We start from the raw sequence: 57,671 nt of genomic DNA, 5'->3' as shown, positions 1-57,671 counted from the left end.
GAATAAGCTGTCCTTCAAGTCCGGCGCGGGATGCAGTCCCTCGCCGGGCTGTTCCGCCGCCGCGCATCGTTATATTCTGGCATCAACCTACGAAGGGATTTCGCCGTGCGCTGGCTCAGGATTGCCATAAGCTTCACCGTCACGCTGCTGACCTTGCTCTGCATGCTTCCGGCCCAGGCCGCGCAAGGCAGTGGCTGGTCGGTATTGCTTGACGATCAGGGCAATCTGCAACTGAGCGACATCCGCTCGGCTCGCTACACCAATCAATTCAGCCCTATCGAACTTGATCGCCTCACGGCGGCCGAGCCCGATGGCGCACTGTGGCTGCGCTTCAAACTGGCGCCGGGCAAGCACGAGCAAGTGCTGCGAATCTTCGCCCCCGACCTGTCCAACCTCAGCCTTTACGTGCTGGACGGCGACAAGCTGATCGAGCAACGCACCTCCGGCACCCATCAGCCACAGGTCGAACGGCCACTGCCCAGCAGCGATTTCCTGCTGCCGCTGCCGCAAAGCGACAAGTCCCTCGACGTCTATCTGCGGATGGTTTCCGACCATCAGCTACGCCCGCACATCGCCCTGCAATCGGCGGTGCTGAGTGCTGCCAACCAGAACCAGACGCTGATCTTCGGTCTGCTGTTCGGCTGCCTCGGCATGTTGCTGCTGCACAACCTCGTGCGCTACGCCTACTCCCGTTCGCGCAGCAGCCTGTGGCTGGCGGTCTGCGAAGGCCTGCTGGGCCTGAGCCTGTTGCTGTTGCTCAACCTCGCCGGCCCGTGGCTGCCGAACTGGCACGCGATCCAGACCCCGGGCGCGTATCTGGCCCTGCTGCTGACCGCCCCGGCCGGGCTGATGTTCGCCCTGCGTTTCTTCGCCCCGCTCGGCCCGCACCCGCTGAACAAACTGTTGCTGGGCGACATTCTGTTCATCGTGATCTGCAGCCTGCTGCTGTTGTTCGTCAACACCCTGCCGCTGAACATCATCACTTACGCGCTGGTGGCCCTGGCCGGTCTGAGCATGTTGCTGGTCGGCTTCTATCACTGGCAGAAGGGCTACCGTCCGGCGCGGCTGTTCGTTGCCGGGATGGTGGTGTTCAACATCGGCACGCTGATCATTCTGCCGGCGTTGCTGGGGCTGACCCTGGTGTCGCCGCAAGGCCTGATCATGACCCTGATGGCGTTTATCTGCATCAGTGGCCTGCTGATGAGCATCGCCTTGGGTGAACGTCAGCGCAGCATCACCGAAAGCCGTTTCAGCATCAGCCGCGACCTCGCCGCGAGCAACGCCGAGATCAACGCCAAGGCCGAATTCCTCGCCAAGATCAGCCACGAAATTCGCACCCCGATGAATGGCGTACTGGGCATGACCGAGCTGTTGCTGGGCACGCCGCTGTCGGTCAAGCAACGCGACTACGTGCAAACCATCCACAGCGCCGGCAACGAACTGCTGACGCTGATCAACGAGATCCTCGACATCTCCAAGCTCGAATCCGGGCAGATCGAGCTGGACGACGTGCAGTTCGACCTCAACGCGCTGATCGACGATTGCCTGAGCATCTACCGGGCCAAGGCCGAACAGCAGAACGTCGAGCTGATCAGTTTCATCCAGCCGCAGGTGCCGCGGGTGATCAGCGGCGATCCGACCCGCTTGCGCCAGACGTTGCTGAGCCTGCTGGAAAACGCCCTGAAGAAAACCGACGAAGGCGAAGTGCTGATCGTCGTTGCCCTCGACGAGCGCAGTGTCAAACCGCGCCTGCGCATCGCCGTGCAGGACAGCGGCCAGCCGATGGAGCCGGAAGAGCGCGAGGCGCTGCTGCACGCCGAACTGCACAGCAAGCATTTCCTCTCCGCCAACCGTCTGGGCGGCAACCTCGGGCTGGTGATCGCGCGACAGCTGATTCGCCTGATGCACGGCGAGTTCGGCATCAAGAGCGGCGCCAATCAGGGCAGCACGCTGTGGCTGACTCTGCCGCTGGACCCGGATCGCCTCGAACACCCGACCTCCGACCTCGACGGCCCGCTGCAAGGTGCGCGGGTACTGGTGGTGGACGACAACGACACCTGCCGCAAGGTGCTGGTGCAGCAATGCAGTGCCTGGGGCCTGAACGTCAGCGCCGTGCCGTCGGGCAAGGAAGCGCTGGCGCTGCTGCGCACCAAGGCGCACCTGCGTGACTACTTCGATGTGGTGCTGCTGGACCAGAACATGCCCGGCATGACCGGCATGCAACTGGCGGCCAAGATCAAGGAAGACCCGAGCCTCAACCACGACATTCTGTTGATCATGCTCACCGGCATCAGCAATGCGCCGAGCAAGATCATCGCGCGCAACTCGGGGATCAAGCGCATCCTCGCCAAACCGGTGGCCGGCTATACGCTCAAGACCACGCTGGCTGACGAGTTGAACCAGCGCAACAAGGGTCAGGTGGTGTTCCAGCCGCAAGTGGTCACTCCCGCCACAGCAGCCAAGGTGCCGAGCGATTTCCGCATTCTGGTCGCCGAAGACAACACCATTTCCACCAAAGTGATTCGCGGCATGCTCGGCAAACTCAACCTGCAACCGGACACCGCCAGCAACGGCGAAGAAGCCCTGCAAGCGATGAAGGCCCAGCGTTACGACCTGGTGTTGATGGACTGCGAAATGCCGATCCTCGATGGCTTCTCGGCAACCCAGCAACTGCGTGCGTGGGAAGTCAGCAATCAGCGCATCCGCACGCCAATCGTTGCGCTGACCGCGCACATCCTCGCCGAACACAAGGAACGTGCGCGTCAGGCCGGGATGGACGGGCACATGGCCAAACCGGTGGAGCTGTCGCAACTGCGCGAGCTGATCGAACATTGGGTCGCCCAGCGCGATCAGCAGAACCGCACGGCCTCGACCTTCTGAGCAGGCCTGCCCGGTTGCGCCTCAATCGGCTGCGCAAAGCTGCCTGACTGCCCCTTCGTCGGGCAACGTCAACCGCACAACGTTGTCCTTCAACCTGTCCCTGATTTTCAGGGCAACGGCGGCGCGTGCCGGAGCATAGAGGGTCTCAGACAAGTAGGCACCGGCGTAACGCATGCACACGTCGCCGCGCACATCCTCGGCCTGAAACAGCTCGGCCAGGGGGTTGTCGCCAAGCACCCGATCAGTCGCAAGCTCAAGATAGACACTGGTCAAGGAGGTCGGCGTGTTCGCGACGACCACCAGCAGGCGCACAGCCGTGGCGGACGCAAGCCCATCTCCGGACTCGGACGCCAGGATGCTCTTCTGGATGTGCCTGCGCAGCAAACCCATGGCCGGCTCGGTGCCGGACAGGCCTGCCAGACGTCGCAGCGCTACAGATGCAGCGCCACTGTTATCCACAGCGTCGCTGAACATCGCGGTGAGGACCCAATCACCAAGCGACTCGACGTTATCCTTTCCGATGGACCATTGCCGTCGAGCTCTGGAGTGGCGCAGCCAATAGTTATCCAGCAACTGCACATACGCGCCATACCAGTCGATCTCCGCCGTCTTTTCGATTTTTTTATTGGCCGCCAATTGCGCCAGCAACAGGCACTCGATCAAATCGTCATAGGGCGCCAGCTCCTCCGTTACCGGAACCAGCACAACGGCGCCGCCAACAATCAATACTGAATATTCGTCATTCATATCATTGCTCCCGATAACAAAAAAGGCAGCCGAAACCGGCTGCCTTTTTTTGATCAATCAAATTTCAATATCGACAATCTTTTCACTGTGAACGATGAGTTTATTTTTAATAGTTTCACGAACCGAGTCCGCTTTTAATGTGTTTTTGACAAATACCGTTTCGCCTCGATACAGGTTCACATTACGCACATCGACGTCGACGAACAGCACTTTGGTAGAAGTATTCCTGCGCTGGAAACGCACGGTGCCGAGGGCCATGATCGATTCGCCATCGACTTCAACACATGCACCTGCGGAGATTCCGCCAACACCGTGTTGCAGCAGATTGCGCTCATAAGCCGTCAGTGCGGCAGTATCACGCTTCTGCAGGGCAGAGATCGCATCTCCCGCCACCTTGAGCATCAATGCACTGGCCGGGCCTGGCAGCGCAGCGCCGGCAACCACGGAACCGAGGATTTCCAGTACCAGTTTGTCCATACGCACGCTGGTGCCCTCGACATCCAGGTTGCTGTAATACTTTCTGACAGGTGTCCAGCCTGCCTGGGTCATCACCTCGCGAAAGCGCAGATACCACTCTTTACCCTGCTCTTCGGCCGGGTACTGTTTGTTTGCTGCGAGCGTCGCGAAGAGGAAAGCGTTTGCCGCATCACGTTGGTTTTGGAGACTCATCTTGCCCACAAAGCCCATCGTCCCTTCACCTACAACAGCCCCCTTGGACGGTGCTTCTACGTCGTCCCCTATACCCATCAGGGCGTGAGGACGAATAACCAACTGGTCGTCGATCTCACACTCTTCAATCGCTTTAACACAAGAAGCAATATAACTTTCGCGAACAGCTTGATTATGCACAATAAAATCCTTATTAATCATCAGACAAGTTCCTCTTGAACTTGCGACCAAACAATAACCAAACAAACATACAACCACAAACCCGATTCTGTAACATCATATCCAAACAACAAAAACAACTAACAAAAAAGAACAACACAACAATCAAAATAAAGTCCGAAAAAAATGAACTGCCGTGCGCAGCATCTTCTGCGCACACAAGCAACTAAGCGACTGATAGACTCGCTGCCACCTCTCTCCGGATGCGAGCCGCCCTCATGCTCCACGTGTTATTCAGTGTTTACCTGAAGATGCTGGTGCTCTACAGCCCGTTCTTCGTGTTGTCCTGCTTCATCAGCCTGACCCGTGGCTACTCGCGCAAGGAACAGCGGCGCCTGGCCTGGAAAGTGGCGATTGCCACGCTGGTCTCCAGCGTCCTGCTGTATCTGTTCGGACGGGTGATTTTCGACGTGTTCGGGATCACTGCGGACGCGTTCCGCATCGGTGCCGGCAGCGTGCTGTTCATCTCGGCGCTGGGCATGGCTCAGGGCAAACCGGTGGTGCAAAGTGACAACGTGCAGCAGGATGTGACCATCGTCCCGCTGACCATTCCGTTGACGGTCGGCCCGGGCACCATCGGCGCCCTGCTGGTGATGGGCGTCAGCCAGCCGCACTGGGACGACAAACTGACCGCGATCATGAGCATTACCCTGGCCAGCTTCACCGTCGGGGTAGTGCTGTACCTGTCCAATCACATCGAACGCATCCTCGGCGATCAAGGCTTGCAGATCGTCAGCCGCCTGATGGGACTGTTCGTCTGCGCGCTGGCGGCGCAGATCATCTTCACCGGGGTAAAGGGTTACCTGGTTTCCTGAAGATCGGTAAAAAGGCCTGCGCAGTGAGCTGCGCAGGCCTTTTCAGTTACAGCCGTGCGTCACGCCGGCACGGCGTCGAGCAATCGTTCAAGCGTGACACTGCCGTCGGCGTCTGCGCGGTCACGCAACCACTGCACCAGGCTCGACACCGGATAGGAGCGACCGCCCTCGAATCCGAGGAACACCTCGCCACGCATCGCCGGATCACTCGAACACACATCACGCAGGATCAGGCTGTGCTGGCGGTCCGGGTCGACGATGAGCAAATGCTCCCCGACCTGCGACAGTTGCAGTTGCTGCGGCGCATCCAGCTGCCAGATCAACTTGCCGGGAATCGCCGGCACCTCGCCCAGACGGTGGCGGCAATCGACGATCACCGAATCCAGACGCAACCAGCAGGCCTTCGACAGGTGACAGGTCACATCACCCTGCCCCAAGCGCAGAACCAGGCAGCGCACGTCATCGGCAATCAGCGGCAACAGGTCCTCGACCTTGTTCTGCGCCTCGACCACCAGGACCTCGGCGTCACGCTGCACATACTCGAAAGGGCCGATACTCTGGTGGCCAGGGTAGACAACCACCCGTTGCGCCTGGCGCTCGTGCAACAACACATGGCGGTGGCGAGTGCCGAGCAATTCGCAATCCTGTGGCAGATTCTGGTCCGCCACGCGGATCAACCGCGCATTCGCCACGTCGTACCATTGCAGGCTGCCGGAGCCGGATTCCACGGCGATGAACGGCTCATGTTCGGCGGTCTCGAGCAAGCCCTGCAGTGCAGCCAGCCATTGTTCGCCGTGCTCGCGGACCCAGCGCTGTTCGACGCCAATGATTCGCTCCGCTTCCTCAGACCGCAACAGGAGTGACACGCCGTTGACCGCAGTCCCGCGCAGCCCGCCGCCATCACCGGTCACACGGCTGAATCGCCAGTCGTCCCACTCGGCCTGCGGTGCCGGCAGCAGGTCGGCCGACAACAGTTGTGCACCGCTGCCGAAGGCCTGCTCAAGCAGCAGATGGTCAAAGAACACCTGCCTGCAGATCGCGCCGCTGGCAACGTCGAATAGCCACGCTGCCTGATTGTCCGGGGTGATACCGAGCAGGCGCATCTCGCGCTCGTGGCCCGGATCGCACAACAGCAAGCGGTTGTCCACAGTCCAGGCACACAGGCTGCGCTCACCGCCGGCACTGCGCACACCGAGGATGGCAAAACTGTTGATCGGATACTGCGTCGCCAGCGCTTGCAGTGCCTGCCACCACTGCGCCCGATCCCTGAGCCAACGCTCAGTAGTGCCCCCAAGCAACGCTTCACCCTGGGCGCTCAGGTTGAAAAACAGCCCGTCGTCGGTCAGCGCCAGGTACCCACCCTCAACCGCCACTACGTCCTTGAGCCCGGCGGGCTGCACCCACTGATGCGTCCACTGCGCCGGCCAGCGTTCGCTGCCGGCGGACGTGGTCCGTTGCACCCGGCACAACTTCTGCGCCAGCCGGTCGTAAATGCAAAACAGATCGTGTTCATCGCTGAGCGGCAGGAGCACCAGGTCGCCGAGCTGCCTGATCGAATCGGCCCAGCCCCGGGTGTGCGGATACGGGGCATAGGGATGAATGCACAAGCGGTCACGACTGCGGATCCACACCAGGTCACGCTTGTGCGCATCGAACAGCCAGCAGACGGACACGTAATCCGCCGGTTGCCAGTCGACCGTGGTGACCCCGGCACGCTCGGGCACCGGCGATAGCACCCCATACTCGCCAAACACCACCGACCACTGCACGAGGATCGGCTGGGCAAACACCTGGCGACCCAGCTCCCGGTCCAGCTCGTGGAGCACCGCCACCAGCTGCAACCGGCCGTCATGGATCAGGTAGTTGAACTGCGTGACTTTCCCGTCAGCGCCGACCCATTGCTGCTCGACATGGATCACGCCTTGGGCATCGGCATCAATTCGTCGCACGTGACATTCACCGGCCAGCACCAGCAGGCGGTAACGGTATTTGAGCAATCCGCTGACCGCATCGACCTGCCAGATGTCGTAGTTCTGCGCTTCGTAGAAATAGGCAAAATCATTCACCACCACCGCCAGCAACGCTTCATCCGCGGCCAGCACCTCTGCGCTGCGGATGTACAGAAAACGATTTTCTGCAGCGTCGTACCAGGCCGTGGTATAGCGCGGCTGGTCCTCGGGCTCAAACGGAATCGGGAAATGCTGAACCGGCGTGTAGGGCAACCCCAGCCGATGCTCCCGGGCCAGCCCCTGGTAATGCAGAAGCAGCGATTGCTCGTTCTCACCGGAAGGTGCGCTCTGCTCGAGAATATCCAGTCGCCCGCCAGCGCGATTGACCTTGAACCGTTGGCGCCCTGTCAGCTGAAGCATGACCTCGTGGCGCCCCCTGCCGGTGAACGTCACCTTGACGCCGCCGACAGAAAGCCCCCCACCGACTTCGACCTGCACATCCGCCTCGGTCGCCCAGGTTGCCACCAGGCTCCACTGGCACAGCTGCAGGCTGGGCGCCTGCAACTCGATACTGACGCCGCGATTGAAGATCAGCGAGCACGCAGCGCCTGCTCCTTCAATCCGGTAAGTCAGGAGATCGTGCCAGGCTGTCGGGACCATCGGCACTGCCAGCGCACGCTCGCGGGCGTCCAGTTGCACCTCGATCACCGTTGGCCGATACGACGGTGCCAGGCGATTCACGATGTAGTGGGTGGGAAAGGAGTAGAACGAAAAGAGGAATTTCCACTGGCCGTCCTTATCCTTTTTTTCCAGCCTGCGAGCGGTATCGAAGCCCGTGTCGTGGCGCAGACTCGAGAACGGCAAGGCCTTGTATTCGTAGCCGTAGAACTTGATCGGCGTACACGGCAGGACGACCAGTTGCCCACCCGGCAGCTCGACATTGAGGTGACCGGGAAGCCCCAGTTCGCGGCGCAGATCGAGCGCCTGTTGCTCATCCGGATTGAAATCCGGCACCCCGAAATGGTCGCGCAACCGATACACCTTCGGGCTGCCGAGCAGCAGGCTGGCGCGGCTGAAATCGAGGCGTTGCACGATCAGCGCAGGGTGCACGACCCAGCCCCCCTGCGCAGCATCATGGCGATATCCAACACCGCGATAGGCCCGCTCCAGATCGTCGAAAAACAGCCCGACGTCCTGCGCCTGTTGCGCAATTCTGGCAAAGCCCTGGGCCAGGGCCGCGACGCCCACGGCCAGTCCACCGAGAATCACCCCGGCGCCGCCGAGCACGGCAGCGGCCGTCGCCGCACCCGCAGTGGCCGCACCCAGACCACCAGCGGTCAATGCCAGACTGGCGGAGTCGAATGCCAGTTGCGTGCCAAACTGCGCCCGCTCGAGCTCGTTGTCCGCCGCCGCCAATTGATAGATGTCGAAGCCGACATTCGCCAGCCCCAGCACCGCTCCCACCCCTTCGTTGGCGACATGCCCCAGCGCCTCGCCAACCACCGGTGCGCAGGTGCGGGCAATGACCTTCTCCTCCTTGAGCGCGGTTCTGACCAGAGCGATCAGAGCCGCGACATCCGCGACATTGCCGTGCGCCAACTGCGCGTAATTGACGTACGCGTGCAGCCGCACGGCAGTGGTCAATGTGCGGCCGTCGCCCTCGCGACCGCGCAAGGCGTTCATCAATGCCTGGATCGTGAACCCACTATTGAGGGTGTGCACGGCGCCGGCCTCGATCAACTCCGGCGCGGGCCGGGTGCCGAGGGTCACGAACTGCTCGGACAGATAACGCCTGATCCGCAGCAGACGATGATCGGTGCTGACCACCTGCACCACCTGCTCGCTCTGCACCGGGTCGATCAGGTTGATCCGGTATTTGCCATCCGCAGTTATCTCAAGGGTTTCGAACAGCGGCACCAGCGGTTTTGCCAAGCTGTGCAGCGCCTGCAAGGCGTCGGTCGTGTGGGCGATCTGCTGTCCCCACCAATGACTGTCCAGATCGCGCAGACTGCGCCCCAGAGGCGGATTGCTGACCAGCGACTGGCCGCGCGCACTGTTCAGGCGCTGGCGAATCCGTCCACCTGAATGCTCCGGCAGCACACTGTCGGACGCCAGCAATTGCCCGACGCGAAAGCCAGCGGACAGCTGCAGAGCCGAGATCTTTTGCCCGTGCAACTCGATCAGATCAAACGTCGGGCGCGCCTCGTCACCATAGGCCGCATAGTATTTCGCCAGGCCTTGCTTCAGAAACAGGTCGGTCAGCGCCCGCCGGAACAAGGCCGGATCACTGAACTCGAACACGCCGAAGTTGGGATCGTAGAAGTGATAAGTGATGCGTTCGCCGTCGAAGGTTTTCGCCAGCAGCATGGCGTGATTGTCCGAGTTGAGCATCAGCGTGCGCGAGCTGCCGTAGGCTTCAAGGGTGCTGCCGAGCTGCTGCAGATCGACACGCCCCAGGGGCTGGCCGATGTCGTGCAATTGCACGCTTTGCAACTCCTCGAGCGCCTCCAGGAACACCTTCGAATCGCTCTGGTGCGGCTCGACAGTCGCCAGGAAAAAACGCTCGCGCAAGCGCCGCGATGCGGCAACACCGTGCTCCAGCGCAGCACTCATGATCAGCGCAAGCGGGTAACAGCGGCCACCGGGATCACCCGGGCCCTTGAGCAACAGATCCTGAGGCACCAGCTTGATGTCGCTGGCCTCGATTTGCCCCAGCACCTGCCCCAATCGCAGGATCACCTGCTCACGATGCTCGCGAGTGGCCACTTCCTGGATATGCCCGACATGCCGCCCCCACTGCAACAGCGTGTGAGCCTGCGACAGCGCCGCGCGCTTCAGCGTCAGCGCGCTATCCGACGACAGCATCGGCTGATCGACATGACTGGCCAGACCGGCCATGAACGCCGTCGCCCGCTGTTGATAAAGATGACGCTCGATGGCCGCATAGCGCACCGACGCCCCCACTTCGGCAACACGGTTGGCCAGGTTGTCGAGTTCGGCAGCGACCGCCATGAAGCTTTGATTGTCCAGTGAGCCCGCGCCCAACAGTTGCCCCAACAGCACCCGCTGCAAGGCACTGACCTGGAAAAACTGCAGCGAGCCTTCGGCGATACTGCTCAGCAATTCATCCAGCGCCAGCCCCTGAACCCGCTCGTCGCTCAGCGCCACCGGCGCTTGCAGCATTGCAGGCTGCGCCTTGATGGCCTGGCGGTCGGCGAAATCGAGCCCCGGGCCCGCAGGAAAATCCAGCGCGCCATTATGGCCTCGGCGCATTGCGGCCACGAACGGTTCGCCGAGCCTGTCGATCATCCGTTGCAGAACATCCGTCAACAACACCGGTCGGCCTTCGATGACCGGCCATCCCTCTTCAAACAGCACGGTCTGCTGTTTCAGCAGGGCCGCCACATCACCGTTGTAGCGCGCGCTGTATTGCCCTTGCCGCCAGCGTTGCTGCTCGTCGACAACCCATTGTTCATCGTCGTTGGCGTTGTCTTTCCAGGAGTGATCCTGTTCTTCCTCGGTCTTGTCGTTGATTATCCAGAGCGGCTCGATGGCCGCCTCCAGGCGCAGGGTTTCCGCTTCTCGCGGGACAAAGTGCTGCCGTTCGTAATCGGCCATGCCATCGCGCATCGCCGCCGGTCCGGTCAGATAAATCGTCCCCTCGCTCTGCGGGCGGATGCCGTCACTGAAGTAGCCCGCGATGGCCAGCATCAGAAAGCTGGCCGCCACGTCTTCGGTCATCGACAGTTCGGCCAGAGGGCCGAAGGCCTGCTCGAGCACTTCGCGCGCCAGCCCGGTCATGCCGTCAAAATCGCTCAAGGCGACGCCGCGCTTGGCAGCAAGGCGGGCCGTTTCGTCGATCGACTCATAGTTGAACCGAAACCGCTCGATCACACTGCTAAGCATCGGCGCTTGCGCATGGGCCGTCAGGAATGAGTTGCTCAACGTGTTCTGTACGGCAACGGCTCGCAAGGCCTGTGGCCGCGCCAGCAGCTGCGCCGGGGCCTGGAACACTTCGTTCAGCGCGGGCTGTTGCCGGGCAAAGGCCTCAAGCGCGGGGCGATGCTCGGCGGGTATGCGGTCCAGGTAGTCGGTGTAGGTGTTACGCCGGGTCTGCCGTCCAGGCATCCAGTGCGGGTTGTGATCAAGCAACAGTTGCAGGACGCCCAGACGCGCATCGCCGCCGAACCCACTGATGTCGACGCCCCCCAGGCGCCGGGCCAGCGGCGGCAGATTGTCGACATCGGCATAGGCGCCGCCCTCGTTATACAAGGCCTCGACCCGCACCACATCAGAGGCGGCGGCCAGATTGCCGCGCAACCGGGTCTCGCGCTCGTAGATCGTCTGCAATTGCAGTGGCGTGTCGAGGTCATGCAGGTCGCGCAACTGCAGATCGCCGCCCGCGAGATCCAGCAGACTGCGACGGTTTTGTTCGATCCGCGTCTCCAGATCTGCGGCGTCCTGGCCGTAGGCCCGGGCCAACAGGTCGACCCGCGCTTCATCCGCTGACAGCCCCTGCTCCAGCGCGGCCTGGATGTGCATGAACATCTGTTGCTTGAGAACGATCACGCGTTCTTCGTACAACGTGCCCAGAGCCGCTGCGGAAATGCTGTGATTGCCACCCTGTTGCATGGCGTCAGCCTTGGCGGCCTCAACGATCAATCTGTCGGTTTGCCAGGCCAGCAACGCGTCACTGTCGTACCACAGATGCAGGCGATAGCCCTGCCCGCTCAAGACCTGTTTCCATACGTTGAGATAATCCCGCTGTATCGGGCCCAGCCCCCCGCCGAGCCAGACAAAGTGCAGATTTTTCGGTACCTCAGTGGCCACGCTCCTGGCATAGGACTTGCTGTTTTTCAGGCGGGTTTCGAAGGCCTCGATGCGGCTGTAGATCCGCGATAAGTCTTGGGGCCGTGCTGGCGCGTCGTCGGCATCGCGGCGCACGCGCGACAGCCCGAGCAACTGCCCCAGCGATTGTTTGAGCAATGCCAGGGGTTCGATCAATCGGGGCGAATCGAGCAGACCAATGCATGCAAAGTAATAACGCCAGACTGACTGCCAGGCATCACTGTCGCGGTGCGCCAACAGGGCCTGTTCCAGATCCGCCTGTTTGAACAGGTTGATGAAATTCACATAACCACTGGCGTCTTGAAGTCTCTGATCCTGCATGAAAGTTTCTCCTTTGCCCTGAGCCGACATGTGTGCCTGCTGGCACTTTCCATGGCCGCCAAACTAACCACTGGCGAATAAGGGCTCAAACTGCAAAACATTCAATACATGTCAAAACAGACAACTAAAAAACAACTGGCAACACCTGTAACAGCAACAAGTTATTGCTGGTAACCCCGTTATGAATCAACGCAACTTACCAAGTCCCGTCATTACCTCGGTTTGAACTTTGGTACAGGTCTTAGAGGATTCAGGATAAGTCGGACAGAATGTAAGTAACAGGAAAGCTCTCACGCAGACGCGGAGCAAATCGTACAAGTCAGGTTGAAAAGTCAGACGCGGAGCATTTCGCAGAATCCACGCGGGACATCGGCTATGGCGAGGGAGCACGCTCCCTCGCCAGCACTCACGACTGCGGCTTTTCGCCGTACCAACGCGGCGTGTAGACCCACTCGCCACCGTCCGCTTTGGCAAAGGTGCAAGTGGTCGAGGAACCGATCAACACCATGGTGCGCATGTCCACCTGATCGGGGGTCAGTTGCCCCAGCGTGGTCACGCGCAGGGTTTGCCCCGGCCGGCCAATGTCGCGCCCCAACACCACTGGCGTCGCCGCGCTGCGATGCTGCGCGACGATTTCCAGGGCCCGGCCCAGTTGCCACGGACGCGCCCGGGAGATCGGGTTGTAGAAGGCCAGGGCCAGATCGGCTGCGGACGCCAGATCCAGACGCTTCTCGATGATCGACCACGGCTTGAGGTTGTCCGACAGCGACATCACGCAGAAGTCATGCCCCAGCGGCGCACCCGCTTGCGCAGCCGTGGCGAGCGAGGCGGATACCCCCGGCAGGATTTCCAGTTCGACGCTGTGCCAGGCCGGATCGCTCGACTCGTGCAACGCTTCAAGCACCGCTGCGGCCATGGCGAACACGCCGGGGTCGCCGGACGAGACGACGATCACCGAACGGCCCTCGGCTGCCAGCCGGAAGGCGTGGCGGGCGCGCTGCATTTCTTCGCGGTTGTCGGTGCAATGCTGCACCTGATCGTCGCGAAACGGGCCGGCCATGCGCACATAGGTTTCGTAACCGAGCACATCGGTGGCCCGCGCCAGTTCCGCCTTGACCGCAGGCACCATCAATTCGGCAGCGCCGGGGCCGAGGCCGATCACCGCCAGGCGCCCACGCTGACGACCGATCTGCGCGACCTCCAGCGGCTGCTCGGCGAGGGCAATCGCCAGACCGTTGGCACTGCTGATCGTGGCCCGTGGCAGTGCCTGACGAGCGAGCTCGCCGAGGTCTTTTTGCGCCGCGACAAAGCGCAGCGGCACACCCAGTTCGAGGGCCGCTTCACGCAGTCTGGCCGAGGCCATTTCAGTGTCAGCCGCCAGCAGACAGGCCAGCGACTGCTGCGCAACCCCGGCCTGCTGCAACGCGGCACGCACGGCATTCGGCAGATCATCTAGCTGCGCGCTCACGGCCACCGCCACGCTGCGCGGATAGATCAGCAACTCGTTGGCGCTGGCGACACGCTCGGCACTGCCGACATGAATCGAGCGCTGCGCCTGCGGGTCTTGCGGCAACTGCGCCTGATCCAGCCACGGCGCGGCGCCTTCGATGCGCACGCTGTGCCCGGCCAGCAGATCGGAAACGAAACGCTTGCCCAGCTCCAGATCCGCCAGCGCATACCCGCTGGGTGGGTTGAGCAGGCAAGTGCCAAAACGCAATTCGCCACTGGTGGTGATCGCCGCTGCGACCTGCAATGCGGCGCCGATTTCCCGGGCCATGACATTCACCCCGCCGAGGCCGCCGAGCAGCGGCACCACGGCGCTGCCGTCTTCGGCAACGGCGAGTACTGCCGGTTCAGCGCCCTTCTCCAGCAGCAACGGCGCCAGGGTGCGAATGACAATGCCGGCAGCGCACAAGGCAATGATCGGCGCGTCCTGCTGGTACAGTTCACGCAGGGTCGCACCGAATTCCTGATAGCTGCAGTCGGCACCTTCGACGCGTCCGGCGAGGCCGTGGATCTGCGCCGTCGGATACAACTGCTGGATCCGTCGCGCGGTGGCGAGTGCGCCCTGTCCAAGGATGACAATGGCCGGTGTGGATGGCGTCATCAACCTTGCCACCGTTCGCCCGGGACGATGATCAGCGAGAAGTACGGCGAGGACATCGGCTCGACCTGATCCAGCGGCACGATCTTCTGATTGGCCATGGTCGCGCGTTCGACGTACAGCGCCCGCTCGGCCAGACCGAGTTCTTCGAGTACCGCACGAACTTTGGGAAAGTTGCGCCCCAGCTTCATGATCACCGCCGCATCGGCGTCGGCCAGACGTCGCTTCAGATCCTCATGCGGCAACACGCCGGAGAGCACCGACAGGCTCTGGTTGCGATACACCAGCGGCGCGCCGAGCACCGAGGCGCCGCCGAGCATCGAGCACACGCCCGGCACCACTTCGGCTTCGTAGCGCGTAGACAACCGATCATGCAGATACATGTAGGAACCGTAGAAGAACGGGTCGCCTTCACAGATCACCGCGACGTCGCGCCCGGCGTCCAGATGCGCCGCGACTTCTTCGGCGGCGTCATCGTAGAAGTCGCTGATGACTTGTTCATAAGACAGCGGCGCCGGCAGCACTTCGGTGGTCACCGGGTACACCAGCGGCAGCAGATTCTGCGCGTCCTGCAGGTGCGCTTCGATGATGCCGAACGCATTGCCCTTCTTGCCCTTGGCGACGAAGTACGCCACCACCGGCGATTCGCGCAGCAGGCGCAGGGCTTTGACGGTAATCAGTTCCGGATCACCGGGGCCCACGCCGAGGCCGATCAGACGTCCCTTGGCCTGCATCATTCGATCTCCGTGGCGAGGGCGTTCACCGCTGCGGCGGCCATGGCGCTGCCGCCGAGCCGGCCCTGCATGATCACGAACGGTACGCCACGACTGTCCGCCGCCAGGGCCGCTTTCGATTCGGCGGCGCCGACGAAGCCCACCGGGAAACCAAGGATCAGTGCCGGTTTCGGTGCGCCGGCATCGAGCATTTCCAGCAGATAGAACAGTGCTGTCGGCGCGTTGCCGATCACCACCACGCTGCCTTCCAGGTGCGGACGCCACAGCTCCAGCGCCGCCGCCGAACGGGTGTTGCCCAACTCGCGGGCCAGCTCCGGCACGCTGTCGTCGCGCAGGGTGCAGATCACTGGGTTGTTCGCCGGCAAACGCGCACGGGTCACGCCTTCGGACACCATCCGCGCATCACAGAGAATCGGCGCACCGGCCGCCAGCGCATCGCGTCCGGCCTTGCCGGCGCCCTCGGAGAACTGCAGACCATCGACCGCCTCGACCATGCCGCAGGCGTGGATCACCCGCACCGCGAGTTTTTCCAGATCGGCCGGGATGCGCGCCAGATTGGCCTCGCTGCGAATGATCGCGAAGGAGTTGCGATAGATCTCCTGACCGTCGCGGATGTAATCAAGCATCAAGGGGGCTCCGTGAGCGGGCGTCGAGCAGAATCGCGGCCGCTTCAATAGTAAGGTTGCGTGCGTGCAGCGTGCCGAAACCCGGCAGCGTTGCATCGCGAAAATAGAGGTCATAGTGACCGGGGCTGACCGCCAGCAAAGTCGCCGGTGTGCGATGGGCCGCCGCGCAAGAGCGCGGGCAACCGGACAGGTGCACGCTCTGCGCCTGTGGCAATAGCGTCGCCAGCCGCCGGGCGTCGTGTTTGGTATCGGCCAGGCCTTTGCCGCAGCCGCTGGAGCCGGTGCAGGCGATCAGCCGGGACAACGGATCGCCGGCCTCCGTCAGCCAGTGCAATTGCGCCAGGTGTTGCAGGACTTGCGCAGCGTCGGTGGACTTCACGTTCGGCAACAGCAGACTTTGCCAAGGGGTGAAACGCAGGCTGCCATCACCGAACTCACGGGCCAATCGGGCCGCACCACGCAGCATGGCCGGATCGAGACGGCCGAGCGCCGGCACCGCGCCGATATACACCCGGTCGTCAGCGTTTTGCGCGTGCACACCGATGTGCAGCGCATCCGCCAGCGGCGTGCGCTGTCGGGCAATGGCGGCTTTGATCGCCACGCGTTCGCGCAACTGTTCGAGAAAGGCCAGCGTCGGCCATTCATCGAGCAAGTGGCGCATGCGCGTCTGCTCCGGCCGAGCCAGTTCAAGGAACAATTCCAGCACCGCGACCACCAGCGCATGGCCGTTTTCCACGGTCACGGCGCCGACCGCACGATCCGTCGGGCAGCCAGCCAGACCGAACGCCAGGAGCATTTCACCGTCACGTTCGAACGCCGACAGCCACAGATCATGCGGATGTTCGAGCATCGCCAATGCCTCTCCGCCGTCCAGTTGCACGGCAAACTTGGCGCTCAACTCGTGAAAACGGGGATGCGTTTGCAGGGTCGCCAGAATCTGCTCCGCCAGTGGCCGAGTGTCGAATTGCAGTTGCCGATCGATGCCGGCACTCGGGCTGAGCATCAGGTTGCGCACATCGTCGCCCGCAGCGGTTTGCGGCCCCAGGCCGGCGGTCAGCAAGCTTTCGATCAATGCCGCGGACTGCTTACCAATGCCGCGAATCTGCAGATTGGCGCGGTTGGTCGCTTCGATCGCGCCACTGGCGAAACGCTCGGCGGCATCGGCCACCGCGTCAGCCTGATCGGCACTGATCGAGCCGCCATTGAGCTTGATCCGGCAGATGCCGCCGTCCAGCGCCTGGACAATACGCAGCAACCCCGGGCAAGCCGAGGGGCGTAAAGCGGTGGACATAGGGCGTTCGTTCAAGGGATGACCGGCTGGCTGGCAGCGCTGTGGTGGGCGAAAGGTCGCCATTATGCCTGCTTTGCCCAAGCGCATGAAAATGCCTGCCGGTCGGAAACTGCAGCCAGGCTGCAAATCTCACCGCCTGGCGCTGCCTCAGAGCTCGTATTCCTCAAATCTGGACGCACTCTTGCGAATGGCTTGCTCCACGCTTGCCCGTCTGGCATCCATCGCCCGGCGCGTGATCACCAGTTTTCTGGCGCGGATGTCCAGTTGCGACATCGGCTGATGAACCTGCCAGAACAGATAGTTGGTACTCAATACCAACTTGATAAAGCGGATATGGCTGAGCACCACGACCAGTTCGCCGCTGGCGTTCTGGCTGACCGGCAAAATATGCGAAGTGAAGGTTTTGCCACTCAGGGCGGTAAACCTTTGTAGCAGTGCTGCGTCTTTTTCCAGCGCTTTCAGCCCTGTTTCAACCTGCTCTAATTGAGAGCGCGCGAGCAAGGGTGCTGCCAACCGCCGCCATGCCTCCTGCACACTTCCCGAAAACTCCGTCCGGACCAGCACCGCCGGTTGCTCCTCAGGGACCCAGTCGTACGACCAGAGGACCCCGGCAAAATGATCGAACCACTGCGCCGGCTGAGTGTTGCTGTTATAAACACTGTCCGCCTTGATCTGCGCGAGATAAATGCAGTTCTTCACAAAGTTGTTATCGGCCTCGGCCCGACCTTCCAGGCCGGTGAATAACATATTGTTAACGGCCATTGCATTATGCTGATTTGAACGTGTACTGGAACTGATATCCATATCATCTCCTGCCAACTTGGCATTGATTTAAAGTTATAGGTTTTATGGTGCCAGACTTACTCACAAGTGCTGACTTGAACCAAACTAACAAAAACACTCGTTGAACAAAGTACTTTTGCTCAACATCAAGTTTCCGTGCCGCTGTCAACACGCCGCGACGACAGACCTGCGTCAGATGCCGGCAGCCGCGTTATCATGCCGCCCTTGAAGATCTACCCTGAATTAAGGAACGGCATGACACCCTGGCTGACGGTTGTGGGAATCGGTGAAGACGGCTTCAAGGGCCTGGGCAAAAACGCCCGGCGCGCCCTGCTGGCTGCTTCGCGGATCATCGGCGGCCAGCGGCAACTGGACTTGCTGCCGGTGTGTATTCGCGGCAAACGCGAATTGTGGCCGAGCCCGTTTTCCCTCGCGCCGGTACTGGAGCAGCGCGGCGAAGCCGTGTGCGTGCTGGCCAGCGGTGACCCGATGTTCTATGGCGTCGGCGCCAGCCTTGCGCGCCATGTGCCGAGCGCCGAGATGCTGATCCTGCCGGCGCCATCCTCCTGTTCGCTGGCCGCTGCACGCCTCGGCTGGCCGTTGCAGGATGTCGTGACACTGTCGCTGGTCGCACGGCCGCTGGCAGCACTCAATGCGCACCTGTTCAGCGGGGTGCGCCTGTTGTTGCTGAGCAATGACCGACAAAGTCCGGCGGCAGTCGCGGCGCTGCTGCGTGAGCGCGGTTTTGGTGGCAGTCGCCTGAGCGTTCTGGAGCACTTGGGCGGCGACGCCGAGCGGCGCATCGACGGTACTGCCAATGACTGGAATGAACCAACGATTGCCGATCTGAATGTGATCGCCATCGAATGCCTGGCCGATGCGCAGGCACCGCGTCTGTCGCGTCTGGCCGGACTGCCCGACTCGGCATTCCAGCACGACGGCCAACTGACCAAACGCGATGTACGCGCCATCACCCTCGCCCGCCTCGCGCCGATCCCCGGCGAACTGCTGTGGGATGTCGGCGGCGGTTGCGGCTCGATCGGCATCGAATGGATGCGCGCACACCCCAGCTGCCGCGCCATCGCCATCGAGGCGGACGCAGGCCGACAGGCCTTGATCGAACACAACCGCGACGCGCTGGGCGTACCCGGTCTGCAATTGGTGCGTGGCCGTGCGCCGCAGGCACTTGCCGGGCTGGAGCGACCCGACGCGGTCTTCATCGGCGGCGGCGTGACCCGTGAAGGCGTGTTTGAAACCTGCTGGGATCAACTCAAGCCCGGTGGCCGACTGGTAGCCAACGCCGTGACCCTGCAAAGCGAAGTCACCCTGATGAACTGGCGCGAACGCCATGGCGGCGAACTGACCCGTATCCATGTCGCCCAGGCGCAACCGCTGGGCGAGTTCGACACTTGGCGTCAGGCGCTGCCGATCACCCTGCTGGACCTGGTCAAACCCTTCGATGCGTGACGAAACAGCCGAACAACCCGCCCCGCTGCGCAGCGGCCTGACCACCGGCAGCTGCGCCACCGCCACCAGCCTCGCTGCGGCACGCCTGCTGCTTGGCGGCATGTCGGCGGATGCAGTGCAGATCGTTTTGCCCAAAGGCAAGCAAGTGCAGATGCGCCTGGAGTTCTGCCGCTTGACCGCCGACGGCGCCGAGGCCGGGACGATCAAGGACGCGGGCGACGACCCAGACGTAACGCACGGTGCGCTGCTCTATTCGCAAGTGCGGCTGCTGGCCGAGCCGGGGATTCGCTTCATCGCGGGCGCAGGCGTCGGCACCGTGACCCGGCCGGGATTGGTGCTCGGGGTTGGTGAGCCGGCGATCAACCCGGTGCCGCGCAAGATGATCAGCGATCACCTGAGCCTGCTCGCCGCCGAAAGCGGTTATGGCGGCGGTTTCGAGATCACCGTCAATGTCGAGGGCGGCGAGGCGCTGGCGCTGAAAACCATGAACCCGCGCCTGGGCATTCTTGGCGGCCTGTCGATCCTCGGCACCAGCGGCATCGTCCGGCCGTTTTCCTGCGCGGCGTACATCGCCTCGATCCATCAGGGCATCGACGTGGCCAAAACCAACGGCTATCTGCACATCGCCGCGTGCACCGGCAACGCCAGCGAAGACACCATGCGCCGGGTCTACGACCTGCCGGAAATCGCCCTGATCGAAATGGGCGACTTTGTCGGCGCGGTGCTCAAGCATCTGCGCAAAGTGCCGGTGGATAAACTCAGCCTGTGCGGCGGCTTTGGCAAGATCAGCAAACTGGCGGCCGGGCACATGGATCTGCACTCGCGGCATTCGAGTATCGACCTGCCGCAACTGGCTGAATGGGCTGCGGCGATTGGCGCTGATCAGGCGTTGCAGCAGAGCATTCGTGAAGCGAACACCAGCCAGCAGGCCTTGGCGATAGCCAGCGCGACGGGCATTGCCCTCGGCGATGAGGTCTGCCGCCACGCGCTGAATTTCGCCCGCAGCGTGGTGCCGGCGCAGGTGCAGGTCGAGGTGTTTGCGATTGATCGGCAGGGCGGCATCGTCGGCCATGCCGGAGGTTTTGCATGAAACGTATTCTGTTGCTCGGTGGCGTCACCGAAGCGCTGGCCATCGCCCGCACGCTGGGGCCAGAACACATTTACAGCCTGGCGGGCATGGGCCGGGTGCCAACTGATCTGAGCTGCCAGGTGCGGGTCGGCGGCTACGGCGGGGCCGAAGGTCTGGCGCAGTTCATTGGCGCTGAAGGCATCGACCTGCTGCTCGACGCCACTCACCCCTACGCCGCACAAATCAGCCACAACGCCGCCCGCGCCGCGCAACTGTCCGGCATCCCCTGCTGGGCCTTACGCCGCCCCGCGTGGCAGCCGCAACCGGGCGATGACTGGCGTGAAGTCAGCGACTGGGCCGAACTGAGCGAAGCCCTCAAACCGTTCCGCCGCCCGCTGTTCACCCTCGGCCGCGAACCGCTGCAACACCTCGACGAAATCCCCGCCAACCAGTTCTGGACCCTGCGCGCCCTCGACGTCTACCCCGGCAACGAACGCTGCGAAGTCATCGGCGCCCGTGGGCCATTTCTGCTTGAAGAAGAACGCGCACTGTTCGAACGCCGGCAGATCGACGTGCTGATCAGCAAGAACAGCGGCAGCACCGCCACCGAGCCGAAACTGGAAGTGGCGCGGGAGTTGGGAGTGTCGGTGATGGTGCTGAAGCGGCCGGTGTTGCCGGGAGTTGATCGGGAGTTTGTGACGACGGCTGAAGTCCTCGCTGCCCTTGCCGCCTTCACCCGACTTTAACCAAGCGCAGATCTCGAGTACGCCTTCGCGGGCAAGCCCGCTCCCACAGTGGTCGGCGGCGACCGCATAGTTTGTGTATGCCAGGGCTCCTGTGGGAGCGGGCTTGCTCGCGAAGGCGCCGGTACTGTAATCCTCTCTCCAGCGCCCTACAGCTAAACCGGACGCTACGTACAACCATTTAAAGAAACACTGACTGTCTGCACTAAATACCCGGTTTTATGCTCACCGCTTTTGAGCCCAAAGGTGAACATTGCGATGACCGAAAAATTCACCCGTTTCGACGCCGCCGAGTACCTTAAAACCCCCGAGGACATGGCGGCTTATCTGGACGCTTGCTTTGACGATGATGAAGGCGATGGCGTGCTCATTCGTGCAGCATTGAATGACATAGCCCGAGCCCAGGGCATGACACAGGTGGCACGTGATGCCGGCCTGGGTCGTGAAAGTCTGTATAAAGCGCTGAGCAGCACTGGTAACCCCGAATTCGCAACTATCATGAAGGTCATGAAGGCTTTGGGTTTGAGATTGCACGCCGTCGCGGTTTGATTGATCTGCGACACCAAACCGCACGACGCCTTTTTACTTATCGGCCCTGATCAGGCTAAATAGCCGCGCCTGATCGCCCACCCAACGGATCTGTCCCATGAACCGACACCGGCTCGCATTTGCCTGGATCGCCTGCTTCGCAGTGCTGTTCAACATGCTCGCCATGCCGATGACCGGGGCGATGGCGCAGGCGGCCAATTCACCGGCCGAACAGTTGCTGTGGAGCAGTTTCTGCACCGGTAGCGGGACGAAGATGGTGGCGATCAACATCGGCACCACGGAGCAGAAAGCCCCGTCTAACGACAGCCATTCCAACATGCAGCATTGCTGGTGTTGCTCGGGTTCCGCGCCGCTGGTGGCGTTGCCGGGCCATACGCCGCAGCTGTATTTCGCCCGCTACGAAAGCAATCGCAGCGTGGCGCCGCCCTCGTTGCAAACACCGACACCGCGCCAGCAATGGCCGAGCCTCAACCCCCGCGCCTCGCCTCTGGTCTGATCTGTCTCGCAATTGACCTGCGTTTCACATCGTTCCGGAGAACTGCCATGTTGAACAAACTCATCGTCATCGCTGCGCTGTTGCTGCCTGCGTGCTTCGCCCATGCCCACGAATACAAGGCCGGCGAGCTGGAAATCGCTCATCCTTGGTCGCAGGAGCTGCCGCCCAACGCGCCGACCGTCGCGGCTTATTTCGTGATCAGCAATCCCGGCAAGACCGACGACCGCCTGCTCAGCGTCGACTCGCCGATCACCGCCGAAGCGCAACTGCACGAGCATGTGATGCAGGGCGACCTGATGAAAATGCAGCAGGTGCCCGACGTGGTGATTCCTGCCGGCGGCACGGTGACGTTCGCACCGATGGCCTATCACGTGATGCTGCTCAACCCGAAAGACCGCAGTCTGCTCAGCGACGGCAAACGCTTCCCGCTGACCCTGCATTTCGAGAAGGCCGGTGACGTCACCGTCGAGGTCGCGGTGCAGAAGAAACCTCCGCAAGAAACCCAGGCACACGATCACGCCCAGTAACCGATCCGGCTGACCACGCCCGTGCGCCCGCAACGCGCCGGGGCGTCCCGCCTGCATCGCCAGAGCCAGACTCTGACCCGCGGTAGCTGGATCGCCCTGTTCGCCATGTTGATGATCTTCATCGGCCCGCTGATTTCTCAGTCGATGCCGATGGATCAGCACGCCTCGACTTCCATGGCGATGCCCATGGACATGTCGATGACCATGCCGGGCATGGATCACGCCAAGCACGGTGCACAACCGGCTGCCGAACACTGTCCGCCGCAATCCTCACACCACGCCCTGTGGGAAAAATGCGGTTATTGCAGCCTGCTGTTCAACTGCCCGGCGCTGACCGGTGGCGGCACTTTCGCCACGTTCAGCATCGCCCACGTCAACACTTTCACTCCACCCTCCCCGCGTCTGGGCCATGCCCGGCAGACCTTCTTTCCCGGCGCCCGTACCCGCGCCCCACCCATCGCCGCGTAAACACCGCACCTTTGATTGCACACGGTTGAGAAGACAGCTTCAGGCTGCCGGCCGTGTCGTTTACGACTGTTTGATGGAAATTGTCATGTCCAGGTTTTCTGCTGTTCCACGTTTGAGCGCTGCTCGGGCGTCCTTTGCCTTGAACGAATCGCGCATTCGTTTCTCGCACGCCATCGCCGTCCTTTGCGGCGTCCTGCTGTCCCCGCTGGTGTTGGCCGATGACCACGCCGGGCACAACGAAGAACTGAGTCCAACGGTGATCACCGCGATCGCCCCGAGCTCGCCGCTGACCATCGTCACCAACCCCAAGGACCCGCGCCAACCGGTGCCGGCCAGTGACGGCGGCGATTACCTGAAGACCATTCCCGGCTTCGCCCTGGTGCGCAACGGCGGCACCAACGGTGATCCGGTGCTGCGCGGGATGTTCGGTTCGCGGCTGAACATTCTCACCAACGGCAGCATGTTGCTCGGCGCCTGCCCCGGCCGCATGGACGCGCCGACCTCCTACATCTCGCCGGAAACCTACGACAAGCTCACGGTGATCAAAGGCCCGCAAACCGTGCTCTGGGGGCCGGGTGCCTCGGCCGGCACGGTGCTGTTCGACCGTGAACCGGAAAGCTTCGGCGAGCTCGGCACACGGGTGAATGCCAGCGTGCTGGCCGGCTCCAACGGACGCTTCGACAAGGTTGTCGACGCTGCTGCCGGCGGGCCTTTGGGCTATGTGCGAGTGATCGGCAACACCGCGCACTCCGACGACTATCGCGACGGCAACAACGACACTGTGCCGTCGCGCTACGACAAGTGGAACGGTGACATCGCCGTCGGCTGGACCCCGGACGCCGACACCCTGATCGAACTGACGGCCGGCAAGGGCGACGGCGAAGCACGCTACGCCGGACGCGGCATGGACGGTTCGCAGTTCCTGCGCGAAAGCCTCGGCCTGCGCTTCGAAAAATCCAACATCACTGACGTGTTGGAAAAACTCGAAGCACAGGTCTACTACAACTACGCCGACCACGTGATGGACAACTACACCCTGCGCACGCCGTCCGGCACCGGGATGATGGCCGGTCCCATGGCCTCCAACGTCGACCGTCGCACCCTCGGCGCGCGGATCAAGGCGACTTGGCGCTGGGCCGACATCCAGCTGATCACCGGCCTCGATGCGCAGACCAACGAGCACCGCCAGCGCAGCGGCATGGGCATCGACACCTACAAGGACCAGCCGTACACCAAGGACGCCGACTTCTATAACTATGGCGTGTTCAGCGAAATGACCTGGTACGCCGCCGACCGTGATCGCCTGATCACTGGCGCTCGGGTCGACCGCGCTTCGGCCAGGGATTACCGGCAGAGCATCGGTTCGGGAATGATGAGCAGCCCCAACCCGACCGCCGGCGAGACCCGCGCCGACACCCTGCCAAGCGGCTTCGTGCGTTACGAGCATGACCTGGCTGACAGCCCGGCCACGCTGTACGCCGGCCTCGGCCACGCGCAGCGCTTCCCGGATTACTGGGAGCTGTTTTCAGCGACGTCTGGCCCGGTCGGCTCGCTGAATGCGTTCGACTCGATCAAACCGGAGAAGACCACCCAGTTCGACTTCGGCGTGAACTACAAGACCGCCGAACTCGAAGCCTGGGCCTCGGGCTACATCGGCGTGGTGCGCGATTACATCCTGTTCGACTACACGCCGACGATGATGGGCATGAGCAACTCCCGTGCCGAGAACATCGACGCACGGATCATGGGTGGCGAATTGGGCGCGGCGTACAAACTCACCGAGCACTGGAAAGCCGATGCGACCTTGGCCTACGCCTGGGGCAAGAACAGCAGCGACGGCAAGGCCCTGCCACAAATGCCGCCACTGGATGCGCGCTTCGGCCTGACCTACAGCGAAGACAACTGGAGCGCCGGGGCGCTGTGGCGTGTGGTCGCGGCGCAAAACCGCATCGACCAGAACAAGGGCAACGTGGTCGGCAAGGACTACGACAAGAGCGGCGGCTTTGGCGTGTTCTCGCTCAACGGCGCCTACCGGATCAACAAAAACTGGAAGGTCAGCACCGGCGTCGACAACCTGTTCGGCAAGGCTTACGCCGAGCACCTGAACCTGGCCGGTAACGCCGGTTTCGGCTACCCGGCCAACGACCCGCAAGCGATCAACGAACCGGGGCGCACGCTCTGGACCAAGGTCGATATGAGTTTCTAACAGTCAAATCCCACCCTGTGGGAGCGAGCTTGCTCGCGAAGGGGACGGCACATCCAACATAGATGCAGCCTGATACGACGCCTTCGCGAGCAAGCTCGCTCCCACAAGGGTTGCAGAACAACTAAAAGATCCAAGCCAAGCGGAGCACACGTGATGCAAAAGCCCAAAGCGAATTTCTACAACCTGGCCTGGCGCTGGCATTTCTATGCCGGATTGTTCGTCGCGCCCTTCATGGTGATGCTGGCCCTGACCGGCATCATCTACCTGTTCAAACCGCAACTCGACTCACTGATGTACAGCAGCCTGCTCAACGTCCCGGCCGGGCATCACACGGTGCCGGCCGATGAGCTGCTGCAACGGGTCAAGAGCGCTTATCCACAGGGTCAGATCACCCAGTACCTGCCGCCGGCCAACGCCGAACGCAGCGCGCAGTTCGTGGTGAAAAACGCCGGCCATGAACTCAACGTATTCATCGATCCGTACCACGGCGACATCCTCGGCGAGCAGGATGCAAAGAAAAATCTGCAAGCCATCGCCCGCGCCATTCACGGCGAATTGATGATCGGCACGGTGGGTGATCGCCTGATCGAACTCGCCGCCGGTTGGGGTGTGGTGCTGGTGGTATCGGGGGTCTTTCTGTGGTGGCCGCGCGGTCAGGCAGCGGGGATTCTGTGGCCTCGCCTGAACAGTCGCGGTCGCGTGATATGGCGTGATCTGCACGCGGTCACCGGGTTCTGGGGCGCAGCATTGCTGCTGGTGATGCTGCTCAGCGGCATGACCTGGACCGGCTTCTGGGGCAAGCAGTACGCCCAGGTGTGGAACGTGTTCCCGGCCGCGATGTGGAACAACGTGCCGACCTCCGACGTCGAGGCCGGCAGCCTGAACAATGCCGCGCGTCAGACCGTGCCATGGGCGATGGAAAACACGCCGATGCCGATGTCCGGCGACCACGCCGAACACATGGCCCACGGCGGCATGCAGCACGGTCCCGCCGCACCCGCGATCAGCCTGCAAGACGTGCAGAACATTGCCGTTGAACGCAAGGTCGAACCCGGCTACAGCATCACCCTGCCAACCACCGCGACCGGTGTGTTCACCATCGCCGTGTTTGCCGACGACCCGCGTAACGATGCGACCCTGCATGTCGATCAGTACACCGGCAAGGTCCTCGCCGATGTGCGTTTCGAGCAGTACGGCGCGGTGGCGCGGGCCACGGAAATCGGCGTGATGCTCCACGAAGGCAAGATGTTCGGCACCTTCAACCAGATTGTCGTGCTGCTGATCTGCCTGATGATTCTGCTCAGCGCCGTCAGCGGTGTGGTGATCTGGTGGAAGCGTCGTCCGCAGGGCAAATTCGGCGTGCCGCCGCTGCGCCATGACCTGCCGAAGTGGAAAACCGGGGTGGCGATCATGCTCGCGCTGGCGGTGATTTTTCCGCTGGTGGGGGCTTCGCTGGTGCTGGTGTGGTTGCTGGATCGTCTGATTTTCTCGCGACTCGGCCGGCAAGTTGAATCTGCCTCAACTTGATCGTGAAGCAGGCGAGATGCGCGTTTTAGACAGATCTTTAAACTGCCGGGGCTTAAACTCCGGCATTTTTTAGTGTTACTGTGTAACACAAATAGGCCACTCTGCCCGCAACCACAAGTTGCGGGCTTTCTTTTGAAGAAGTGATTCACCGCCCCGATGAACAAGTACCTCTTGTCCAGCCTCTGCCTGTTCGCCCTGAACAACGCCAACGCCGACAGCCAGCCGCTGACGCTGCCCACCGGCACCATCTCCGCGCCTGCGGTTGACGAAGAAAGTATCAGCCTGACCACACCGACCACCGCTGGTTCGCGCCTGAACCTGACGGCCATGGAAACCCCGGCCAGCGTCGAAAGCCTCAGCGGCGAGCAGGTGCGCGCCCGTGGCGATCGCAGCGTGCAGGACGCCGTTTCACGCAGCACCGGCATCAGCCGCACCGGCACCCCGGGCGATGGTGGCACCTCGTTGCAGGCACGCGGCTTTACCGGGCAGAGTTCGGTGATGCAGTTGTATGACGGCAACCGGATGTACACCGGCATGGGCACCGTGACCTTTCCGGTCGACACCTGGTCGGTAGCGCGCGTCGACGTACTGCGCGGCCCGGCCTCGGTGCTGTACGGCGAAGGCGCGACCGGTGCGGTGGTCAACGTGATCCCGAAAAAACCGTTCGAGGGTGAAATCGAAAACCACCTGCGCGTCGGCTACGGTTCCTACGACAGCCAGCAACAGGCGTTCGACAGCGGCGGCTCGCTGAGCGACACCCTGAGCTATCGCCTCAATCTCAATCGTCTGCGCAGCAACGGCTGGATCGATCGCGGTGATTCTTCAAGCGACTTCATCAGCGCCGCCCTGCGCTGGCAAGCCACCGACGACCTGACCTTCACCCTCGCCCACGACTATGGCGACCAGCGTCCGCAGAACTACTTCGGCACGCCGTTGATCAACGGCCAATTGAAAGACAGCCTGCGTAACAAGAACTACAACGTGCGTGACGACCAGCAGCACTACAACGATCAGTGGACGCGCCTGACCAGCGATTGGCAGATCAACGACGCGGTCAGTGCCAGCAACGAGCTGTACTACCTCAAGGCCCAGCGCCGCTGGCAGAACGCCGAGAACTACAACTTCGACACCGCCACGCAACAGCTCAGCCGCAGCGGCTACTTCGGCATTGGCCACCAGCAAGAGCAGGTCGGCGACCGCCAGACCTTCACCTTCAAACACTCGCTGTTCGGCCTCGACAGCCAGACCGTGACCGGCGTCGATTACAACCGCATCCGTTTCCAGCTCAACAGCAACTCGCCGTTCAACGATGTGCTGCCGAACGGTCAGGCGCTGGATCTGTATCACCCGCAACCGGGCTATTTCGAAAGCGCCAACCCGTACCGCGACCAGTTCGACAGCACCACCAGACAGATGTCAGTGTTCGCTGAAAACCGCACGCAACTGAGCGAGCGCTGGTCGCTGGTGACCGGCGTGCGCCGTGATTACGTGCATGTGGATCGCAACAACCTGGTCGATGGCAGCCAGAGCGACAAGACCCTGACCGGCAACAACTGGAAGGCCGGACTGGTGTTCGCGCTGACACCACAGACTTCTTTCTACGGTCAGGTCGCGACCAGCACCGACGGCATCGGTGGCTTGATTTCTCTGAGCCCGAGCCAGCAGCAATACGACCTGTCGACCGCGCGGCAGACGGAAATCGGCATGAAGCAGTTGTTCTGGGATCAGCGCGGCGAGTTCACCTTGGCGGCCTATCGCATCGTCAAAAAGAAACTGCTGACCGACGATCCGGGCAACCCGACGCTCAAGCAGCAAGTCGGCCAGCAATCGTCCAACGGCCTGGAAGCCAGCCTCGATCTGCAACTGCCGCACGCCTGGCAACTGCAGGCCAACGCGGCGATTGTGAAAGCCAAGTACGATGACTTCTCCGAAGTGGTCAACGGGCAAACCCTGTCGTACAACGGCAATCGCCCGGTGGATGTGCCGCGTCGAACGGCCAATCTGTGGCTGAACAAAAACCTCAGCGATGACCTGCAGGCCGGCGCCGGCGTGCGTTATGTCGATGCGCGTTACGCCGACATGGCCAATCGCAACGAGCTGCCGAGTTACACCGTGGTCGATGCAACGCTGTCGTGGCAAGCCCTGCGCAACACCACGCTGGGCCTGCAGGTGAACAATCTGTTTGACCGCCAGTACGCACAAAGCCAATACAATGAGGGCCGGCAGTGGATTCTCGGCGAACCGAGATCGTTCTTCGTCACGGCCGATTACACCTTTTGATTCATGGCCCTCTTCGCGAGCAAGCCCGCTCCCACATTGAAACGCGATCAACTGTGGGAGCGGGCTTGCTCGCGAAGGCGTCATCAGCAACGCCAGATATTTCAGAGTAGAAGCATGACCTCGCTAAACCTCACCAACCTCGCCTGGACACCTCTGGGCCACGGCCACTGCCATCACCAGTTCCAGCTGCGTGACGCTTCGTTGCAGGTGGCTGCCGGTGAGTTCGTCGGGCTGATCGGCCCCAACGGCAGCGGCAAGACCAGCCTGCTGCGGTGCGCCTATCGCTTCAGTCAGCCGGAAAGCGGTGAGGTCAGACTCGATCACCACAACGTGTGGAAGCAGTCATCACGCTGGTGCGCAAAACGCATCGCCGTGGTCCTCCAGGAGTTCCCCGATGCCTTTGGCCTGACCGTCGAAGAAGTGGTCGCCATGGGCCGCACGCCGCACAAAGGCCTGTTCGATGGCGACACGCTGGAAGATCGACAGCTGGCGACGCAAGCGCTCACATCCGTCGGTCTCGACGGCTTCGAAGACCATGCTTTCGCCACGCTGTCCGGCGGTGAAAAACAGCGGGTGATCCTTGCCCGCGCCCTGACCCAGCAACCGCAACTGCTGATCCTCGACGAGCCGACCAACCATCTCGACCCGCGTTATCAGCTCGAGCTGCTGCAACTGGTCAAACGCCTGCAGATCGGCACCCTCGCCAGCATCCACGACCTGAACCTCGCGGCCGCCTTCTGCGACCGACTGTACGTGATCAACCACGGACGGATCGTCGCCAGCGGCACGCCGCAGCAAGTACTGACCGCCGAGCTGCTGCGCGACGTGTTCGGCGTCGAAGCGTTGATCGACTCCCACCCCCTCCACGACTACCCGCGAATCACCTGGATAACCCGACCATGACTGTGCGTTCCCTGCTTTGCGTCGCTCTTTTGTTGTGCAGTGCCCAGGCCTTCGCCGAGGCCACGCAGTACCCGCTGACCATCCATAGCTGCAACCGCGAAGTGACCTTCAAGGAGGCGCCGAAACACGCGGTCAGTCACGACATCAACATGACCCAGATGATGCTCGCCCTCGGCCTCAAATCGCGCATGGCCGGGTACAGCGGCGTCAGTGGCTGGAAGTCGGTGACGCCCGCGATGCAGTCGCTGCTCGACGGCTTGCCGGAACTGGCCGCGAAATATCCGTCGGTGGAAACCCTGCTCAACGCCAACGTCGATTTCTTCTTCGCCGGCTGGGATTACGGCATGCGCGTCGGCGGCGATCTCACCCCGCAGACCCTGCAACCGCTGGGCATCAACGTGTATGAGCTGACCGAGTCCTGCGCCTTCGTGATGAAACGCCCGGCGGCGACGCTGGACGACACCTATAACGACCTGCGCAACCTCGGGAAGATTTTCGACGTGCAGGATCGCGCCAACGCACTGATCGCCGACATGCAGCAACAGGTCGCCGAAATCCGCAAAGATCTGCCCGCCGACAAGCCACGCGTGTTTCTCTACGACAGCGGCGAAGACCGCGCCATGACTTCCGGCCGCCTCGGCATGCCGCAAGCGCTGATCGACGCGGCCGGCGGGCGCAACATTCTCGACGACGTCGAAGCAAGCTGGACCCGGGTCAATTGGGAGACTGTGGTCGAACGCAATCCACAGGTGATCGTGATCGTCGATTACAGCGAAATCACCGCCGAGCAGAAGATCGAATTCCTGCTGAAGAACCCGGCGCTGCAATCGGTGGATGCGATCAAGAACCAGCGTTTCATCGTCATCCCCTACGTGCAGGCCACGCCGGGGATCGATAACGTGCTGGCGGTGGAAACCCTGGCCAAGGGGTTCCACGGCGAATGATCGACCGGCGCTACGCCCTGTTGTTGACCGCCCTCGGCGCCGTGTTGCTGGTGTCGTGCGTGGTGTCGCTGGGATTCGGCCCGGCGCGGGTGCCGGTGGACGTGGTGTGGCGGATTCTCCTGCACAAGGCCTTCGGTCTCGGCGAGGTGAGCTGGAGCGCCGGGCAGGAACACATCGTCTGGCTGATCCGTGTGCCGCGCATGTTGCTCGGGGCGTTGGTCGGCGCCGGGCTGGCGTTGATCGGCGCGGTGCTGCAAGCGGTGACGCGCAATCCACTGGCCGATCCGCACCTGCTTGGCGTCACCTCCGGCGCGACCCTCGGCGCCGTGATCGTGGTGCTGCACATCGGTGAAATCGTCGGCCTGCTGACCTTGCCGATTGCCGCATTCATCGGTGCGTTGCTGAGCATGTTTCTGGTGCTGGGCATAGCCAACCGTCAGGGTCGGCTCGACAGCGACCGGTTGCTGCTGTGCGGCGTGGCGGTGTCATTCGTGATGATGGCAATCGCCAATCTGCTGCTGTTCATGGGCGACCATCGCGCCAGCTCGGCGGTGATGTTCTGGATGCTCGGCGGCCTCGGCCTGGCGCGTTGGGAGTTGCTGGCGGTGCCGGCGCTGAGCGTGTTGCTCGGCCTCGGTTTGCTGCTGGGCATGGCCCGACCGTTGAACGCCTTGATGGCCGGCGAACAGACCGCCGTGACCCTCGGCCTGAATGCCCGCGCGGTGCGCCTGCGGGTGTTTGTGATCGCGTCCTTGATGACCGGGGTGCTGGTGTCGATCAGCGGCTCGATCGGTTTTGTCGGGCTGATGGTGCCGCACATTGCCCGGCGTCTGGTCGGTGCCGAACACCGGCGACTGCTGCCGGCCTGCGTACTGCTCGGCAGCCTGTTTCTGGTCTGGGTCGACGTCGCCGCGCGAACCCTGATCGCGCCGGAAGACCTGCCCATCGGCGTTGCCACTGCGGCTATCGGCGGCCTGTTCTTCATCGGCCTGATGCGCCGCCGCTGACACAACAAACATAAAAACTGTGGGAGCGAGCCTGCTCGCGAAGAGGCCGTGCCAGCCAACTTCATTTTTGAATGACCCACCGCATTCGCGAGCAAGCCCGCTCCCACAGTGAAAGGCATTGTTTGCGAAATCGGCGCCCTAATCTGGCGCATACGAATGCACCGTCACACGCGACTCGTCCCTTCATGGTGCACCCCGCCCGCGCGCAACCGCTCTAAACCGACATTTTCCTGCCCGATCCCGACCGGGCACAGCCCTTGCAAAACAGTCTTCAGTCGTCCGCATCTGCCAACCATAAAAAACTTTAATGTTCATGGAGATCGCACAATGAAGCGTCGCAGTTTGATCAAGGCTTTCACACTCACGGCATCCATTGCCGCGATGGGCATGACCTGGACTGTCCAGGCCGCCGAGACCATCAAGGTCGGTATCCTGCATTCGTTGTCCGGGACCATGGCGATCTCCGAAACATCGCTCAAAGACATGGCGTTGATGACCATCGACGAGATCAACGCCAAGGGCGGCGTGAACGGCAAGATGCTCGAACCGGTGGTGGTCGACCCGGCATCGAACTGGCCGCTGTTCGCCGAGAAGGGCCGGCAGTTGCTGACGCAGGACAAGGTCGCGGTGGTGTTCGGTTGCTGGACCTCGGTATCACGTAAATCGGTACTGCCGGTGTTCGAAGAACTCAACGGCCTGCTGTTCTACCCGGTGCAGTACGAAGGCGAAGAGATGTCGCCGAACGTGTTCTACACCGGCGCCGCACCGAACCAGCAGGCGATTCCGGCGGTGGAATACCTGATGAGCGAAGAAGGCGGCAGCGCCAAGCGTTTCTTCCTGCTCGGCACCGACTACGTCTACCCGCGCACCACCAACAAGATCCTGCGCTCGTTCCTGCATTCCAAAGGCGTGGCCGACAAGGACATCGAAGAGGTCTACACCCCGTTCGGTCACAGCGACTATCAAACCATCGTCGCCAACATCAAGAAATTCTCCGCCGGCGGCAAGACTGCTGTGATCTCCACGGTCAACGGCGACTCCAACGTGCCGTTCTACAAAGAGCTGGCCAACCAGGGCCTGAAGGCTACCGACGTACCGGTGGTGGCGTTCTCCGTGGGTGAAGAAGAGCTGCGCGGCATCGACACCAAACCGCTGGTGGGCAACCTCGCGGCGTGGAACTACTTCGAGTCCGTGGAGAACCCGGTGAACAAGAAGTTCGTCGCTGACTGGAAGGCCTACGCGAAGAAACACAACCTGCCGGGCGCCGACAAAGCGGTGACCAACGACCCGATGGAAGCCACCTACGTCGGCATCCACATGTGGGCGCAAGCCGTGGAAAAAGCCAAGTCCACCGACGTCGACAAGGTCCGCGAAGCCCTCGCCGGCCAGACCTTTGCCGCGCCGTCCGGTTACACCCTGACCATGGACAAGACCAATCACCACCTGCACAAACCGGTGATGATCGGCGAGATCCAGGCTGACGGTCAGTTCAACGTGGTCTGGCAGACCGAAGGCCCGATCCGTGCCCAGCCGTGGAGCCCGTTTATCGATGGCAACGACAAGAAGCCGGATTATGCGGTGAAGAGCAACTGAGCCATTGGGTGTCGGGCTGTTAAGACTTTCAGTCCGACACACTCCCCCTGTGGGAGCGGGCCTGCTCGCGAAAGCAGTTCGTCATTCAACTTAAATGCAAGCTGACACACCGCTTTCGCGAGCAAGCCCGCTCCCACAATTAGTCCGCGCAAGGCGACTCTTTATGCCGACTACCCTTTATCGCTTATTTCTGGTCCTGGCACTGCTGTTGCCGATGACTGCCTTTGCCGGCGACGCCGAAGACTTCGTCGCCGCCAATCCCGTGCAGCAAGCCAAACTGCTGGAAGCCTGGGCCGCGCAGCCCGAGCCGGCGCGTGTCGAGCTGATCAACGCCCTGCAACAAGGCGAATTGACCCTCGACGGCCAGCCGAAAACCCTGCGCCTGAACAACCGCCTTCGGGGTCTTATCGACACCGCTTTGGCCAGCCACCAATTGCTCGCCGCCGACGCCAAAATCCGTCTGAATGCTGCGCAGCAATTGCAGAAAAGCGCGAAACCCGCGCAGCTGAAATTCCTCGACCAGCAACTGGCTGGCGAAAAAGATGAAAGCGTCCACGCCGCCCTGAGCCTGGCCCTGGCCAATCTGCAGCTGGTGGACAGCGACCCGGCAGTGCGTCTGGCCGCCGTGCGCCTGCTCGGTGAAACCGGCGATCCCCTGGCCCGCACCCGCCTCGAAGGCCTGCTCGAACCCGGCGTCGAAAGCGATGCCGGCGTGCGCACCGCCGCCGAAACCAGTCTGGCGCAGGTGAAACACAAACTGCTGGTCGGCGAAATCCTCGGTGAAGCCTTCAGTGGCATGTCCCTCGGTTCGATTCTGCTGCTCGCGGCACTCGGTCTGGCGATCACCTTCGGCCTGCTCGGGGTAATCAACATGGCCCACGGCGAGATGCTGATGCTCGGCGCCTACTCGACCTACGTGGTGCAGCTGATGTTCCAGCGTTACGCCCCGCAAGCCATCGAGTTCTACCCGCTGATCGCGCTGCCGGTGGCGTTCTTCGTCACGGCGGCGATCGGCATGGCGCTGGAACGCACGGTGATTCGTCACCTCTACGGCCGGCCGCTGGAAACACTGCTCGCCACCTGGGGCATCAGCCTGATGCTGATCCAGTTGGTGCGTCTGCTGTTCGGTGCGCAGAACGTCGAGGTGGCGAACCCGGCGTGGCTGTCCGGCGGCATTCAGGTGTTGCCGAATCTGGTGCTGCCGTACAACCGCATCGTGATCATCGCCTTCGCCTTGTTCGTGGTGGTGCTGACCTGGCTGCTGCTGAACAAGACCCGCCTCGGCCTCAACGTGCGTGCGGTCACGCAGAACCGCAACATGGCCGCCTGCTGCGGCGTGCCGACCGGGCGCGTCGACATGCTCGCCTTCGGCCTCGGCTCGGGCATCGCCGGCCTCGGTGGCGTGGCGCTGAGCCAGATCGGCAACGTCGGCCCGGACCTGGGCCAGAGCTACATCATCGACTCGTTCCTGGTGGTGGTGCTCGGTGGCGTCGGCCAACTCGCCGGCAGCGTGCTGGCCGCGTTCGGGCTGGGCATCGCCAACAAGATTCTCGAACCGCAGATCGGTGCGGTACTCGGCAAGATCCTGATCCTCGCGCTGATCATTCTGTTCATCCAGAAACGTCCGCAAGGCCTCTTCGCACTGAAAGGACGGGTGATCGACTGATGAACCAGCCTCTACTTGTCACGGCCACACAAAAGGCCGGGCCGAAAGTAACCCTTGCCATCGGCGCGGTGGTCCTCGCGCTGCTGATCGCCCTGCCGCTGCTCTCGCTGCTGGCGCCGGACAACGCGCTGCATGTGTCGGCGTATACGCTGACGCTGGTCGGCAAAATCCTCTGCTACGCCATCGTCGCCCTGGCGCTGGACCTGGTCTGGGGTTACGCCGGGCTGCTGTCGCTGGGCCATGGCCTGTTCTTCGCCCTCGGCGGTTACGCGATGGGCATGTACCTGATGCGTCAGGCGGCCGGTGATGGTTTGCCGGCGTTCATGACCTTTCTGTCGTGGACCGAATTGCCGTGGTACTGGAGCGGCACCAGCAGTTTTATCTGGTCGATGTGTCTGGTGGTGCTGGCACCGGGTCTGCTGGCGCTGGTGTTCGGCTTCTTCGCCTTCCGCTCGCGGATCAAGGGCGTGTATTTCTCGATCATGACCCAGGCCCTGACCTTCGCCGGGATGCTCCTGTTTTTCCGCAACGAGACCGGCTTCGGTGGTAACAACGGCTTCACCAATTTCCGCACGATTCTCGGCTTCGGTATCACTGAGCCGGGCACCCGCGCGGTGCTGTTTCTGGCGACCGTACTGCTGCTGGTGGCGAGTCTGTTCATCGGCTGGCGTCTGGCACAGAGCAAGTTCGGCCGGGTGCTGACGGCGCTGCGCGATGCGGAAAACCGCCTGATGTTCTGCGGCTACGACCCGCGCGGCTTCAAGCTGTTCGTCTGGGTCTTGAGCGCGGTGTTGTGTGGTCTCGCCGGGGCGTTGTATGTGCCGCAAGTAGGCATCATCAACCCCAGCGAAATGTCGCCGACCAACTCGATCGAAGCGGCAGTGTGGGTCGCCCTCGGCGGTCGCGGCACGCTGATCGGGCCGTTGCTCGGTGCCGGTGTGGTCAACGGCATGAAGAGCTGGTTCACCGTGGCTTTCCCCGAATACTGGCTGTTCTTCCTCGGTGCGCTGTTCATCGTCGTGACGTTGTATTTGCCCAAAGGTGTGATCGGCCTGCTGAAGAAACGAGGTGAACAATGAGAGTCACTGCGAGTGCTGAATTCATGCTCGAACCGGCGTTTTTCCCCGTGGAGCCGAACAAGGACGAGGGCACCAGCCGCGACTCGATCGGCCTCGGCCAGCGCGTCGGCCCGGGCCTCGACACCCGGCACGGTACGATCCTGACCCTGGAAGACATCAGCGTCAGCTTCGACGGCTTCCGCGCCCTGAACAATCTGAACCTGTACATCGGCGTCGGCGAACTGCGCTGCATCATCGGCCCCAACGGCGCAGGCAAGACCACGCTGATGGACGTGATCACCGGCAAGACCCGCCCCAGCCACGGCAAGGCGTGGTTTGGCGAAACCATGGATCTGACGCAGATGAGCGAAGTGCAGATCGCCCAGGCGGGGATCGGGCGCAAGTTCCAGAAACCGACGGTGTTCGAAGCCCTCAGCGTGTTCGAGAACCTGGAGCTGGCGCAGAAGACCGACAAGTCGGTCTGGGCCAGTTTGCGCGCGCGTCTGAGCGGTGAGCAGAAGGATCGCATCAGCGAAGTGCTGGAAACCATTCGCCTGACGGCCTCGGTCAATCGCCCTGCCGGACTGCTGTCCCACGGTCAGAAGCAGTTTCTGGAGATCGGCATGTTGCTGATGCAGGACCCGCAACTGCTGCTGCTCGACGAGCCGGTGGCGGGCATGACCGATGCCGAAACCGAATTCACCGCCGAGCTGTTCAAGTCGCTGGCCGGCAAGCATTCGCTGATGGTGGTGGAGCACGACATGGGCTTCGTTGGCTCGATTGCCGACCATGTGACGGTGCTGCATCAAGGCAGCGTGCTGGCGGAAGGGTCGCTGGAGCAGGTGCAGGAAAACGAGCGGGTGATCGAGGTCTACCTCGGCCGCTGAATTTTGCGAATGCACAACCTGTGGGAGCGAGCCTGCTCGCGAAAGCGGTGCATCAGGCGCTGAAAATGCTGAATGTGACGCCGCATTCGCGAGCAGGCTCGCTCCCACAGGGTTTTGGGTGTAATTGAAGGATTTCGGACATGCTGCAAGTCGACAAGCTGCACCAGTACTACGGCGGTAGCCACATCCTGCGCGGCCTGAGCTTTGACGTGAACGTCGGCGAAGTCACCTGCCTGCTCGGGCGCAACGGCGTGGGCAAGACCACCCTGCTCAAATGCCTCATGGGCCTGTTGCCGGCCAAGGAAGGCGTGGTGAATTGGGAGGGCAAAGCGATCACCACGTTCAAGCCGCACCAGCGGGTACACGCCGGCATCGCCTACGTGCCACAGGGCCGGGAAATCTTCGGCCGGCTCACCGTGGAGGAAAATCTGCTGATGGGCCTGTCACGGTTTCCCGGCAGCGAAGCGAAAGAAGTACCAAGTTTCATCTACGAATTGTTCCCGGTGCTGCTACAAATGAAGCAGCGCCGCGGCGGTGACCTGTCCGGCGGTCAGCAACAGCAGCTGGCTATCGGGCGCGCCCTGGCCAGTCGTCCGCGTTTGCTGATCCTCGACGAGCCCACCGAAGGCATCCAGCCCTCGGTGATCAAGGAGATCGGCGCGGTGATCAAGACCCTCGCGGCGCGGGGCGACATGGCGATTTTGCTGGTGGAACAGTTTTACGACTTCGCCGCCGAACTGGCCGATCAGTACCTGGTGATGTCCCGGGGCGAGATCGTGCAGCAGGGGCGCGGCGAAAATATGGAGGCCGAGGGTGTACGAGGTCTGGTAACAATTTAATCTGTAGCTTCCTAACGATAATTACAAACCATGAATTTACCGCTTTCCACTGCCCTGTTTACCCCGAGCTGGCACGCCGAGCTGGAGCTGGCCTACGCCCGCTTCGGCGACTGCACGCGCCCGGTTCAGCGCCGGCACCTCGGCCCGCTGCGCGTGCAAAAGCACCTGTATGCCGAAGGCCCCGAGGTCTGCCAGCACATCATCGTCCACCCGCCGGGCGGGATCGCCGGCGGTGATCGACTGAACATCAGCGCCCGCGTTGAACAGGACGCCTGGGCGCAGATCACCAGCCCCGGCGCCGCCAAGTGGTATCGCGCAGCGGGGCCGGCGTATCAGCAGCTCGACCTGAAAATCGCGGCCGGTGCGACGCTGGAATGGCTGCCACAGGAAACCATCGTCTACAGCGCCGCCCAGGCCGAACTCAGCACCTCGATCGAGCTGGAGGGCGATGCGCGGCTGTTTTACTGGGACGTGGTGGCGCTGGGCCGACCGGCCAGTGGCGAGCGCTTCGACCTCGGACACTTTCAAGCGCATCTGGATATCCGCCGCGACGGACGATTGCTCTGGCACGAGCGTCAACGCATCACCGGCAATGACGGCTTGCTCGATTCGCCGATCGGCCTGGATGGCCATCCGGTGTTTGCGACGCTGCTGGTGACCGGTGAAATCGATGCCGAATTGCTGGAGCGCTGTCGTTCGCTGGGGCATGCAGTGCGCGGGGATCTGACCCAGTTGCCCGGCCTGTTGGTGGCTCGGTGTCTGGCGAGCGAGGCACTGCTGGCCCGCGCCTGGCTGATCGACCTGTGGCGCCTGCTGCGCCCGGCCCTGCTCGGCCGCGAGGCCCAGCCACCACGAATCTGGAATACCTGAAATGCACTCCAATGTGGGAGCGAGCCTGCTCGCGAAAGCGCTTTATCCGTCACCTCAAATATTGAATGTGCCGGCGCCTTCGCGAGCAGGCTCGCTCCCACAGGGATCTGTGCCAACAGTCCCGACTTTTTTCAATCTGCCCTGATGGATACCCACAATGGACCTGACCCCACGCGAAAAAGACAAGCTGTTGATCTTCACCGCCGGCCTCGTCGCCGAGCGCCGACTGGCCCGTGGCGTGAAGCTCAACTACCCGGAAGCCATGGCCTACATCTCCGCCGCCCTGCTTGAAGGCGCCCGTGACGGCCAGACCGTGGCTGAGCTGATGCACTACGGCACCACCCTGCTGAGCCGCGAGCAAGTGATGGAAGGCATCCCGGAAATGATTCCGGAGATTCAGGTCGAAGCGACGTTTCCCGACGGCACCAAGCTGGTCACCGTTCACCAACCGATCGTCTGAGGCCGCGCCATGACTTACTCCATTCGCGATGCCCTGCATGCCGACTTGCCGGCGATCCGCGACATCTACAACGATGCGGTGCTCAACACCACGGCGATCTGGAACGAGTCGGCGGTCGATCTCGGCAACCGTCAGGCGTGGTTCAGCGCCCGTCAGGCCCAGGCCTATCCGATTCTGGTGATCGTCGACGCCGACAACAGCGTGCTCGGCTACGCTTCATTTGGTGACTGGCGGCCGTTCGACGGTTTTCGCCATACCGTCGAGCACTCGGTCTACGTCCGTAGCGACCAGCGCGGCAATGGCCTTGGCCCGCAATTGATGAGCGTGCTGATCGAGCGAGCCAAAGCCTGCGCCAAGCATGTGATGGTCGCCGCCATCGAAAGTGGCAACACCGCTTCCATTCGTCTGCATGAACGTGCCGGTTTCAGCATCACCGGGCAGATGCCGCAAGTCGGCACCAAGTTCGGCCGCTGGCTCGACCTGACCTTCATGCAACTGACCCTCAATCCTGGCGCGGAGCCGCCTGACGCCAACAAGGAGTGATAACGATGAACGCTGCCCAACTGCGCCGCGTCAATGCTGAAAGTTTTGCGCACTACCGTCAGGGCTTGATCGACTTGCTGCTCGACGCCGTGGGTTATGGCGCCAGCGTCGGCTTCATGGCCGACCTCGATGCCGCGCAGGCCCGCGCCTATTTCGATGAAGTGCAGCAACAAGTGAACAAGGGCAGCGTGTTGCTCTGGGTGGTGGTCAAGGATGAAGAGGTGCAGGCCAGCGTGCAGTTGGGCCTGTGCCAGAAGGCCAACGGCCTCAATCGCGCCGAAGTGCAGAAACTGCTGGTGCGCGAACAGGCGCGGCGTCGTGGCCTCGGCCAGCAATTGATGAATGCGCTGGAACTTGAAGCGGCCAAGCACAAGCGCGGCATGCTTTACCTCGACACCGAGGCCGGCTCCCCCGCCGAAGATTTCTACAAGGCCCTGGGTTACACCCGAGCCGGTGAAATTCCCGATTACGCCTGCGATCCGCATGGCACGTATCGACCGACCGCCCTCTACTACAAGATTCTGCAAGGAGCCCGGCCATGATTCCCGGCCAGTACCAGATCCAGCCCGGCGACATCGAACTGAATGTCGGCCGCCGCACCCTCAGCCTGAAAGTCGCCAACAGCGGCGACCGGCCGATCCAGGTCGGCTCGCACTATCACTTTTTCGAAACCAACGACGCCCTGACCTTCGACCGCGCCGCCAGCCGTGGCATGCGCCTGAACATCCCGGCCGGCACCGCCGTGCGCTTCGAGCCGGGGCAAAGCCGCGAGGTCGAACTGGTGGAGTACGCCGGGCATCGGCGGGTGTTCGGCTTTGCCGGGCGGGTCATGGGTGATCTCGACTGACATGCACACAACCCTGTGGCGAGGGAGCTTGCTCCCGCTCGAGTGCGTAGCACTCGCCAACCCAGGGAACGCGGTGTGTCTGTAAGAAATCATTGGCAGGTTTTGGGACTGCTGCGCAGCCCAGCGGGAGCAAGCTCCCTCGCCACAATAAATTTTTGCAAGGAATTGAAATGAAGATTTCCCGGCAAGCCTACGCCGACATGTTCGGCCCCACCGTCGGCGACAAGGTGCGCCTGGCGGACACCGAGTTGTGGATCGAAGTCGAAAAGGACTTCACCACCTACGGCGAAGAAGTGAAATTCGGCGGCGGCAAAGTGATCCGCGACGGTCAGGGCCAGAGCCAGTTGCTCGCCGCCGAAGTGGTCGACACCCTGATCACCAATGCGCTGATCATCGACCACTGGGGCATCGTCAAAGCCGACGTCGGCCTCAAGGACGGGCGTATCGCCGCGATCGGCAAGGCCGGCAACCCGGACGTGCAACCGAACGTGACCATTGCCATCGGCGCCAGCACCGAGGTGATCGCCGGTGAAGGCATGATCCTCACCGCTGGCGGCATCGACACGCACATTCACTTCATCTGCCCGCAGCAGATCGAAGAAGCGCTGATGAGCGGCGTCACCACCATGATCGGCGGCGGCACGGGGCCGGCGACCGGCACCAACGCCACCACCTGCACCTCCGGGCCGTGGCACCTGGCGCGCATGCTCCAGGCCGCCGACGCGTTCCCGATGAACATCGGCCTCACCGGCAAGGGCAACGCCAGCCTGCCGGAGCCGCTGATCGAACAGGTCAAGGCCGGGGCCATCGGCCTCAAGCTGCACGAAGACTGGGGCACCACCCCGGCGAGCATCGACAACTGCCTGAGCGTCGCCGACCAGTACGACGTGCAGGTGGCGATCCACACCGATACCCTCAACGAATCGGGTTTCGTCGAAACCACCCTCGGCGCGTTCAAGGGTCGCACCATTCACACCTACCACACCGAAGGTGCCGGCGGCGGCCACGCGCCGGACATCATCAAGGCCTGCGGTTTCCCTAACGTGCTGCCGAGCTCGACCAACCCGACCCGGCCGTTCACCCGCAACACCATCGACGAACACCTCGACATGCTGATGGTCTGCCACCACCTCGACCCGAGCATCGCCGAGGACGTGGCGTTCGCCGAAAGTCGCATCCGCCGTGAAACCATCGCCGCCGAAGACATCCTCCACGACCTCGGCGCGTTCTCGATGATCAGCTCCGACAGCCAGGCCATGGGCCGTGTCGGCGAAGTCATCACGCGCACCTGGCAGACCGCCGACAAGATGAAAAAGCAGCGCGGCCCGCTGCCCCAGGACGGCGAAGGCAACGACAACTTCCGCGCCAAGCGCTACATCGCCAAGTACACGATCAACCCGGCGATCACCCACGGCATCAGCCATGAAGTGGGTTCGATCGAAGTCGGCAAATGGGCCGACCTAGTGCTCTGGCGTCCGGCATTCTTCGGTGTGAAACCGACGCTGATCCTCAAGGGCGGCGCCATCGCCGCCAGTTTGATGGGCGACGCCAACGGATCGATTCCAACCCCGCAACCGGTGCACTACCGCCCGATGTTCGCCAGCTACGGCGGCTCGCTGCACGCCACCAGCCTGACTTTCATCAGTCAGGCCGCGCAGGAGGCCGGGTTGCCCGAGGCATTGGGCCTGAAGAAGAAAATCGGCGTGGTCAAAGGCTGCCGCGACGTGCAGAAAACCGACCTGATCCACAACGATTACCTGCCGAACATCGACGTCGACCCGCAGACCTATCAGGTCAAGGCCGATGGCGTGCTGCTCTGGTGTGAACCGGCCGAGACTCTGCCGATGGCCCAGCGTTACTTCCTGTTCTGACGCACGGCAAAAGGCCCCGGCGCCGTGTCTTGGGCACGGTTCCGGGGCCTTTTTCATGGTGCTGGAAAAGCACTGTGCAAACGGTCGTGTATTTCCCACCAAAGGGACTAATATTCGATTCGCTCCGCCTATTTTCAGGAACTGCCCATGCGTCTTTCCGAGTTCATCGTGGCCAATATCGACCCTATCGTCGATGAGTGGGAACAGTTCGCCGCGACCATCACGCCGGCCGCCGACTATCTGGATTCCACTGCGCTGCGCGATCACGCCAGCGAGATTCTGCGGGCTGCCGCCCGTGACATGAACAAACCGCAAAGCCCCGCCGAACAGGCTGCCAAAGCCAAGGGCGAAGGCCCGGAAAAGACCCCGAGCCTGGACGAGGCCGGCGCCAGCCATGGCGAGCTGCGCCACACCGTCGGTTTCGATCTGGTGCAGATGACCAGCGAATTCCGCCATTTGCGCGCCTGTGTGATCCGCCGCTGGGTGAGCAGTCTCACCTCACCGGACATGACCTATTTTCAGGACATGATCCGCTTCAACGAAGCCATCGATGAAGCCCTCGCCGAATCCACCGCGGCCTACGCCGAGCAGGTCAACCGCTCGCGGGACATTTTCCTCGCCATCCTCGGCCATGACCTGCGTGCGCCGCTGCAAGCGGTGAGCATGTCCACCGAACTGCTGCTGCGCAAATCCAGCCTTGAGGGCGATGCCCTGGCCTGCGCCCAGCACATCAAGCGTGGCGCGCGGCACATGGCGACGATGGTCAGCGATCTGCTGGAACTGGTACGCAGTCGTCTGGGCCGTAGCCTGCCGATCGAGCCGGCACCGATGGATCTGGCCGTTGCAGCGCGAGCGGCGATTGCCGAAGCCTGCGCCGGTAATCCGCTATCCGATCCCAAGCTCACGGTGCACGGCGACACCAGCGGCGTGTGGGACGCCGGGCGAATCGATCAGTTACTGCAAAACCTGATCGGCAACGCCTTGCAGCACGGCACCAGCCAGCGCGACGTGACCCTCAACCTGCGTGGCGAGGGCGACAACGTGTGCCTGTCGGTGCACAACTACGGCACGCCGATTTCCGAGGAGGCGATCGGCACGATTTTCGACCCTCTGGTGCGCAGCGCCGACGAAGAACTCGGACAGCCGTCGACCAGCCTCGGGTTGGGCTTGTTTATCGTCAAGGAAGTGGTGACCGCCCATGGCGGGACGATCGAAGTCAGCTCGAGCGCGGCTGACGGGACGTTGTTCAGTGTGGTGTTGCCGAGAAAGGTTTAAGCAGGCTTACCGCGTAATCGTTCTTCGCGAGCAAGCCCGCTCCCACATTTAGATCGCGATCTCCTGTGGGAGCGGGCTTGCTCGCGAAGGGGCCGGCAAAGACACTCAGGAACCAACGATAAAACTATTCGACCACCAGGCGCCCCAAGCGCTGCCTGAGCATCCGGTTCTCCGCCCGCAACTCATGCACCTCCTCCAGCAGATTCAGTGCCAGCGCGACGCCCTCCCACTCCAGCTCCAGCTCGCGCCGCAACTTCGCGGCGCGCTTGGCCAGGCTCAACTCGTAGTCGGTGAACCGCCACTCCCGGGGCTGCGCGCCCTGAGGTTCGAGGATGCCGTGTTCGACGATTTCGATCACGTAGACGTCCGACAGATCGGCCGCCTCACAGAATTCTGCCATGTCCAGTTGAACGATTAGGGGGCTGCTCATGATGGGCTACTCCGTCGTCGAATTCAGAAGTTCTCGCGTGGATTGAACGCGGCTTTCTTCGCCAGTTCCTGCCACAGCGCCTTGACCTCGTCGTCCGAGGTCTTCGGCATCACGGCCTTGAGCTGCACGAACAGATAACCGCGCTCTCCGGCCTTGTTTTTCAAGCCATGACCCTTGGCGCGCATACGCTGGCCGTTCTGGCTGCCGGCCGGAACCTTGAGGTTGATCTTGCCGGTCAGGGTCGGCACCGCCACTTCAGCGCCCAACGCCAGCTCCCACGGTGCCAATGGCAGGGTGATGATCAGGTTTTCGCCTTCGACATCGAATTTCGGGTGCGGCGCAAAGCGAATGGTCAGGTACAGATCACCATTGGCCCCGCCACCGATGCCCGGTGCGCCCTGCCCCTTGAGGCGGATGCGCTCGCCGTCGCTCACGCCCGCCGGGATCTTCACGTTCAGGCTCTTGCTGGTGTTGCTGACGTGCTGGCCGTTGGCGTTGTATTGCGGCACCTGAAAGGTGACCTTCTTCGATTCATTCGAGAGCGTTTCCTCGAGGAAGATCGGCAGTTCCATTTCCACGTCTTGCCCTCGGCGCCCTGCACTGCGTGATTGCCGACCCTCGCCGCCACCGAAACCGGGGCCGCGATTGCCGAAGATCGAACTGAAGAAGTCCGAGAAGTCGCCGGTGTCGCCACCGCCGCCGCCAAAGCCGCCACGGCTCTGCCAGCCCGGCGGGCCCTGGAACGGCTGACCGTGCTGGCCATAACGGCGCAGTTCGTCGTATTCGGCGCGTTTGTCGGCGCTTTTCAGCGCTTCATAGGCTTCCGAGGCGTCCTTGAACTTGGCCTCGGCGTCTTTTTCCTTGCTGACATCGGGGTGGTATTTGCGCGCCAGCTTGCGATAGGCAGCCTTGATTGCCTTGTCGTCCGCTGTCGGCTCCACGCCGAGTATCTTGTAATAGTCTTTGAAGTCCATCGAAGGAATCACCATCCGTTATCGATTTCGCGCCGAGGCCAGCATGCGCTCATTCGCGCGTGCCGGGTTGACCGATCTCAAGTTTGTGACCGGGTGGCGCAGCAGAAGTTTATCGGCAGTGGACGACGGTTCTTGCGACCGCCGGTATGTCTGCCGGCCCATGCCAGCAAGTTTGGGGCGAAGCTGCGACTTTCAAGAAGCTTAGTCGCGAAATAGCAGATGACCGGCCTTCGAATCTGCCGCGCACTGACATACACTGCGCGGCCGTTTTTTGACCGGAACCCGAAAGACATGAACAACGCCTCTCCAGCCCGTGCCTGCGGTATCGACTTCGGCACCTCCAACTCCACCGTCGGCTGGCTGCGCCCCGGCATGGAAACGATGATCGCGCTGGAAGACGACAAGATCACCCTGCCGTCGGTGGTCTTCTTCAACATCGAAGAGCGCCGTCCGGTTTACGGTCGTCTGGCCCTGCACGAGTACCTGGAAGGCTACGAAGGCCGGCTGATGCGCTCGCTCAAGAGCCTGCTCGGTTCCAAACTGATCAAGCACGACACCAGCGTCCTCGGCACGGCGATGCCGTTCAAGGATCTGTTGGGGCTGTTCATCGGCCAGCTCAAGAGCCGCGCCGAAACGGCCGCCGGTCGTGAGTTCGAGCAGGTGGTGCTGGGGCGTCCGGTATTTTTCGTCGATGACGACCCGCTGGCCGACCAGGAAGCCGAAGACACCCTGGTCGAAGTGGCGCGCAAGCTCGGTTTCAAGGACGTGTCGTTCCAGTACGAACCGATCGCTGCGGCATTCGACTACGAGTCGACCATCGAGAAAGAAGAGCTGGTGCTGATCGTCGACATCGGCGGTGGTACGTCCGACTTCTCGCTGGTGCGCCTGTCGCCCGAACGTCGCGGCATGGACAACCGTCACGATGACATCCTCGCCACCGGCGGCGTGCACATCGGCGGGACCGACTTTGACAAACAGCTGAGCCTGCAAGGCCTGATGCCGCTGTTCGGCTACGGCAGCCGGATGAAGAGCGGCGCCTACATGCCGACCAGTCACCACATGAACCTGGCGACCTGGCACACCATCAACTCGGTGTACTCGCAAAAATCCACCCTGGCACTGGGCAGCATGCGTTACGACATCGAAGACACCGGCGGCATCGACCGTCTGTTCAAGCTGATCGAACAACGCGCCGGGCACTGGCTGGCGATGGAAGTCGAAGAAACCAAGATCCAGCTGACCCACGCCGACAGCCGCCACGTGCCGCTGGACCGGATCGAGCCGGGCCTGAGCGTGGAACTGAGCCGCGCCCTGTTCGAATCGTCCATCGACGCCTTGCTTGAGCGCGTGCGCGGCAGCGTTACGCAGCTGTTGAACGATGCCAACGTGTCGGTCGCTCAGGTCGATACGGTGTTCTTCACCGGCGGTTCAAGCGGCATCCCGGCGCTGCGCAACAGCGTCTCGGCGATGCTGCCGAATGCGCGACATGTGGAAGGCAATATCTTTGGCAGCATCGGCAGCGGCCTGGCGATTGAAGCCCGTAAACGCTATGGCGCCATGAACTGACCTGAAATCGGCGTTGCGCCTTTCGCGAGCAAGCTCGCTCCCACATTTGACCGCATTCCTTCAGTTGAAATGCAATCCAGTGTGGGAGCGAGCTTGCTCGCGAAGGCGCCAGATCAGGCAACACAGATCCATCGGTTACACCATCCCCCCCAGCTTCAACTCACTCTTCAGATACGCGTAATAAATCGGCCCCGCCACCACCCCCGGCAGGCCGAACGCGGCTTCGAACACCAGCATCGCCAGCAGCAGCTCCCACGACTTGGCACTGATCTGCCCGCCGACGATGCGCGCGTTGAGGAAGTATTCGAGCTTGTGGATAAAAATCAGATAGCCCAGCGCCGCCACCGCCACCCAGATCGACAGCGACAGACCGACGATGGTGATCAGCGTGTTCGACATCAGGTTGCCGATCACCGGCAGCAGGCCGAGCAGGAACGTCAGGACGATCAGGGTCTTGGTCAGCGGCAGCTTGATGCCGAACAGCGGCAGAATCACCGCGAGGAAGATCGCGGTGAAGAGGGTGTTCAGCAGGGAAATCTTGATCTGCGCGAAGACGATGTTGCGAAAGGCTTGAACCACCAGGTGCAGACGGTCGAACAGGGCGGCGGCCAGTGGTTTGCGCTTGGTCAGGTCCGGCACTCGCTGTAAGGCGATGATCGCGCCGAGGACCATGCCGATCAGCAAGGTGACGAACATGTGCGCCGCGTCCTTGCCCACCAGTTGCAGCTCGGCCAGGTGTTTGCTGGCCCATTCGCCGATGGCCACGCGAAACTCCGCAGCACTGGCCGGCAGGTAAGCATCGAGAAACGGTGGCAGTTGCCCGCGTGCGCGGTCGACCACGCCCATGAATTTGTCGAGCGAGGCGCCCGGGTTTTCCGCTTCGTGCAGCAGGAAACTGATGGCGCCGGCAAAGATCAACGCCAGCACGCTGACCACCAAAGTGCCCAGCAGCGCCACCGCCAGCCAGCGCGCGCGCCGCCCTTCGATCAGCCGCTGCAGTTGCGGGGTGAGCATGTTGACCAGCTCGAACACCAGCAAACCGGCCAGCAGGCTGGGCAACAAGCGCAATGGCAACGCCAGCAACAAACCGCCGCAAATGATGATGCAACTGACCCAAAACACAACATGACGCTCAGAAAACGTTGGCATACAGCCTCAAAACGAACGGCGTAAAAGGATTGGCAGTCTGCCAGCGATCCGGGGAGAGCACTAGGTATATGCGGTGCTTGAGATTGGCGGTGCCAAGACCGGTTTCTTCGCGAGCAAGCTCGCTCCCACATTGGAATGCGCACTCCTGTGGGAGCGAGCTTGCTCGCGAAGAGGCCAGCCCGCTCACCACAAGACTCAAGTGCTTACTTTTTCTTCAGGCAATCACTCATGAAGGTCTTGCGCGCATCGCCGGTCAGCGCCTTGGTTTTCGCGTCGGCGTTGCAGGTCTTCATTTTTTCCTGCTGCGGGGTCAGCACCTTGGCGTCATTGGCGGCTGGTGCAGCCTTGAGACAAGTGCTCATGAAGGTTTTGCGCTCGTCGCCCTTGAGGCTCTTGGCGGTAGCGTCAGCATTGCAGGTGGTCATTTTGTTCTGTTGCGCCGTGGCGGCGAAACCCTGGGAACACAGGAGCAGACCGATCATCAACAAAGGGACACGCAACATCTTCATGGAGTTTTCTCCTTGTCGCCGCATCGATGGATGCGGCCTCTGCTGGAGTGTAGCCAAATCTTGTTACACCTTCCTGCCCTCCAGATGGCTGCGTCGGTATTGCTCCGGCGTACACCCGGCCTGCCGGGCAAACATGGCGATGAAGGCCGAGCCGCTGCTGTAGCCGAGGTCGAAGGCGATTTCCTGCACGCTGCGGGTACTTTCCAGCGCCTCAATGGCTGCCAGATAGCGCAGGCGCTGGCGCCATTCGCCGAAACTCATCCCCAGTTCGCGCACGAACTGCCGGGCCAGCGTGCGCTCGCTGACGTGTACCTGCGCCGCCCAGTGCGCCAGTGGCTGGTTATTCCCCGGATCAGCCTGTAATGCATCGAGAATCGCCAGCAACCCGGGGTTGCGCGCATACGGCAGATAACACTCATGCACCGGCGCCTGTTGCAGTTGATCGACCAACACTTGGGCCAGGCGCTGGTCAGTGTCGAGTTCGGGGATCTTCACGTCGCGCGCGGCGAAGTCCTTGAGAATCGCCTTGAGGATGTCGCTGATCGCCAGGGTGCAGGCGCGCGGCGGCAGATCGGCACAGACTTTGGGGTCGAGGCACACCGCGCGGTAGTTGACCGGTTGATGGCTGTAGAAACTGTGCTCGCCCTGCGGCGGCACCCACACCGCATAGTGCGGCGGCGACATGAAGCGGCTGCCGTCGACGTCCATGTGCAGCACGCCGTGGGCCGCATATTCCAGCGTGCCCCACGGATGGCGGTGCGGCGCGGCGTATTCATGGGCGTTGAAGTCGGCATAGCGGAAGTACACCGCCGACGGCAGTTCGCTGAAATCCAGCAGATCGATGTGTTTGCTGTTCATGCTGTCCGGTTGCAGTGGCAGGTTGTCCGGTTCGCAGTATAGGGCTGCATCCAGACAGGCGATAATCACCGTTCATCAACGTTCTGGTTTTAACCCATGCAATACGCGTTTCCCCTGCTGGCGATTTTCATCTGGGCCGGCAATACCGTGATCAACAAACTGGCGGTCGGGGCAATCTTCCCCGCCGAGATCGGTTTCTACCGCTGGCTGCTCGCCGGGCTGCTGTTCACCCCATTCATGCTCAAAGCGGTGATCGCGCACTGGCCGCAGATCCGCCCGAACCTGGGCAAGATCTTCATCCTCGGCGTGCTCGGGATGGCGGTCTATCAAAGCCTGGCCTACTTCGCCGCGACGCTGACCACGGCGACCAACATGGGCATCATCCTGTCGCTGATGCCGCTGATGTCGCTGGCCATGGCCATCATCAGCCTCGGCCAGCGCCTGACTGCCGGGGCGCTGTTCGGCGCGGTGCTGTCGTTCGCCGGCGTGCTGGTGGTGGTGTCGTCCGGCAGCCTCGGCGCGCTGCTGCAACATGGGGTGAACCTGGGTGACGCGATGATGCTGATCGCCACCCTGGCCTACGCGATCTACAGCACCCTGCTGAAAAAATGGCAGTTGCGCCTGCCGCCGCTGGTGTTGTTGTACCTGCAGGTGCTGGTGGCGATTGTGGTGCTGTTTCCGCTGTACGCCGCCTCGCCGAAAACCGGCTTCACCGCGCAGAACATTCCGCTGGTGCTGTACGCGTGCCTGCTGGCCTCGATGCTCGCGCCGCTGGCGTGGATGCAGGCGGTACAGCGTCTGGGGCCGAGCCGCACGACCTTGTTCTTTAACTTGCTGCCGTTGATTACCGCGCTGATTGCGGCGGTGGTGCTGAAGGAGCAGTTGGCGATGTATCACCTGGTGGGTGGGGTGTTGACGTTGGGCGGGGTGATTCTTTCCGAGCGCTGGACCACGGTATTGGGCCGCCGGATCAGCGTTGCCTGATCTGGCCCTGTGGTGAGGGGATTTATCCCCGATGGCGCGCGAAGCGGCCCCTTTTTTAAAAGCCGGGGCCTGCTGCGCAGTCCAGCGGGAGCAAGCTCCCTCGCCACAAAAGCAGGTTAAACCCCGGCGGCCTTCAGTCGCGCCGCATGCTCGACAAACAACCGCACCGGGTCCGCCCCCTTCCCCACCAGCCCCAGCGACTGATTGACGATGTCGAAGTGATCCAGCGGATAGTCATCGCCAATCACCGTGCCCAAGTGCGAGCTGTAGCGCCCGACCATCCCGTCACACTGCCCCGGCTCCCGCACAAAGGTTTTCGCAAACAGGCGACAGCTGCGATTGGTGCCGTCGAACAGGTTGCCGCCACGATCGGTCTTGCCCGGCTGCAACGTCCCTGACCACGAGTAATAACGCACGCCGTTGACCTCTTCCGGCCCGTGACCGCCCCATGTCTCGGGCAGGCCCTGTGGATAACGCTGATTGAACAGCGCCACGCCTGCACTGGTCAGCGATTGATGCGAGGCGTGGATGTCCACCGGCAGTTTCGGCCCGCGGTAACCGGTTTCCAGCAGCGCCATCAGCCAGCCGACAACACGCAGCAGCACCTCAAGCACGCGGCCCTTGGCGCTGTCCGCCGGGTAGTGTTGCTGCAGATAGTCGGCCAGCTCCGAGCCGTGATTAGGCCCGGCCACCGACGTCACCGAAGCCACCAGATCCGGCCGTTTGGCGGCGGCATAACGCGCGGTCAGCGAGCCTTGGCTGTGGCCAAACAGATTGACCCTGACGGCGCCGGTCTCGCGCAGAATCTCCTCGATCCGCGCCAGCAATTGCTCGCCGCGCACCTCGGTGGAGTTGAGCGGCGACACCTGCACCGCAATCACCGTCGCCCCGCCACGGCGCAACGCCTTGATGATCCCGTACCAGTACGGATACAGCACCAGCCGGATAAACCCGAGCATGCCCGGGACCAGCACCAGTGGATAACGTGTCGCCGAACCTTGTGACATGGGCAAACATCCTTGTGGTCGCTGAGTGGATGCCAGACGTGCAAAACGCCCGCCAAGCTTCCTCCCTGATGATGACAACTGCACCATCAGCCTACTTCAGGCCCACTCCCCCCGCCACAATCAGTCCTACCGACCGCAAGCGATGAAGAGCATTACACCCCGCAAGCGGCGATTGCCACGCAAGGTCTGGGGCTGATGCCAAGGTCGCACGAAATCCCATAAAACTTTTTGCATCGCGCAGGACTCACAACTTGGGTAAACGATCACGCCTGTAGAGCGTGGCGCCATTGGATTAGCCTCCTGGAGATCAATATGAGCGACGACCTGCACTTGTCAGATGTCAAAACCCTGCGCGAACGTGCGCGGCAACACGTCGAGAACGGCGCGGTTACCGAGAGCTACAGCGCTAACCGTGAGGAGGTGCTGCGCTTGCTCAACGAATCGCTGGCCACCGAACTGGTCTGCGTGCTGCGCTACAAGCGTCACTACTTCATGGCCAACGGTCTGAAAGCCAACGTGGCCGCCGACGAATTCCTCGAACACGCGACTCAGGAAGCACAACACGCCGACCGTCTGGCCGAGCGCATCGTGCAACTGGGCGGCGAGCCGGAGTTCAATCCGGACCTGCTGTCGAAAATGTCCCACGCCCAGTACGTGGCCGGGAACACCCTGAAGGAAATGGTCTACGAAGACCTGGTGGCCGAGCGGATCGCCATCGACAGCTACCGCGAAATCATCCAGTACATCGGTGAGAAAGACCCGACCACCCGCCGCATCTTCGAAGACATCCTGGCGCAGGAAGAAGAGCATGCGGATGACATGGCCGACATTCTGAAAGACCTGTAAGCCTTCAAAACCGCCTTCGCGAGCAAGCCCGCTCCCACAGTTTTTTCACTAACCTGTGGGAGCGGGCTTGCTCGCGAAGGGGCCCTATCAGTCACCGATCATTTTGTAGGTTTCACAGTGACTGGCGCCTTGCCCGCCTTCATCTGCTCCAGCAACGGCGCGCACTGATTCGGCTCCCCGCCACTCGGCGCCACCAGCGCCAGCAGCCCGGCCGCCGGTGCGGCAATCACGCCCAGTGCCACCATCCCCGCTCCGCGCAACATCAACGGCACGGCCTTGACCCCGGCGTCCGGCTTGATGAACTTGCCACGCACGTACAACGGTGAACGCAGCGAAATCAGACGCCAGCCCTTGGATTCCGGCGTTACCGTCAGATCCAGTTGCTCGGTGGCCATGTTCGCGGTGCCGTCGATGTAGATGATCGCGTTCTCGGTATCGAACACAAACAGCCGCGTGCTCGCCAGGCCGGTCTTGATATCGAAGTCCGCCGCAGCGCAGTTGATCTTCACTTCCTTGTCGCCGAAGACTTTGCCGACCACGTAGTTGCCGACGTTGAGCCCCGCCAGTTCCATCAGTTCACGACTGATTGCACCGTCGTTGATCAGCATCTTCAGGTTGCCGTTGGCCCCGCCCAGCAGTTTGGCTACGGAGTTGCCGCGCCCGCTGATGTCGGCATCGCCATTGAGTTCGCCGAAACTGGTTTTCATCGGCTCGAAGGTCGGGAACAACTGCTTGAGCTTGAACCCGCGCGCGGTCAGTTTGGCCCGGCCTTCCAGCGGTTCGGTGCGACCGTTGAGGCGGATCTGCGCATCCAGCTTGCCCCCGGCCACGCCGAAGCGCAGCGGTTCGAGGCTGAGCTCGCCGTCGTTGAGTTTCAGGTGGGTATAGAGGTCGGTGAACGGCAGTTTTTCGCTGTGGACGATGCGCTTGCCGGTGAACTCGACGTCGGCATCCATTGCGCGCCAGCGGTCGGTCTTGAATTCTTCCACCGGCAGCACTTTGTCGGTCGGCTGTTTGCTCTCGCCGCCGCGGGCCTTTTGCTTGTCATTCGAGTCGGCGCCGATCAGCGGCGCGAGGTCGGCGAACAACAGTTGATTGGACAGCAACGCGCCGCTGAGTTTTGGCCGTGGCTGGCTGGCGACGTAGGTCAGGTCACCGTGAATGTCGCTGCCACCGATCTTGCCGTTGAACTGCTCATAGGTGAATTTGGCGCCAGCGGCGTCATGCAATTTAGCAATCAGATGACCGTCGGTGGAATACGCTGGCGTATCCGGCAGGGTCACGCCGGTCAGTGGATAAAGGTTGCCGAGGCTGGCGCCGGCCAGTTTCAAACGCAGATCGAGGGCGCCGAGGTTCAGCGGGTCGGTCAAGGTCCCGGCGAGTTCGATGCTGGTGGCGCCGATCTTCGCCTGCGCCTGCAGCGGGAACGGCTTGTTCGCATCCTGCAACGCCAGCAGCCCGCCGATCTTGCCCTGGCCGGTGAGATTCTGGCCGTGGTATTGGCCTTTGACCTTCAGCGCAAACGCATAGTCCTGAGGCGCGGCGCCCTTGTCCTGGGCGGTTTTCGCGGCTTTGTCGCCGACGATCTCGCTGAACGGAATCGGCTTGCCCAGCGGATCGATCACCACGTCGAGATTGGTCTTCAGCGTCTGGTCATCCAGGGTGACGTGGCCCTTGTCGAAACCAATCGCACCAATGTCCACCACCCAATTCGACGGTTCGGCATTCGGGTCCTTCGGATCGAACTTGAACGTCCAGTTGGCACGACCATCGGCCAGACGCTGCAGTTGCGCGTTGGGTTCGGTCAGGTCGATGCGCGGGATCGTCACCCGTTGCGCCAGCAGGGCCAGCGGCGAGATGCGCAGTTCCACGCGTTTGAGCGTGACCATCTGCGGCTGCTTCGACCAGTCCGGGTTGCCCAGCGTCAGGTCTTCAGCCACCACATGCGGCCACGGCACCCAGGCCCGCCAGCCACCCTCGTCCGGCTCGCGTTGCCAGATCACTGCGAGGTTGCCGTTGATGGCGAACGGTCGATGCAGTTCTTCCGAGACTTTGGCGTTGAGCGGCGGTTTGATCCGGTTCCAATCGAAGAACACGATGATCAGAACCAGTACCGCCAGCAACAGTACGAGGATGGCGAGGGTCCAACTGAAGATTTTTCCGGTGCGCGTCATGCACAAAACTCCTGATGACGACCGCACGCCGACTTCGCGACGCACAGCTGAAACGGCGGGCCAAAGCGGCCCTCATGAAATCTACGACTGGCAAACAGTGCGCAGGTTTAATCGGAATATAGATTCCGCGGCAAAAAATCGCGCGAATGCTGACCGATTGGTCGAACAGCGTTACCGCCACCCGCACATTTGCGAGGCGCGAGTGAGTCGAAAATACCCACTGCGGTGCAAAACCAGCGTCCGCAAACGCCCGAGCTAGAGCGCCTCGGCAGAACAATCAATTCTGTTGATTATTACCATTGCGTTTATGAACTTTTATATCGACTTATCGAGAGTAGCATTGGCTTCGTACCCACTTTATCGCCCTCCCAAGGAGCAACCCATCATGAAACGCCAATTACTGCTCAGCCTTACCCTGTCGATGCTAGCCAGCACTGCTTTCGCCCTGCCCGCTGCCGATCAGGCTACCCCACAAGTAAAAACCAGCCACTCGGTGTTCAGCCAGACTGTTGCTGCTGACGGCGGTGACCGCACTCCACAAGGTCAGACCCTGGCTGAAAACGGCCGCAATCGTCTGGAAGAAAAAGGCCTGGTACAAGATGGCTACGACAAGACTCCACAAGGTCAAGCTGTAGCAGAAGGTGGCCGTGACCGTCTCGAAGAGAAAGGTCTGGTTCAGGACGGTTCCGATCGCACTCCACTGGGCCAGGCTCTGGCCTCTGATGGCAGCGACCGCACTCCACAAGGCCAGACCCTCGCTTCCGACGGCAGCGACCGCACCCCACAAGGCCAGACCCTCGCTTCCGACGGTAGTGACCGCACTCCACAGGGCCAGACCCTCGCTGAAGGTGGTGGTGACCGTGTGATCGAACGCAACAGCGCTTTGAGCTAAGCCCATGGCGGCCTGGAAAAAAAGCCCGATCAGCCGATTGGGCTTTTGACTTTTTCAGCCCCGGCCAATCGCAAAACCGCATTTCCCCCCATTGACTCTCCCCCGACGTTCGACGCCAGCAAAGCCGATTTGCTAGAGTGCGGTGCTTGTCCCGCTCAAGAAAACGCCTTTGCGATGCTGCCCCGCGCCGAACAGAAACAACAGACCCGCAACGCCCTGATGGACGCCGCCCGCCATTTGATGGAAAGCGGCCGAGGATTCGGCAGCCTGAGCCTGCGCGAAGTGACCAAGACCGCCGGCATCGTGCCCACCGGTTTCTATCGGCATTTCGCCGACATGGACGAGCTGGGTCTGGTACTGGTCAGTGAAGTCGGCCAGACCTTCCGCGAAACCATCCGCCTGGTGCGCCACAACGAATTCGTCATGGGCGGCATTATCGATGCGTCGGTGCGGATCTTCCTCGACGTGGTCAGCGCCAACCGTTCGCAATTCCTGTTTCTCGCCCGCGAGCAGTACGGCGGCTCGCAGCCGGTGCGTCAGGCGATTGGCCGACTGCGCGAAAACATCAGCGCCGACCTCGCGGCCGACCTGAGGCTGATGCCCAAGCTGCAGCACCTGGACGCGGCCGGCCTGAGCGTGATCGCCGACCTGATCGTCAAATCGGTGTTCGCCACCCTGCCGGACATCATCGACCCGCCCGCCGAAGCCCTGCCGGACCATCTGACGCCACAGGCAAAGATCACCCAGCAACTGCGCTTCATCTTTATCGGTCTCAAGCACTGGCAAGGGCTGGGCAGTACCGAGTAACTCGCCTTTTTTCAAACATAACGCAAATCCCCTGTGGGAGCGGGCTTGCTCGCGAAAGCGGTGTATCAGTCAACAATAAAGTGACTGACCTACCGCTTTCGCGAGCAAGCCCGCTCCCACATTGGTTTTGCGCCGCCCATATTTGGTGCATGTAAAAATCTTCACGCACCAAAACCTTCCAAAATTCTGCAACATCTTGAAACATCCACTACGCTCCGACAGGGATTTCCTACATCTCGGCCGGTTGGCAAGCCCCTTGCTCTAGCCCTCTCTACAAGTCCACTGCTGGAAGCTTTCCGATGCTGGTGATTCATCGCAGAATCGACCCTCAACCTGTCTGGTCCGCCGAGTTGCACCTGACCTTCGAAGCGCGGAGCAAGAGCCGTTTGCGCTGTTTCAGTGCCGATGGCGAAGACGTCGGGTTGTTTCTGGAGCGCGGTCAGGCACCGTTATATGACGGCGAATGCCTGCAGGCCGAAGACGGCCGCATCGTTCGCGTCTGCGCTCGCCCCGAGCAACTGCTCCACGTCACCTGCGCCAACGCCTTCGAACTGACCCGCGCCGCCTATCACCTCGGTAACCGCCACGTTGCCCTGCAAGTCGGCGACGGCTGGCTGCGCCTGCTTGACGATTACGTGCTCAAGGCGATGCTCGAACAGCTCGGTGCGCAGGTCGAAGCGATTGAAGCGCCGTTCCAGCCGGAACACGGTGCCTACGGCGGCGGCCATCATCATTCGCGGCACGGCGACGAGGACTTCAACTACGCGCCGAAACTGCACCAGTTCGGCGTTCGTTTATGAACCCAGCCTGGGCGCTGTTGCGCCTGGCCAGTCCGCAACTGCCGATTGGCGGCTACAGCTATTCGCAAGGCCTGGAAATGGCGGTGGATAACGGCCGCGTGCACAACCTGGACAGTGCCCGGCGCTGGATCAGCGATCAATTGCTGCTCAACCTCGCGCGTTTCGAGGCGCCGCTGCTGCTCGCCCATTGTCAGGCCGCTGCCGACGAAAACTGGCCCGAGTTGCTGCGTATTTGCGAAACCCACCGGGCCAGCCGCGAGACCCGCGAACTGCATCTGGAGAGCCGGCAGATGGGTTACTCACTGCAGCAGTTGCTCAACGGTCTGCCGGAACTCGACGCGCCGGCCCGCAGCTTTCTTGAGCAATGCGCGGAACCGCACCTGGCCCTCGGCTGGGCACTGGCTGCCCGCGCCTGGCAGATCAGCCCGCAGGACGCCCTCGCCGCGTGGCTGTGGAGCTGGCTGGAAAACCAGCTCGCGGTGCTGATGAAAACCCTGCCGCTGGGCCAGCAAGCCGCCCAGCGCCTGACCAGCGAATTGCTGCCGCTGTTGCAACAGGCGCAGCAGGACGCCAGCCAAATCAATCCCGAACACC

At 62.1% G+C, this 57,671-nt stretch carries 50 protein-coding genes and 1 pseudogene (2 of these 51 only partly in view); 36 read left to right on the top strand and 15 right to left on the bottom strand.

The genetic code is table 11. The features are described from left to right. Positions 1-6: the 3' portion of a phosphoribosylamine--glycine ligase gene (gene purD, locus M0814_RS15145; RefSeq protein ID WP_103485973.1), read on the top strand. The gene continues 1,290 nt to the left of window position 1, outside the view; 6 of the gene's 1,296 nt are visible here — the last part of the coding sequence; its start codon lies beyond the left edge, outside the window; the stop codon is at positions 4-6. A 99-nt stretch (positions 7-105) separates the two neighbouring features. After that, positions 106-2,880 (top strand): hybrid sensor histidine kinase/response regulator, encoded by a 2,775-nt coding sequence (locus M0814_RS15140; protein WP_045122274.1) that lies wholly within the window; start codon positions 106-108, stop codon positions 2,878-2,880. A gap of 21 nt (positions 2,881-2,901) precedes the next feature. On the opposite strand, the gene M0814_RS15135 is transcribed toward M0814_RS15140, so the two are convergent. Continuing rightward, positions 2,902-3,627 carry a hypothetical protein gene (locus M0814_RS15135; RefSeq protein WP_103485988.1) on the bottom strand — a complete coding sequence of 242 codons (726 nt, stop codon included), beginning with the start codon at positions 3,625-3,627 and terminating at the stop codon, positions 2,902-2,904. Positions 3,628-3,684: 57 nt separating this feature from the next. After that, on the bottom strand, positions 3,685-4,476 hold the full coding sequence (locus tag M0814_RS15130; protein WP_103485987.1) for a hypothetical protein: 792 nt from the start codon (positions 4,474-4,476) through the stop codon (positions 3,685-3,687). A gap of 257 nt (positions 4,477-4,733) precedes the next feature. Between M0814_RS15130 and M0814_RS15125 the strand changes: the two genes are divergently transcribed. Next, positions 4,734-5,330 carry a MarC family protein gene (locus M0814_RS15125; protein WP_003221263.1) on the top strand — a complete coding sequence of 199 codons (597 nt, stop codon included), beginning with the start codon at positions 4,734-4,736 and terminating at the stop codon, positions 5,328-5,330. Positions 5,331-5,389: 59 nt separating this feature from the next. On the opposite strand, the gene M0814_RS15120 is transcribed toward M0814_RS15125, so the two are convergent. The 6 genes from M0814_RS15120 to M0814_RS15095 form a co-directional block, all read right to left on the bottom strand. After that, a complete protein-coding gene (locus M0814_RS15120; RefSeq protein ID WP_103485972.1) occupies positions 5,390-12,448 on the bottom strand; it encodes a TcdA/TcdB pore-forming domain-containing protein in 7,059 nt (2,352 codons plus the stop codon). A gap of 406 nt (positions 12,449-12,854) precedes the next feature. Then, a complete protein-coding gene (cobJ, locus tag M0814_RS15115; RefSeq protein ID WP_103485971.1) occupies positions 12,855-14,555 on the bottom strand; it encodes a precorrin-3B C(17)-methyltransferase in 1,701 nt (566 codons plus the stop codon). After that, positions 14,555-15,286 (bottom strand): precorrin-2 C(20)-methyltransferase, encoded by a 732-nt coding sequence (locus M0814_RS15110; RefSeq protein ID WP_097089950.1) that lies wholly within the window; start codon positions 15,284-15,286, stop codon positions 14,555-14,557. Before M0814_RS15110 ends, cobJ begins: the two co-directional genes overlap by 1 nt. Continuing rightward, on the bottom strand, positions 15,286-15,912 hold the full coding sequence (locus M0814_RS15105) for a precorrin-8X methylmutase (RefSeq protein WP_003221256.1): 627 nt from the start codon (positions 15,910-15,912) through the stop codon (positions 15,286-15,288). The genes M0814_RS15110 and M0814_RS15105 overlap by 1 nt, the downstream gene beginning before the upstream one ends. Continuing rightward, positions 15,905-17,203 (bottom strand): precorrin-3B synthase, encoded by a 1,299-nt coding sequence (gene cobG / locus M0814_RS15100; RefSeq protein ID WP_177434715.1) that lies wholly within the window; start codon positions 17,201-17,203, stop codon positions 15,905-15,907. Before cobG ends, M0814_RS15105 begins: the two co-directional genes overlap by 8 nt. A 147-nt stretch (positions 17,204-17,350) precedes the next feature. Beyond that, entirely contained in the window at positions 17,351-18,007 is a 657-nt protein-coding gene (locus M0814_RS15095) for a hypothetical protein (RefSeq protein WP_103485969.1), read from the bottom strand. A 234-nt stretch (positions 18,008-18,241) separates the two neighbouring features. Between M0814_RS15095 and cbiE the strand changes: the two genes are divergently transcribed. From cbiE to M0814_RS14970, 26 genes and pseudogenes are all read left to right on the top strand, one after another. After that, entirely contained in the window at positions 18,242-19,453 is a 1,212-nt protein-coding gene (cbiE, locus tag M0814_RS15090) for a precorrin-6y C5,15-methyltransferase (decarboxylating) subunit CbiE (protein ID WP_103485968.1), read from the top strand. Continuing rightward, on the top strand, positions 19,446-20,543 hold the full coding sequence (locus M0814_RS15085) for a cobalt-precorrin-5B (C(1))-methyltransferase (RefSeq protein WP_103485967.1): 1,098 nt from the start codon (positions 19,446-19,448) through the stop codon (positions 20,541-20,543). Before cbiE ends, M0814_RS15085 begins: the two co-directional genes overlap by 8 nt. Next, entirely contained in the window at positions 20,540-21,268 is a 729-nt protein-coding gene (locus M0814_RS15080) for a cobalt-precorrin-6A reductase (protein ID WP_103485966.1), read from the top strand. Before M0814_RS15085 ends, M0814_RS15080 begins: the two co-directional genes overlap by 4 nt. A 255-nt stretch (positions 21,269-21,523) precedes the next feature. After that, positions 21,524-21,814, top strand: a complete 291-nt coding sequence (locus tag M0814_RS15075; protein WP_003221244.1) for an addiction module antidote protein — start codon at positions 21,524-21,526, stop codon at positions 21,812-21,814. Between the two features lie 97 nt (positions 21,815-21,911). Further along, positions 21,912-22,310, top strand: coding sequence for a DUF2946 domain-containing protein (locus tag M0814_RS15070; protein ID WP_003221242.1), 399 nt, complete (start codon positions 21,912-21,914; stop codon positions 22,308-22,310). 47 nt (positions 22,311-22,357) lie between these two features. Next, positions 22,358-22,837, top strand: coding sequence for a copper chaperone PCu(A)C (locus tag M0814_RS15065; protein ID WP_103485965.1), 480 nt, complete (start codon positions 22,358-22,360; stop codon positions 22,835-22,837). 21 nt (positions 22,838-22,858) lie between these two features. Next, complete coding sequence (locus M0814_RS15060) at positions 22,859-23,305, top strand: DUF2946 domain-containing protein (protein WP_103485964.1); 447 nt, start codon at positions 22,859-22,861, stop codon at positions 23,303-23,305. A gap of 85 nt (positions 23,306-23,390) precedes the next feature. Further along, positions 23,391-25,511: a TonB-dependent copper receptor gene (locus M0814_RS15055; RefSeq protein WP_103485963.1), complete on the top strand. Its 2,121-nt coding sequence runs from the start codon at positions 23,391-23,393 to the stop codon at positions 25,509-25,511. A gap of 153 nt (positions 25,512-25,664) precedes the next feature. Beyond that, positions 25,665-27,038, top strand: a complete 1,374-nt coding sequence (locus M0814_RS15050; RefSeq protein ID WP_103485962.1) for a PepSY domain-containing protein — start codon at positions 25,665-25,667, stop codon at positions 27,036-27,038. 156 nt (positions 27,039-27,194) lie between these two features. Then, complete coding sequence (locus M0814_RS15045; RefSeq protein WP_103485961.1) at positions 27,195-29,318, top strand: TonB-dependent receptor; 2,124 nt, start codon at positions 27,195-27,197, stop codon at positions 29,316-29,318. Positions 29,319-29,432: 114 nt separating this feature from the next. Then, positions 29,433-30,221 carry an ABC transporter ATP-binding protein gene (locus M0814_RS15040; protein WP_103485960.1) on the top strand — a complete coding sequence of 263 codons (789 nt, stop codon included), beginning with the start codon at positions 29,433-29,435 and terminating at the stop codon, positions 30,219-30,221. Then, positions 30,218-31,165, top strand: a complete 948-nt coding sequence (locus tag M0814_RS15035) for an ABC transporter substrate-binding protein (RefSeq protein WP_103485959.1) — start codon at positions 30,218-30,220, stop codon at positions 31,163-31,165. The genes M0814_RS15040 and M0814_RS15035 overlap by 4 nt, the downstream gene beginning before the upstream one ends. Beyond that, positions 31,162-32,172, top strand: a complete 1,011-nt coding sequence (locus M0814_RS15030; RefSeq protein WP_103485958.1) for an iron ABC transporter permease — start codon at positions 31,162-31,164, stop codon at positions 32,170-32,172. The genes M0814_RS15035 and M0814_RS15030 overlap by 4 nt, the downstream gene beginning before the upstream one ends. 10 nt (positions 32,173-32,182) lie before the next feature. Further along, positions 32,183-32,281 (top strand): annotated as a pseudogene (locus tag M0814_RS29165) (metal ABC transporter ATP-binding protein); the annotation flags it as partial. A 218-nt stretch (positions 32,282-32,499) separates the two neighbouring features. After that, a complete protein-coding gene (gene urtA / locus M0814_RS15025) occupies positions 32,500-33,765 on the top strand; it encodes an urea ABC transporter substrate-binding protein (RefSeq protein ID WP_003221226.1) in 1,266 nt (421 codons plus the stop codon). A gap of 163 nt (positions 33,766-33,928) precedes the next feature. Beyond that, a complete protein-coding gene (urtB, locus tag M0814_RS15020) occupies positions 33,929-35,431 on the top strand; it encodes an urea ABC transporter permease subunit UrtB (RefSeq protein WP_103485957.1) in 1,503 nt (500 codons plus the stop codon). After that, positions 35,431-36,510, top strand: a complete 1,080-nt coding sequence (urtC, locus tag M0814_RS15015; RefSeq protein ID WP_103485956.1) for an urea ABC transporter permease subunit UrtC — start codon at positions 35,431-35,433, stop codon at positions 36,508-36,510. The genes urtB and urtC overlap by 1 nt, the downstream gene beginning before the upstream one ends. Before the next feature lie 23 nt (positions 36,511-36,533). Beyond that, positions 36,534-37,376 (top strand): urea ABC transporter ATP-binding protein UrtD, encoded by an 843-nt coding sequence (gene urtD / locus M0814_RS15010; RefSeq protein WP_177434722.1) that lies wholly within the window; start codon positions 36,534-36,536, stop codon positions 37,374-37,376. 140 nt (positions 37,377-37,516) lie between these two features. Next, positions 37,517-38,215 carry an urea ABC transporter ATP-binding subunit UrtE gene (gene urtE, locus M0814_RS15005; protein ID WP_103485953.1) on the top strand — a complete coding sequence of 233 codons (699 nt, stop codon included), beginning with the start codon at positions 37,517-37,519 and terminating at the stop codon, positions 38,213-38,215. A 30-nt stretch (positions 38,216-38,245) separates the two neighbouring features. Continuing rightward, positions 38,246-39,085, top strand: a complete 840-nt coding sequence (locus tag M0814_RS15000) for an urease accessory protein UreD (RefSeq protein ID WP_103485952.1) — start codon at positions 38,246-38,248, stop codon at positions 39,083-39,085. A 157-nt stretch (positions 39,086-39,242) separates the two neighbouring features. After that, the gene (ureA, locus tag M0814_RS14995; RefSeq protein ID WP_003221215.1) at positions 39,243-39,545 is read left to right on the top strand and encodes an urease subunit gamma; all 303 of its coding nucleotides are present in this window, start codon (positions 39,243-39,245) and stop codon (positions 39,543-39,545) included. Between the two features lie 9 nt (positions 39,546-39,554). After that, entirely contained in the window at positions 39,555-40,088 is a 534-nt protein-coding gene (locus tag M0814_RS14990; RefSeq protein WP_103485951.1) for a GNAT family N-acetyltransferase, read from the top strand. A gap of 5 nt (positions 40,089-40,093) precedes the next feature. Next, positions 40,094-40,630 (top strand): GNAT family N-acetyltransferase, encoded by a 537-nt coding sequence (locus M0814_RS14985; protein WP_003221211.1) that lies wholly within the window; start codon positions 40,094-40,096, stop codon positions 40,628-40,630. Next, complete coding sequence (locus M0814_RS14980) at positions 40,627-40,935, top strand: urease subunit beta (protein ID WP_007966984.1); 309 nt, start codon at positions 40,627-40,629, stop codon at positions 40,933-40,935. The genes M0814_RS14985 and M0814_RS14980 overlap by 4 nt, the downstream gene beginning before the upstream one ends. 170 nt (positions 40,936-41,105) lie before the next feature. Further along, on the top strand, positions 41,106-42,806 hold the full coding sequence (ureC, locus tag M0814_RS14975) for an urease subunit alpha (RefSeq protein ID WP_103485950.1): 1,701 nt from the start codon (positions 41,106-41,108) through the stop codon (positions 42,804-42,806). Positions 42,807-42,953: 147 nt separating this feature from the next. Further along, positions 42,954-44,081 (top strand): sensor histidine kinase, encoded by a 1,128-nt coding sequence (locus M0814_RS14970; RefSeq protein ID WP_103485949.1) that lies wholly within the window; start codon positions 42,954-42,956, stop codon positions 44,079-44,081. A gap of 124 nt (positions 44,082-44,205) precedes the next feature. On the opposite strand, the gene M0814_RS14965 is transcribed toward M0814_RS14970, so the two are convergent. Beyond that, the gene (locus M0814_RS14965; protein ID WP_003221201.1) at positions 44,206-44,511 is read right to left on the bottom strand and encodes a chaperone modulator CbpM; all 306 of its coding nucleotides are present in this window, start codon (positions 44,509-44,511) and stop codon (positions 44,206-44,208) included. Between the two features lie 23 nt (positions 44,512-44,534). Then, complete coding sequence (locus M0814_RS14960; protein ID WP_003221199.1) at positions 44,535-45,485, bottom strand: DnaJ C-terminal domain-containing protein; 951 nt, start codon at positions 45,483-45,485, stop codon at positions 44,535-44,537. Positions 45,486-45,776: 291 nt separating this feature from the next. Between M0814_RS14960 and M0814_RS14955 the strand changes: the two genes are divergently transcribed. After that, a complete protein-coding gene (locus M0814_RS14955; protein WP_003221197.1) occupies positions 45,777-47,051 on the top strand; it encodes an Hsp70 family protein in 1,275 nt (424 codons plus the stop codon). A gap of 135 nt (positions 47,052-47,186) precedes the next feature. Here M0814_RS14955 and M0814_RS14950 read toward each other — a convergent pair whose 3' ends face one another. The 3 genes from M0814_RS14950 to M0814_RS14940 all read right to left on the bottom strand — a co-directional run bounded on the left by M0814_RS14950 (position 47,187) and on the right by M0814_RS14940 (position 49,567). Further along, positions 47,187-48,200, bottom strand: a complete 1,014-nt coding sequence (locus tag M0814_RS14950; protein ID WP_003221195.1) for a hypothetical protein — start codon at positions 48,198-48,200, stop codon at positions 47,187-47,189. Positions 48,201-48,403: 203 nt separating this feature from the next. Then, complete coding sequence (locus tag M0814_RS14945; protein ID WP_003221193.1) at positions 48,404-48,709, bottom strand: PsiF family protein; 306 nt, start codon at positions 48,707-48,709, stop codon at positions 48,404-48,406. Positions 48,710-48,772: 63 nt separating this feature from the next. Then, positions 48,773-49,567: a helix-turn-helix transcriptional regulator gene (locus tag M0814_RS14940; RefSeq protein ID WP_103485986.1), complete on the bottom strand. Its 795-nt coding sequence runs from the start codon at positions 49,565-49,567 to the stop codon at positions 48,773-48,775. A gap of 96 nt (positions 49,568-49,663) precedes the next feature. Here M0814_RS14940 and M0814_RS14935 point away from each other — a divergent pair, with 96 nt between their 5' ends. Continuing rightward, positions 49,664-50,551: a DMT family transporter gene (locus M0814_RS14935; protein WP_003221189.1), complete on the top strand. Its 888-nt coding sequence runs from the start codon at positions 49,664-49,666 to the stop codon at positions 50,549-50,551. Positions 50,552-50,667: 116 nt separating this feature from the next. Here the strand turns inward: M0814_RS14935 and M0814_RS14930 are convergent, their stop codons facing one another. After that, positions 50,668-51,558: a triacylglycerol lipase gene (locus tag M0814_RS14930; protein ID WP_103486494.1), complete on the bottom strand. Its 891-nt coding sequence runs from the start codon at positions 51,556-51,558 to the stop codon at positions 50,668-50,670. 312 nt (positions 51,559-51,870) lie between these two features. Here M0814_RS14930 and M0814_RS14925 point away from each other — a divergent pair, with 312 nt between their 5' ends. Continuing rightward, positions 51,871-52,404, top strand: a complete 534-nt coding sequence (locus M0814_RS14925; protein ID WP_003221186.1) for a ferritin-like domain-containing protein — start codon at positions 51,871-51,873, stop codon at positions 52,402-52,404. Between the two features lie 98 nt (positions 52,405-52,502). On the opposite strand, the gene M0814_RS14920 is transcribed toward M0814_RS14925, so the two are convergent. Beyond that, entirely contained in the window at positions 52,503-54,578 is a 2,076-nt protein-coding gene (locus tag M0814_RS14920; protein WP_103486493.1) for an AsmA family protein, read from the bottom strand. Between the two features lie 385 nt (positions 54,579-54,963). On the opposite strand from M0814_RS14920, the gene M0814_RS14915 reads away from it, so the two are divergent. From M0814_RS14915 to M0814_RS14900, 4 genes are all read left to right on the top strand, one after another. Further along, positions 54,964-55,470: a hypothetical protein gene (locus M0814_RS14915; RefSeq protein ID WP_003221182.1), complete on the top strand. Its 507-nt coding sequence runs from the start codon at positions 54,964-54,966 to the stop codon at positions 55,468-55,470. A gap of 174 nt (positions 55,471-55,644) precedes the next feature. After that, on the top strand, positions 55,645-56,277 hold the full coding sequence (locus tag M0814_RS14910; protein WP_103486492.1) for a TetR family transcriptional regulator: 633 nt from the start codon (positions 55,645-55,647) through the stop codon (positions 56,275-56,277). A 299-nt stretch (positions 56,278-56,576) separates the two neighbouring features. Then, positions 56,577-57,077 carry an urease accessory protein UreE gene (gene ureE / locus M0814_RS14905; RefSeq protein ID WP_003221180.1) on the top strand — a complete coding sequence of 167 codons (501 nt, stop codon included), beginning with the start codon at positions 56,577-56,579 and terminating at the stop codon, positions 57,075-57,077. After that, positions 57,074-57,671, top strand: the 5' portion of a protein-coding gene (locus M0814_RS14900; RefSeq protein ID WP_103486490.1) for an urease accessory protein UreF. 77 nt of this gene lie beyond the right edge of the window; only the first 598 of its 675 coding nucleotides appear in the window; its start codon is at positions 57,074-57,076; its stop codon lies off the right edge, out of view. Before ureE ends, M0814_RS14900 begins: the two co-directional genes overlap by 4 nt.

Origin of the sequence: Pseudomonas sp. MWU12-2020 (assembly GCF_023100605.1) — a bacterium.
Taxonomy (GTDB): Bacteria; Pseudomonadota; Gammaproteobacteria; order Pseudomonadales; family Pseudomonadaceae; genus Aquipseudomonas; species Aquipseudomonas fluorescens_H.
This window is presented reverse-complemented; position numbering and strand designations above follow the sequence as displayed.

Excerpts from the sequence above, each read along its gene's own strand:
- M0814_RS15135 (WP_103485988.1), bottom strand. The coding sequence starts at position 3,627 with ATGAATGACGAATATTCAGTATTGATTGTTGGCGGCGCCGTTGTGCTG.
- M0814_RS15125 (WP_003221263.1), top strand. The coding sequence starts at position 4,734 with ATGCTCCACGTGTTATTCAGTGTTTACCTGAAGATGCTGGTGCTCTAC.
- M0814_RS15120 (WP_103485972.1), bottom strand. The coding sequence starts at position 12,448 with ATGCAGGATCAGAGACTTCAAGACGCCAGTGGTTATGTGAATTTCATC.
- cobJ (WP_103485971.1), bottom strand. The coding sequence starts at position 14,555 with ATGACGCCATCCACACCGGCCATTGTCATCCTTGGACAGGGCGCACTC.
- M0814_RS15110 (WP_097089950.1), bottom strand. The coding sequence starts at position 15,286 with ATGCAGGCCAAGGGACGTCTGATCGGCCTCGGCGTGGGCCCCGGTGAT.
- M0814_RS15105 (WP_003221256.1), bottom strand. The coding sequence starts at position 15,912 with ATGCTTGATTACATCCGCGACGGTCAGGAGATCTATCGCAACTCCTTC.
- cobG (WP_177434715.1), bottom strand. The coding sequence starts at position 17,203 with ATGTCCACCGCTTTACGCCCCTCGGCTTGCCCGGGGTTGCTGCGTATT.
- M0814_RS15095 (WP_103485969.1), bottom strand. The coding sequence starts at position 18,007 with ATGGATATCAGTTCCAGTACACGTTCAAATCAGCATAATGCAATGGCC.
- cbiE (WP_103485968.1), top strand. The coding sequence starts at position 18,242 with ATGACACCCTGGCTGACGGTTGTGGGAATCGGTGAAGACGGCTTCAAG.
- M0814_RS15085 (WP_103485967.1), top strand. The coding sequence starts at position 19,446 with ATGCGTGACGAAACAGCCGAACAACCCGCCCCGCTGCGCAGCGGCCTG.
- M0814_RS15080 (WP_103485966.1), top strand. The coding sequence starts at position 20,540 with ATGAAACGTATTCTGTTGCTCGGTGGCGTCACCGAAGCGCTGGCCATC.
- M0814_RS15075 (WP_003221244.1), top strand. The coding sequence starts at position 21,524 with ATGACCGAAAAATTCACCCGTTTCGACGCCGCCGAGTACCTTAAAACC.
- M0814_RS15070 (WP_003221242.1), top strand. The coding sequence starts at position 21,912 with ATGAACCGACACCGGCTCGCATTTGCCTGGATCGCCTGCTTCGCAGTG.
- M0814_RS15065 (WP_103485965.1), top strand. The coding sequence starts at position 22,358 with ATGTTGAACAAACTCATCGTCATCGCTGCGCTGTTGCTGCCTGCGTGC.
- M0814_RS15055 (WP_103485963.1), top strand. The coding sequence starts at position 23,391 with ATGTCCAGGTTTTCTGCTGTTCCACGTTTGAGCGCTGCTCGGGCGTCC.
- M0814_RS15050 (WP_103485962.1), top strand. The coding sequence starts at position 25,665 with ATGCAAAAGCCCAAAGCGAATTTCTACAACCTGGCCTGGCGCTGGCAT.
- M0814_RS15045 (WP_103485961.1), top strand. The coding sequence starts at position 27,195 with ATGAACAAGTACCTCTTGTCCAGCCTCTGCCTGTTCGCCCTGAACAAC.
- M0814_RS15040 (WP_103485960.1), top strand. The coding sequence starts at position 29,433 with ATGACCTCGCTAAACCTCACCAACCTCGCCTGGACACCTCTGGGCCAC.
- M0814_RS15035 (WP_103485959.1), top strand. The coding sequence starts at position 30,218 with ATGACTGTGCGTTCCCTGCTTTGCGTCGCTCTTTTGTTGTGCAGTGCC.
- M0814_RS15030 (WP_103485958.1), top strand. The coding sequence starts at position 31,162 with ATGATCGACCGGCGCTACGCCCTGTTGTTGACCGCCCTCGGCGCCGTG.
- urtA (WP_003221226.1), top strand. The coding sequence starts at position 32,500 with ATGAAGCGTCGCAGTTTGATCAAGGCTTTCACACTCACGGCATCCATT.
- urtB (WP_103485957.1), top strand. The coding sequence starts at position 33,929 with ATGCCGACTACCCTTTATCGCTTATTTCTGGTCCTGGCACTGCTGTTG.
- urtC (WP_103485956.1), top strand. The coding sequence starts at position 35,431 with ATGAACCAGCCTCTACTTGTCACGGCCACACAAAAGGCCGGGCCGAAA.
- urtD (WP_177434722.1), top strand. The coding sequence starts at position 36,534 with ATGCTCGAACCGGCGTTTTTCCCCGTGGAGCCGAACAAGGACGAGGGC.
- urtE (WP_103485953.1), top strand. The coding sequence starts at position 37,517 with ATGCTGCAAGTCGACAAGCTGCACCAGTACTACGGCGGTAGCCACATC.
- M0814_RS15000 (WP_103485952.1), top strand. The coding sequence starts at position 38,246 with ATGAATTTACCGCTTTCCACTGCCCTGTTTACCCCGAGCTGGCACGCC.
- ureA (WP_003221215.1), top strand. The coding sequence starts at position 39,243 with ATGGACCTGACCCCACGCGAAAAAGACAAGCTGTTGATCTTCACCGCC.
- M0814_RS14990 (WP_103485951.1), top strand. The coding sequence starts at position 39,555 with ATGACTTACTCCATTCGCGATGCCCTGCATGCCGACTTGCCGGCGATC.
- M0814_RS14985 (WP_003221211.1), top strand. The coding sequence starts at position 40,094 with ATGAACGCTGCCCAACTGCGCCGCGTCAATGCTGAAAGTTTTGCGCAC.
- M0814_RS14980 (WP_007966984.1), top strand. The coding sequence starts at position 40,627 with ATGATTCCCGGCCAGTACCAGATCCAGCCCGGCGACATCGAACTGAAT.
- ureC (WP_103485950.1), top strand. The coding sequence starts at position 41,106 with ATGAAGATTTCCCGGCAAGCCTACGCCGACATGTTCGGCCCCACCGTC.
- M0814_RS14970 (WP_103485949.1), top strand. The coding sequence starts at position 42,954 with ATGCGTCTTTCCGAGTTCATCGTGGCCAATATCGACCCTATCGTCGAT.
- M0814_RS14965 (WP_003221201.1), bottom strand. The coding sequence starts at position 44,511 with ATGAGCAGCCCCCTAATCGTTCAACTGGACATGGCAGAATTCTGTGAG.
- M0814_RS14960 (WP_003221199.1), bottom strand. The coding sequence starts at position 45,485 with ATGGACTTCAAAGACTATTACAAGATACTCGGCGTGGAGCCGACAGCG.
- M0814_RS14955 (WP_003221197.1), top strand. The coding sequence starts at position 45,777 with ATGAACAACGCCTCTCCAGCCCGTGCCTGCGGTATCGACTTCGGCACC.
- M0814_RS14950 (WP_003221195.1), bottom strand. The coding sequence starts at position 48,200 with ATGCCAACGTTTTCTGAGCGTCATGTTGTGTTTTGGGTCAGTTGCATC.
- M0814_RS14945 (WP_003221193.1), bottom strand. The coding sequence starts at position 48,709 with ATGAAGATGTTGCGTGTCCCTTTGTTGATGATCGGTCTGCTCCTGTGT.
- M0814_RS14940 (WP_103485986.1), bottom strand. The coding sequence starts at position 49,567 with ATGAACAGCAAACACATCGATCTGCTGGATTTCAGCGAACTGCCGTCG.
- M0814_RS14935 (WP_003221189.1), top strand. The coding sequence starts at position 49,664 with ATGCAATACGCGTTTCCCCTGCTGGCGATTTTCATCTGGGCCGGCAAT.
- M0814_RS14930 (WP_103486494.1), bottom strand. The coding sequence starts at position 51,558 with ATGTCACAAGGTTCGGCGACACGTTATCCACTGGTGCTGGTCCCGGGC.
- M0814_RS14925 (WP_003221186.1), top strand. The coding sequence starts at position 51,871 with ATGAGCGACGACCTGCACTTGTCAGATGTCAAAACCCTGCGCGAACGT.
- M0814_RS14920 (WP_103486493.1), bottom strand. The coding sequence starts at position 54,578 with ATGACGCGCACCGGAAAAATCTTCAGTTGGACCCTCGCCATCCTCGTA.
- M0814_RS14915 (WP_003221182.1), top strand. The coding sequence starts at position 54,964 with ATGAAACGCCAATTACTGCTCAGCCTTACCCTGTCGATGCTAGCCAGC.
- M0814_RS14910 (WP_103486492.1), top strand. The coding sequence starts at position 55,645 with ATGCTGCCCCGCGCCGAACAGAAACAACAGACCCGCAACGCCCTGATG.
- ureE (WP_003221180.1), top strand. The coding sequence starts at position 56,577 with ATGCTGGTGATTCATCGCAGAATCGACCCTCAACCTGTCTGGTCCGCC.